Raw genomic sequence first — 56236 nt, forward strand, 5'->3', positions numbered from 1 at the left:
GCTCATCTCGATTCTTGCGCAAATTGGCTGCTTCGTTCCTGCGTCAAAGGCGACGCTTCCAATCTTCGATCAAATCTTTACACGTATTGGTGCAGCAGATGATTTGATTTCTGGTCAAAGTACTTTTATGGTAGAGATGCTCGAAGCAAAAAATGCGATGGTGCATGCTACGAAAAACAGCTTGATTTTATTTGATGAAATTGGGCGCGGGACAAGCACCTATGATGGAATGGCTCTTGCGCAGGCGATCATTGAATTTGTTCATGATCATATTGGTGCCAAAACCCTATTCTCTACACATTACCATGAGCTCACTGTTCTTGAATCTCAATTAAGCGAGCTGAAAAATGTTCATGTGCGAGCTGAAGAGCATGAAGGCACGGTCGTTTTCTTACATCAAATCAAAGAAGGTGCAGCTGATAAAAGCTATGGTATTCATGTAGCGCAGCTTGCTGAATTGCCTGATGCCATCATTAATAGAGCCCAGACTATTTTAACGGAGCTTGAGAGCGGATCACATGATGTGACTCCAACCGTATCTGCAGCTCCAAAAGCAGAAAAGACTGTAGAAAAACAGCAGCTTTCTTTCTTTGAAGTAGAAGAAAAACCGCAGCAAAAAGCTGCGCTAAAACAGAAGGATCAAGCGGTCATCGACGAATTAAAGTCATTCAATCTCATGGATATGACGCCGCTTGACGCCATGACAAAGCTGTATGAATTGCAAAAGAAATTATAATGTAAGGTGAGGTGAGCAGAAATGGCAAAGATTATTCAGTTATCCGATGACCTATCCAATAAAATTGCTGCAGGTGAAGTGGTCGAGCGTCCGGCTTCTGTTGTAAAGGAGCTTGTGGAAAATGCGATCGATGCAAAAAGTACAGTCATTGAAATCGATGTAGAAGAAGCAGGTCTTTCTTCTATCAGGATTATTGATAATGGTGTTGGAATCGATGCTGAAGATTGTAAGCTCGCCTTCCAGCGCCATGCAACGAGTAAAATCAAAGACGAAAATGATCTGTTTCGTGTTAGAACGCTCGGATTCAGAGGAGAGGCGCTGCCAAGTATTGCATCCGTCTCTCACCTAGAAATGAAAACAAGTACTGGCGAAGGAGCTGGGACACACTTAGCTTTGCAAGGCGGAAAGATTATTTCAGAGAAAAAAACCTCTGGCCGCCGCGGCACCGAGATTGTGGTCACCAATTTATTTTACAATACGCCAGCCCGCCTAAAATACATGAAAACCGTTCATACGGAACTTGGCAATATATCGGATGTTGTCAATCGAATTGCGCTAGCTCATCCCGAAGTATCGATCCGTTTGCGTCATCAGGGGAAAGTTCTGCTACAGACGAATGGAAACGGAGATGTGCGTCATGTACTTGCGGCCATTTACGGGACAGCTGTGGCTAAAAAAATGCTGCCGCTTCACGTACAATCACTTGATTTTGAAGTGAAAGGATATATTTCGTTACCTGAAGTGACAAGGGCATCACGGAATTATATGTCTTCTGTTGTAAACGGCCGATATGTCAAACATTTTCCGCTCGTGAAAGCGATCCATGAAGGGTATCACACGCTGCTTCCGATTGGCCGTCATCCAATTACATTCATTGAGATGAAGATGGATCCCATTCTAGTGGACGTGAACGTTCATCCATCGAAGCTAGAAGTGAGGCTAAGTAAAGAACAGGAACTTCATGATCTGATTAAACAAGGAATTAAGGAAGTATTTCAAAAGCAGCAGCTCATTCCAAGTGCTTCAGTACCAAAAAAAGCACCAATGCCAGCTGTGAAAAATGAGCAGCAATCCTTAACCTTTGATGCGAAACAAAGGAACGCAAGCCCAGCGGAAACACCGCTAACCTATCAGCCGGAGCCGCACGAGTCGGTCGTATACGAGACAAGTCATACCGATGCATACGGAATGCCTAAACAAGAGAAGGCAGAAGCATCATCCCCAGTATTTTATGAAGAAGCCTCATCTGAGCGTGTTCATTTAGAGGAATCCGCCGCTTCACTTGAATATGAAGAGGCGGTACTGCATGAAGATGTGACAGAAACGATTCCTGAAAACGAACGCGTCCCTGTGATGTATCCAATTGGGCAAATGCACGGCACATATATTTTTTCTCAAAATGAACGAGGGCTTTATATCATCGACCAGCATGCGGCTCAAGAGCGAATCAAGTATGAGTATTATCGTGAGAAGGTGGGAGAGATCGAACAGGAAGTGCAAGAAATGCTCGTCCCCTTAACATTTCACTACTCTAAAAACGATATGCTGATCATTGAAGAGCATAAGGATATTCTCGCGAAAGTGGGGGTCTTCTTAGAGCCCTTTGGTTCAGGTAGCTACATCGTTCGGTCGCATCCGCAGTGGTTTCCAAAAGGTGAAGAGGCTGAATTGATCGAAGAGATTATAGAGCAAGTGCTTGATGAAAAACGTGTTGATATCAAGAAACTAAGAGAAGAAGCGGCGATTATGATGAGCTGCAAAGGCTCAATCAAAGCAAATCGTCATTTGCGTCATGATGAAATCAAAGCCTTATTAGATGAACTTCGGCAAACGAAGGACCCATTCACCTGTCCGCACGGCCGGCCGATCATCATCCATCACTCGACATATGAGATGGAGAAGATGTTTAAACGGGTGATGTGATATAAAAAAAGCGCTCTAATCAGAGCGCTTTTTTATTTAGCATCCGCAAGGATCTGGCGGTGTGACCACAACTGGCCGTGTATTAATATCAATCGTATCTTCTGCATAAAATGTGGAACCGATGCTGATGGCTCGATTTTCTGCACGGAACGTGTATGTACCTGCAGCAGGGAGTACTTTATGTGAAAGCTTTAATGTATATTTGGAAATTCCAAGTAAATCCAGTCTGAGCGGAATACGAACGGTTTGTCCGTTGTTCAAAATATAGCTGTCTTTTAATGCTTTGCCGTTCATAATGTCTTTAGTTGTTGCCTGGAAACCCTTTGGCAGAGTGAACTCAACCGCACCAAGACTTAGAACAGAATTTGGGCTGTATGTCAGCTCAATGTCAGAAAAAGACCATTCCTGCTTACTTGCTCCTGTAATTTTTGCGTAAAGTGCAGCTGGTTTTGCATTGGTTGTTGCTTTGCCGGCTTCCTCAGCAGATGCAGAAAGCGGTACTGACAGCGCCATAACCAATGTGAGCATCCCCATCATAAGAATCGTCCATGTTTTTTTCATTTTTTCCTTCCCCCTTGTTGAATATAGGTAAATAATAGATGATTACACCCATTATTTACCTATAATGTTACCATATTACCATATGGTATTAAATGGGATATTATACCCTTATTTTGTCATTCTTTAGTAATAGCGGGGAAATAGCGCATTTGGTTGATTCATTCCGTAATAATGGCCTGGCATTTGCTGGTTTGTTGGCATCATCATATGCATATCTTGATAACCATATGGATGGTGTGGCATCATCCCATATCCACCATAATGGCCTAGATGATGGTGATCCTTCATTGGAACATGCTTTGAAAAGGTATCATGCTGATTTGGGAACGGTGAATAAACTGAATGATGATGTGGATGGTGCGCGTTATACATATCTTTTTTGCCGCTATGATAATGGTTTGGCATATTCATATGATCATGCATGTTTGGCGCGACCATATGCTCATGATTGGCTGTATACACATTTTCAAATGTGTGATAGGGATTTTCTTGGTGATAATGATTCATTTGGCTGTTCATATCGTTCATGTATATCTCATCCTTTATGTCAGGTTGCCATATCCTATGAGACAGATCTGCTTCATGAGCCTATCCATATGAAAGAAAAAAACCGGCTTTTCAGCCGGGAAAAGGAAAAGCAGGTAAAGCGTCAAGCGTTAAATTGTGTAGCTGTGTCTTCTTCTGCGACGCTTTTTACATCTGCTGCAGACACTTTTAGGAAAATAACAGGGATCGTAGCTTCGAGAGGTATCCCAAAAATCGCTCTCAAACCATTTATCTTTTTTATGACAAAACTTTTTTTCTTTACATGGATCCTCATGGCAATGATCGTCATGCTTTTTATGGCAGTGTGAGTGGGAATGTTTGCACTTGCATTTGCACATTGTCATCCCTCCTAAATGTGACTCAATGCTAGTATATGCAAGAAAGAGTCATGAGGACTGGATGCTCATGCTTCTTTTATAAAAAAAGGCTTTTTCTGAAAAAACTCAAATAAAAAGAATTGACTAGTGCTAAATTAACATGATAAAATATTAATTTTTATCCTCTGACGAAATGTGTTATAATGATATTGTGAATACTTTCGGAGGTGGCGGATTTGTTTCAAATAGGTGATAAAATTGTTTATCCAATGCATGGAGCCGGTGTGATTGAAGGAATGGAAGAAAAAGAGATTTTAGGTAAGACACAGGAATATTTCCTGATTCAAATGCCGAATATGCAGATGATGGTCCCAAAAGGCAGAATCAATCAACTAGGTATACGTCCGGTAGCAGATCAAGCAACGCTGAAAGTTGTGATGAACAATTTTGCAGAAGAAACAAACGACGACACGCTTACTTGGAAGCAAAGATATGATGAAAATCTGAAAAAGCTAAAAACAGGTGCGATCGAAGATGGTGCAGACGTTGTGAAAGATCTAATGAGACGAAATCAGAAGAAAGCGTTAAATTCAAGTGAAAAGAAGATGCTTGAAGATGCAAGAGGCATGTTAGTGAGTGAGATTTCACTTGCACAGGGACTGACGCAAGATGAAGTGATGACAGCTTTAGAGAATGAATTAAGAATGTAATGATGATATACAGAGACTAGCTGTAAACTGAAGGGGACTACTTCTTTTGTTTACAGCTTTTTTGTTTGAAAAAAAGAGTAATATTGCCATTTTTGTAGGTGGTTTTAACTAAAATTGAAATGAGGTCATACGATTTAGTTTTTACGTTCACAACAAAAATTTAAAGACCTCTGAAATACCTAGATCATATGAAAAACAGGTAACTTCTCCTGATTCATTCAAATGAGCCGGACAACCTTTGAATTTTCTAAGCCATTGATAGTAAAATATTGCGGTAAGATGACACCTAAGAGAAAAAAGGAGCGGTGAAATGAAAAGGCTACTAATATGTGGATTCATCTTTCTTATTCTGTGTACTCTTTTAATGGTGAAATGCAGCCATTCTGTTCAAGAAAAAAAAGAGCAAAAGCAGCAGCATCAAGAGGTAGAAAAGTATCAAAAAGAGCGAAAACAAGGCGATCAATATGAAAGTTTTAAACAGCTCATGCGATATGAAAGAGACGGTTATGAGATAGAATTTCATGAAAAGGGCGGAAGTGATTTACTTGTATTTTCTCCTCATGGAGGTGACATTGAACCAGGAACAAGTGAAATTGTAGAAGCCTTTCAAGAAAGCTACTCTACGTATTTGTTTGAAGGTACAAAGCAAGACAATAACCGGGACCTGCATATCACGAGTACCAATTTTGATGAACCCATTTTGGTTCAAATGATTAAAACGTATCCTTTTTCAATTTCCATCCACGGCTATAAAAGTGATAAAAGACACACGCTCGTTGGCGGCACAAATGAAAAAATGCAAAGAGCAGTTGTACGAGAACTAAAAGATCGGGGATTTTCCGCAGAAATGGTACAAAAAGGCGAACGGCTTTCTGGTACAGATCCCAAAAATATAAATAATCGAAATGCGAGTGGTGAAAGCGTTCAGCTCGAAATTAGTACAGCGCAAAGAGAAGCTTTTTTTGATAATTTTGAGACGAGAAAAGGAAAGAAAAAAGCATTTAGGCGCTATATTAATGCATTAAAAGAAGTACTAAGAGAATTCGATCCGTCTGCGTAAAAAAGTTTGATGGGCAAAAGTGCTCTATTTAAACTTGGTAAAAAAGATAGGAATATGCGATTTGAACATAAAATATGTAATAACTTACAATTTGCCTTGAAAACATAAATTATGTAAAATAATAGTTATCAGTTTGATATGATAGAATGGGGCTGAAGTGGATGGCACACAAAATACCATCTTCCGAAGTAGGTGTAAAGATCAATCAATGGTACACGCATATTTGCAAATTTGAAGTTGAACAGGCAAACGGCATGAAGCGCCTTGTTGAAGAAGAAATTCATGATATGGAAGAGGATCAAGATTTACTCCTATACTATTCTCTAATGGATTTTCGCCATCAAATGATGCTTCAGCACTTAGCGCCAGTCCATGCAGGGAGTGAAACGCTTCAAGCAGTGTCCTTTCCTAAAGAAATTGACGATGCAGAAGATGAAATGACAGGCTTACTCGGCTATTATTTTCATTTTTTTCATGGAATGTATGCGTTTATCCAGCGCCGGTATATCGAGGCCATTTCATATTACAAGCATGCGGAACATCAACTGATTTTAGTGACAGATGAGATCGAAAAAGCAGAATTTTACTATAAAATCGCAGAAGTATACTATCATATGAAACAAACCTATTTCTCCATGCACTACGCTAAAAAGGCAAGAGACATTTACAAGAAACATCAGCTTTATGGAAAAAGAAGCATTCAATGTGATTTTGTCATGGCAGGTAATTGGATTGATGTTAATCAGTATCAAAAAGCGCTTCCTTATTTAGAAAAAGCGTTAAAGGTCTGTGAAGCAATGGAACAAAAAGAATGCACATCTTACTTTAAAGCAATGGCTCTTAATAACTTAGGCACTTGTCATTATAGTATGGGAACGTACCATACAGCGACTGTCTTTTTTGAACAAGCCATTTCACTTTATCAGAAAGATCAAGCATCCACGATGATCAAATCGCTGTTTTCACTTGCCCTTACTTGTTTTAAACTCGGAGATATCAAGCGGGCGGGCGAGGCCATATCTACAGGAATGAAAGAGGCTTGTGTATTGGAAGATGAAATTTATCAGTTGAAATTCCAATTTTTGCAGGCGCTCTATATAGAGAAAGACGGCTGTGAGCAATTGAGGTCGGCCCTTTTTGGTCTGAGAAATAAAAAAATGTTTGCTGATTTAGAGGAATTAGCACTTGATGCGGCTAATTATTATAAGGAACGCGACATGTACAAGGAATCCTCCACTTTTTTTGAGATTGTGATCGAAGCGCGTACGCACATTCAAAAAGGAGATGAGATGTATGAGAACGAAGCATAACATGTCAGCTGCTCAAGTAGATGAAAGACTTCACACTTAAAAATGAGACAAACAACACCCTTTACGCATAAACGTAAAGGGCTTTTTTCTTTATTCTTTGATTGCTTTTTCTGCGTCAACTGCACCTGCTCCATAAATCATCGGGTCATCCCCAGACCACTTGCTTGTATTTTCTTTTAACAGGGTTTTGACTTCATCCGGTGTTAAATCTGGTGAATGCTCTAGTAGTAGAGCGCAAATACCAGCACAAATCGGTGTTGCCATCGATGTGCCAGATAACGTTGTATAATCATGATCAACTCTGCTTGATTTATCAAGTTTATCCAGAAAGGATCGTGGTGATCTGAGAGAAACGATGTTTACTCCAGGTGCGAGGATATCAGGCTTTGCCTCCCCGTAAACAGTTGGTCCTCTGCTTGAAAACGGTGCCACGATATCGTCACTTGATTCTGGGGTATTCCGGTCATCATAGGCTCCGACCGTAATGACTTTTTGACTGACAGCAGGGCTTGCAATCGTCTGGCTGTTAGGGCCAGAGTTTCCGGCAGCGACGCATACAACAATCCCTTGATCCCAAGCCGCATTGACAGCACGCACCATTGGATCGTCCTGTTCGTCATCATAACGCTGCGCAGCTCCGCCCAGCGACATACTGATAATATGAATCGGATCATCGGGGTTGTCTTCGTTGAATTGTATGCACCATTCAACACCTTCTATAATAGTAGAAAGTGATCCAGCCCCTTGTTTATTTAACACTTTCACGCCAATCAGATTTGCTTTTGGGGCAGGTCCTTTGTATAAGCCGTCTGAGGCGGCTCCATCTCCAGCGACATCTCCCGCGCAGTGAGTACCGTGGCCATTATCATCATAAGGCTTTGTTTTTTGTTTGACTAAATCCACAAAATCTCGAATTCTTCCATCTAAATCTTTATGTGGATAAATTCCCGTGTCAATGACAGCGACCGTAATGCCTTCTCCTGTTAAAGTTGTCCCGTTTCGGATGACTTCTTCAGCATGGCTTGCTTGTGTGGCTACATCCAGCAGCGCATGAACTTTCCGGTCTAAATAAATTTTACGAATATGCTCACCGTTTGCTAATAGCTCCTCTAAAGCAGCAGGCGTTAAATCAGCAGCACAGCAGTCGATATGTGAAAAATGCCGTTTTATATTTGTTTTTCTGCTTTTTTTCATGAGCTGCTTTGTGCTTTGAATCCCTGCCTCGGCTGCACCTTCCTTAAATTCAATGATCACACGAAGCTTCTTTTTCTTCTTCAGCCTGCCTTCGAAAAAACGATGAAGAAAGCATGGCGTCCATTTAAAAGGTTTATAAAGGTGAAGAACGGTCTCTCTTAAAGGCTGATCTAGTTTACTAGCATGTGTTCTGACCATCTGCACCATAGAAAATCCAAACATGTGATGCCCTCCATTCCAGCTATCCATTCTCGTACACTCTTACGTTATGAGAATGAGAACTGCTTGGTTCGGATTCTTGTCCCTCCTTTTCTTTATATTGGCGGCTTGCTTATGTCTTTCAAAAAAGAAAAGCGCTTACATTTTGTAAAATAATAGAAAAAGGTGGAATTCACGTAGAATCTGCCGATGATAGGTGGGAGAGTTCTTCTGAGAGAACCAGTGAAACAAAGGATTTTGCAGAAAAAGGAGGGCTGTGGACAGGGTCAATGCTCATATAAATGTGATGCGTGACAGATGGAAAAAATCAAATCCTTATCAAAAAAAGCCGAATTAAAGAAAACAGACTGGATAGGACTAGGTCATATTAAACATAACGTCATTTTTTTGTCATACTATTCTAACTCTGTTTTCAAAGAGGAGAGGCGTTTCTGTGTATATAAATGCAATTATCTTATTTTTGAGGAATCTCATGATCTAGAGTGTTATGATCAAACGTGAAGAGAAAATGTGGAAAAAATGATAAGAAATGATGATTCAATATAAATCATAGAAACGGCTTAGAAATCTGTTAAAGGAGAACGGGAATGAAGAAGTTTTTTGCTTTGCTTCTCCTGCTTGCGATCGGATGGGGCGTTTATTATACTATGCAAGCACAGGAACATGATAAGCCAGTGTCATCAGGTGGGGAAGACGAAAGCGGTTCAAATGATATTTATCGAAATTTTAAAGAACTTGAAGAAAACGAATCAACAAGCAGCTATAACATTACAGCCAACCCAGTGCCTGGCAGCCGCCTTCTTGTGATGTCACCTCATGGCGGGAGGATCGAAGGCGGCGTGAGCGAGATCGTCCATTTTTTTGACAACGATTTTTCGACGTATTTATTTGAAGGTCTAAGAGAGAATGCATCAGAACTTCATATTACAAGTACAAACTTTGATGAGCCAATCGGCGTCGCGCAGGCAAAAGCACATGATTACATCTTAGCAGTGCATGGATACAAAGGCGAGGAAGGAATTGACCATACTCTCGTCGGCGGAACAGATTACGATCGTGCAGAGAAAATTGTCAACTCATTAGAGCGGAACGGATTTTCTGCTGAACTAGCTGTCGCACACGCAACCCTGAGCGGGACAAGCAATCATAATATTAATAATCTTACAAAAACAGGGCAAAGTGTGCAGCTTGAGATTAGTAGAAGTCAGCGTGAAGCTTTATTTGATAGTTTCGATTTTCGGAGGCGATCAAGTACAAAAAACGAGACATTCTATCGTTATGTCAGGGCGATTCGGACAGTGCTGGATGAAGAATATACGTAAGGGCTGTGCACATGTTAAGACAAGGAGTGGAATTCTTGTTACACTATGAACAGTGATAACAAAAGGAGAGACGGATATGGCGCGTCATCATTTTCATCTTCAGGCAAGCTGGCCCGGTCTGCGTAACGATGTGGGTACAATCGCATGTGAACAATTAAAAACAAAGATTTCGATTCCAAAGGAAATGGACGGTCCAGGTATTGGAACCAATCCAGATGAGATGCTCTTAGGTGCAGCGGCTACGTGTTATATCATTACACTTGCAGCCATGATGGAGCGGAGTCAATTAGAGAAAGAGGATCTATCGATGAGCTCTGAAGCCGTCGTAGATGTGACAAATGGCGTGTTTACTTATGAGGAAATCATTCATCGGCCTGTCATCACCCTCAAAGAGTCCGCTTCCGCACATGATATTGAGCTGGCCCGAAAGCTTGCGCATAAAGCCGAAAGCTCATGTATGATTTCAAGAGCTGTTCAGGGGAATGTGAACATTTCCTTAGAAGAAACCATTCAAGTCGGCCGTTAAAACAAAAAAGTCATTTTCTCTTGAAATATGGAGAAAATGACTTTTTTTATGACGTCCATTCGGTTTGATCGAGTTGTGCTTTGGTTTCGTTCTTTTGCTTCTTGGATTGATTTAAGACAATCACGCCGCAGATGACAAGTGCAAGGCCGATGTAGCCTTTCGTGCTGATCGTTTCGTTAAACAGCACAAGTCCTACAAGAGCAGTGAGAGCTGTTCCAACGCCAGACCAGGTTGCATAGGCAGACGAGAGCTCGATGGTTTTAAGTGCCAAGCTCAGGAAAGTAAAGGCGCATCCAAATCCGATCAGTACCCCGATACTCGGCAGCAGCTGCGAAAAGCCTTGAGAAAGCTTCAGCATTGTACTGCCAAAAACCTCCGTCAAAATGGCTCCTGTTAAGTAGAGTATTCCTTTCATCATCTCCCACATCCTTTATGACATATTTAATAGTACGACCCCTGAGACAAGCATCGCCATCCCAATGACGGCTTTTTGGTTCAAGGTTTCTTTGAAAAAGAGCACGCCAAAAATAGCCGTGAGAACCGTACCAACCCCAGACCATGTTGCGTAAGACATGCTTAGCGGAATGATATTGAGCGTCAATGACAGCATATAAAAAGCAAGTGTATAGCCAGCCACAACAACCGCGCTAGGCTTCCAGCGCGTAAAACCATGAGATAATTTTAACATCGCGGCGCCAATGGCTTCTGAAAAAATGGCCACAGCCAAAAAAAGATATCCGAGGATCATGATCATCCCTCCTCTAATAGGTGTAAAATCCGATGAAGTAAAAGGTTTTTTTCCTCTCTTTTCAGCGGTTCTAGCTGAAACATTTCTGAAAACCATATCCCATCACATGCAAGGCGGATCAGCTGACTCAGTGCAGGATCGCTTATTTCCTCAGCTGCTTTTTCTTTGAACTCCGCATAAAAAGCACGCCAAGGGTGCAGCAGCGCATCATCAAATGACATGGTAGCCAGCATACTTGTACATAGCTGGGTCGTATGCTGCATATTTAGATCATGTCATGTTGCCAATAGATATGATATGCGCGTACATAAGGCGCTTTTTCGTGTTTGTATGTTTCGTAATACGTCTCGAGCTGCTGACGAAAGCAAAGAATCGCATGCTCATTCATTTGTTGGATGAGCTCTTCCTTGCTTGAAAAATGATAAAGCAGACCGGCTTTGGTCATATTTGCATGCTCTGCCACCTGCTGAAGGGTGAGCTGGCTTAACCCTTCTTTTAAAATCGTACTGGCAGCTGCATCAAAAATTTGCTCTTTTTGGTTTTAGACATAAAAAAAACACCTACTTTACTGAACAGTCGGTAAAGTAAATGTTAACTCATGAAAAAAGAGTGTGTCAATCGATTCATTTTATGAACGGATGTTTTCACTTAAACGTCATATTTAATACCAAGGGTATGGTCCATATGGCGGAAATGGCGGATAAGGATATCCAAATCCTGGAGCAAGCAAAGATCCAGCAAGCAGGCCGCCAGCAAAACCACCTAAAAATGGAGGCCCAAAGAATCCAGGTCTTCCAAATCCAAATCCTGGGCGGCCAAATCCAAAACCAGGTCTCCCAAATCCAAAACCAGGTCGGCCAAACCCAAATCCAAAAGGTCTTCTCATGTCTTCTTGAATAAACGGAGGTGCGTCAAAATAATTCATAATAAAAGGCTCCTTTCTCATAAAATCACTGTAACTGACATCAGTGTATTCCAGCAGCCTACAGATGTTTGGGTGAACGCCTAATATAAGGAGGAATGTTAGAAATGGGCCTGTATCCATCTGATTGGGCAAAGTGTCCGCCGCATGCTCATGCATATAAAGCACGTACAGATGTAACGGAGGGGCATTATCATTTAATAGAAGGTATTTCTCAGCCTGTAAATGGAAGCAGTACCGACCGGCATACTCATTTTTATCGCGGGATCACCTCCTTTGAAAGAGGGCATTTTCACAGGTACTACGGGGTCACAGGGCCGGCAATTCCAAGAGTGGATGGAACACATTATCACGAGATCGAGGAAGTCACCTATTCAGCCTATCTCGATTCTGTTCCCATTCCATATGGAGGTGTCGTCTATAGTCCAGATGAGAAGCGGCCAACACATAAGCATCGTTTAAAAGGAAAAACATATGAAGTGGTTGGAAATGAACCGCTTGGCTGGTAATGGGCAGGAGATAGGAGAGTAAGAAAAGTTATGCTATACTGTAGGCAGTTTTGTAAAAGTGAGTGATGTTATGAATAAAGCGAAGCAGCCAGTAATCGTGTTAGTAGGGCCGACGGCTGTCGGCAAAACCAAATTGAGCATTGATATAGCCAAAGCATTTAATGGAGAGATTATCAGCGGGGATTCTATGCAGATTTATAAAGGGATGGATATCGGAACAGCTAAAATCACTCCCGAAGAAATGAATGGCATCCCGCATCATTTAATTGATATTAAACAGCCGGACGAATCTTTTTCTACAGCTGAATTTCAGCAGCTGGTTCGTGCGAAAATCAAAGAGATTGCCGCTAGAGGGAAAACGCCAATGATTGTCGGTGGAACAGGCCTCTATATCCAATCTGTTTTATATGATTACACATTTACGGATGAGAAAAGTGATCCTGCTTTTAGAGAAGAAATGACGCTCTTTGAACAGCAGCACGGCGCGCTTTTGCTGCACGAAAAGCTAAAGGCAGTAGATCCTGATGCGGCAAACGCTATTCATCCAAATAACGTCCGCCGCGTGATCCGGGCGCTGGAAGTGATTCATACAACAGGTCAGAAAATGTCGGAGATGCAAAACGGGCATCAAGAAGTTCCTCTTTATGATACAGCCTTCATTGGGCTGAAAATGGATCGAGAGGTTTTGTACGAGCGCATTCATCAAAGAATTGATATGATGATAGATGAAGGCTTAATTGAAGAAGTGAGAGCACTTTATCAATCTGGTTTGAAGGATTGTCAGTCTGTTCAAGCCATTGGTTATAAAGAGCTGTATGCCTATTTTCAAGGTGACTGCTCACTTGACGAAGCCATCCAGCAATTAAAGCAAAATTCCCGTAGATATGCGAAGCGTCAGTTCACGTGGTTCCGTAATAAAATGGCGGTCACTTGGTTTGATATGACACCGCCTTGCCACTTTTCAGACAAAAAAGAGGAAATTTTCGCATATATAGCAGGAAAGCTTGGACTTAAAGCGAAACTGTAGTTATCAGAATCAAGGAGGACGAATCATGAAACCGATTAATATTCAGGAGCAGTTTTTGAATCAGATCCGCAAAGACAATACATTTGTCACAGTATTCTTGCTGAATGGCTTTCAGCTTCGCGGTCAAGTGAAAGGGTTTGACAATTTCACGGTGCTGCTTGAAACAGAAGGGAAGCAGCAGCTTATTTATAAACACGCCATTTCTACATTTGCACCTCAAAAGAATGTAAATCTAGAATTAGAATAGGATAGGTTGTATTTAAAATAGCCCCATGCCTCTGCGAATAAACCGGCCGGAACCCGCTACGTTTTTTGTCAGTGCAGAGGGGCTATTTTGCATGCAATGAAACTTTTCTGCCAAATTTCCGTATCATTCCTTATTGGATATTAGAAGGGTGAGGGGATTCATATGGAAAATGCAGAGCTTGAATTAAGAAGGATTAGAGTGATCCTCCTTTTGATTGGAATTGTTGTCTTGTTTGGATCGTGCGCTATCTCAAACATTGAAACGAGACAAGAAAGTTGGAATAACCATTCTCATGAAAATGCAGATGGAGTTTTACCATCATCTGCTGCACTAAAAAATAATCATTTTGCTGTTGTGAAAGATGATCAAGTACATGTGTACCGATTTGATGAAAAAGAAGGAGAGCTGACTCTCGTTACAACGAAATACATAGATGAATGGGACGACGAAGAATATGATGATGGCTCTGATGAAGAAGAGTAAGCACGTAAATTTACAAATGAATGTGAAGCCGCTACACTATAATCATGCATCAGACATCTAGACAGAAAAGGATGAGTTCATGACACATAAAATTAAAATTAATCATTGGGAACAAACTTGTGAAGACGATTCCTGTTTCGAATATGGAACGAGTGTTTCTGTAAATGGGAAAGAATTAGTGAGAGAAGCTTCAATCGTTTCTGCGCTTGAAGCGGTGCTAAAAGAATTAGGTGTTGAAGTGGAAATTACAGAAGTGTCAGAAGATTTACAGTGCGATGCCTACAAAAAATAAAACAAAAAGTCTAGTCTACTAAGCGATTTTTTTTCGTGTTATGATAGATTTCGGTTTCAGTTGAATAGGGAGTAGAGCAGTCTATTTTTAGATCCTGTTCTGCTCTATTTATTTGAACGTACGAGTTCGGCTATGAAGGTTCGGCCGGGTTGGTTGATTTTTTTCGTTTCGAACATCTATATGTTGTGTTTTGAAAAAACATAGTATACTATATATAGTGGATAGCGAAATGATCAACAATACTAAAAACTAGGTCGTGATGGAATTGATTCAAATCGTATTTGATTCAAAAACAGGAAATGTTCAACGCTTTTTGGACAAGACCCCTTTTACAGACAAACGAAAATTGACTGGAGAAGAGTTTTTGGATACGCCGTTTATTCTCGTCACCTTTACAACAGGATTTGGACAAGTCCCTAGTACCACTCAGTCCTTTTTAGAGAAAAATGCTCACCTTTTACTAGGTGTTGCGGTGAGTGGCAACAAAGTGTGGGGAGATAATTTTGCAAAAAGCGCCGATACGATTTCTAAACAATATCAAGTTCCTATTTTGCACACCTTTGAACTAAGCGGAACAAAAAGGGATGTTGAATTGTTTACACAGGAGGTAGAAAGAATTGTCACAAAATCAGGTTCCAAAGTGGATACAATTAAATAACGAAATTATGATTCAAAAAGAAGGAAAGTTTCAGTTCGATAAGGACAAAGAAGCTGTACATAGTTATTTCGTAGATTACATTAATCAAAACACGGTCTTTTTTCATAATCTAGAAGAGAAGATTGATTACTTAATAGAAAACGACTACTATGAGGAAGAATTTTTAAGACAATACAGCATGGCAGATATTAAAGAAGTCTTTGAAGCTGCATATGCCAAAAAATTTAGATTCCCATCATTTATGAGTGCATTTAAGTTTTACAATGACTATGCACTGAAAACAAATGATAAAAAGAAAATCCTTGAACGCTATGAAGACCGCATTTCAGTTGTAGCACTTTTCTTTGCGGGTGGGGATAAAGAAAAAGCACTTGAGTTTGTAGAACTGATGATCAATCAAGAGTACCAGCCAAGTACACCAACCTTCTTGAACGCCGGACGTAAAAGACGCGGTGAGCTTGTGAGCTGCTTCTTGCTTGAAGTAAATGACTCACTAAACGATATTTCAAGAGCGATTGATATTTCAATGCAGTTGTCAAAACTAGGTGGCGGCGTCAGTTTGAACCTGTCAAAACTTCGTGCAAAAGGCGAAGCAATCAAAGATGTCGAAAACGCGACAAAAGGTGTCGTCGGTGTGATGAAGCTTCTTGATAATGCATTCAGATATGCAGATCAAATGGGGCAAAGACAAGGATCAGGCAGTGCCTACCTGAATATTTTCCACAGAGATATCAATGATTTCTTAGATACGAAAAAAATCTCTGCCGATGAAGATGTTCGCGTGAAAACTCTGTCCATTGGAGTCGTCATCCCGGATAAATTTATCGAGCTTGCTAGAGAAGATAAAACAGCTTACACTTTCTATCCGCATACAGTCTATAAAGAATATGGACAGCATCTTGATGAGATGGACATGGAAGAAATGTATGACGAGCTTGTAGAAAACCCGAAAGTTAAAAAAGAAAAAGTCAATCCGAGAAAGCTTCTTGAAAAATTGGCTGTTCTACGCTCAGAATCAGGCTATCCATATATCATGTTCCAAGATAATGTAAACAGAGAGCATGCCTTGAACCATATTTCACGAGTGAAATTCTCAAACCTTTGCTCAGAAGTGCTTCAGGCGTCAGAGGTTTCTTCTTACACGGACTATGATCAAGAAGATGAAATCGGCCTTGATATTTCTTGTAACCTTGGTTCATTAAATATCATGAATGTCATGAAAAACAAATCGATTGAAAAAACGGTTAAGCTTGCAACAGACTCACTAACGCTTGTGTCTGAAACAACAGACATTCGCAATGCACCAGCTGTTCGAAAAGCGAACAAAGCGATGAAGTCAATCGGACTCGGCGCGATGAATCTTCACGGGTATTTAGCTCAAAACCAAATTGCCTATGAAAGTGAAGAAGCAAGAGATTTCGCAAATACGTTCTTTATGATGGTGAACTATTATTCAATTAAACGCTCAAGTGAGCTTGCGAAAGAAAAAGGAGAAACATTCCATCGTTATGAAGGCTCTGGCTATGCAACTGGTGAGTACTTCAATAAATACGTGGAAAATGATTTCACACCAAAAACAGAAAAAGCAGCAGCGCTATTTGAAGGCATGCACATTCCAACAAAAGAAGACTGGGCCGCACTCAAAGAATTTGTAGCGGAACATGGCATGTATCACAGCTATCGTTTATGTATTGCACCAACAGGTTCCATTTCTTATGTTCAATCGGCAACAGCTTCTGTGATGCCAATTATGGAACGTATCGAAGAAAGAACATACGGCAACAGCAAAACTTATTACCCAATGCCAGGTCTTTCAGCACAAAACTGGTTCTTCTATAAAGAAGCGTACGATATGGACATGTTTAAAGTGGTCGATATGATCGCAACGATTCAGCAGCACGTCGATCAAGGAATCAGCTTTACACTATTCTTAAAAGATACGATGACAACGCGTGATTTAAACCGCATCGATCTTTATGCACACCATAAAGGCATTAAGACACTTTATTATGCAAGAACGAAGGATACAGGGCAGGAAGGCTGTCTTTCTTGTGTTGTTTGATTAAAGGAGAGTTTAACGTGACAAAAATTTATGATGCAGCCAACTGGTCAAAACACGAAGACGATTTTACACAAATGTTTTACAACCAAAATGTAAAGCAGTTCTGGCTTCCAGAAGAGATTTCCTTAAACGGAGATCTCTTAACATGGAAATATTTAGGTGAAAAAGAGCGAGATACGTATATGAAGGTACTTGCTGGACTGACTTTACTTGATACAGAACAAGGAAATACAGGGATGCCGATTGTTGCTGAACATGTGGACGGCCATCAGCGTAAAGCAGTACTCAACTTTATGGCAATGATGGAAAATGCGGTGCATGCGAAATCATACTCAAATATCTTCATGACACTCGCACCAACTGAAACGATCAGTGAAGTGTTTGAATGGGTCAAGAAGAATAAATTCCTGCAAAAGAAAGCAGATATGATTGTCAGTTTATATCGTTCGATTCAAAAGGACGATCCTATTTCTCTCTTTAAAGCAATGGTTGCTTCTGTTTATTTAGAAAGCTTCCTATTTTATAGTGGTTTTTACTACCCGCTTTATTTCTATGGACAAGGAAAGCTCATGCAAAGCGGTGAAATCATCAACTTAATTTTGCGTGATGAAGCGATACATGGTGTGTACGTTGGATTATTAGCACAAGAAATTTACAACAAACAAACACCTGACGTGCAAAAAGAGCTATATGATTTCTCTATTGACCTTTTAAACGAGCTTTATGAAAATGAACTTCATTACACTGAAGATATTTATGACCAAGTCAATTTATCGCATGATGTGAAAAAGTTCATTCGTTACAATGCCAATAAAGCGTTAATGAACCTTGGATTTGCCCCTTACTTTGAAGAAGAAGAGATCAATCCTATTGTATTGAATGGACTCAATACAAAAACAAAGTCGCATGACTTCTTCTCAATGAAAGGGAACGGCTACAAAAAAGCAACAGTTGAGCCGTTAAAAGATGACGATTTCTTCTTTGGAGATGAATCATAAGGAAAGCGTAAAAGTCAAAACGCATCACTCGTTTTGGCTTTTTGCCATTTCTAACAATGTGATAGTTACATACTGGAGGTTACCGAACATGGGAAAAATGGACGAAATCATTTTAGTAGCACCACGCGCACGCGTGTTTCAAAACGAAACACTTGCGTTTAATGGTGTGAACAGTGAAGAGAAAACAATCAGCACCATTATGAAAGAAATCGAAGAGCACTTCGAGCAAATGCGAAGAGGCGATGCAGAAGAAAATCCTGACTTCAAGCAGCCGATTCCTTATGTCGTGATTAAGCGTGAGGACGAAGTGTATGTATACGAAAGACTTCAAGGCGGAGGAGAGACTCGCTTACATCATAAGTTATCTCTTGGCTTTGGGGGGCATATGAATTTCATCGAAGGAAAAAACTTTGCTGAGATTCTAAAAGAAAATACAGATCGTGAGCTGGACGAAGAACTTTCAATTCAAGAAGAAGACAAACTTGAAATGAAAACCCTTGGGTTAATCAATGACGATGACAACAGTGTCGGCCGTGTGCACATCGGACTGTTATCAGCACTTGAACTATCTCCGGGTGCTCATGTGGAAGTAAAAGAAACAGATCAAATCTCAGGAAAATGGATGAAAGCAGCCGATTTGAAAAAGCCTGAATACTTCGATCGTCTTGAAACATGGTCTCAATTTGTCGTTAACATCTTAGCGTAAATGAATACACAACAAACCGGCTCAGCAGAAGACTTGAGCCGGTTTGTTTCGTTACAATAGCTTCAGCTTATTGGAAAACGAATGCGTCGTGACCGGCCTGCTTCAATTTTGCGACGAGATCATCTGCATTTTGCTTTGTACGGAAAGCCCCGGCTTGCACTCGGAACATGCCGCCGTCTAATACAACAAACGCGTCAAAGCCTTTGGATTTAAGTGTTGCTGCTAATTCATCTGCATTGGCTTTCACTTTGAAAGCTCCTGCCTGCACTTTATAAAGATTACTTGCTTTTTTTTTCAATTGAAAGGCTTCTTCTAGACCAGTCGCATGAGCGCGAGCGATGCCTTGAAGGAAGGTTGCGTTGCGGAGCTTATTAGCATCAGCAGCCGTATCGATGAAACCATTCTCTGTTAAAATAGCGGGCATAGAAGTTTCTCGAAGAACGTGGAAGTTCGCAGTTTTCTTGCCGCGGTTCGCAAAATCAACCGAGCGGACAATTTCATCATGAAGGGCATTGCGATACGTGGTGGTCGGTGCTGAAACGCCAGGATACACATAGCTTTCAAACCCTGTGCCCCCGCCAGCATTAATATGAATAGACACGAAATAGTCTGCCCCCCAGCTGTTTGCCGCATTCGTACGCTGGGACAAAGTGACGGATTGGTCAGTTGAACGACTTAAGCGGACGGAAACCCCATCATATTCACTAATCAAAATGTCTCTCAATAAAAGCGCGATTTGAAGTGTTATATTTTTCTCCAAAAGTCCATTAGCACTAGCTCCAGAATCTGTTCCTCCGTGGCCAGGATCAATAAAAATTTTCACCATCTATTCATCACCTCGTCTTTATTTTATGAGAAAATAGAAGAATTGCCTGTACAAAATGCGGAAATCATTGAGACTCTTTTCTGCATCATTTGTGATCAAAAAGCTACATTTTTCTAAGAAAAAGCAAATTGTTGGTTTGTCCGCCCAAACGGGATGAATACAATGGAAATAGCACATCATTTCCTGGGAAACCGCAGAAATCCCTACAATATTCGGTATCTCGGGTCATTTTGACAGCAAACTTGGGCTTAAGCGGGCGATTGTCACGATTACAGCTCCACCCGAATAGAATAAAGAGAGAAGAGCGAGAGGTGAATACGTTGGAGCGAGCTGTCACATATAAAAACAACGGCCAAATCAATATTATACTTAACGGACAAAAGCAAGTATTGGTTGATGCAGACTCAGAGGCAGAATACCTAGAAGCCTTGCAGAAAAATGAGGCAAAACACAGCATCTTACGGGAAATAGAGCGTGAAATGAACAGCCTTGTCGGTATGGATGAAATGAAACGAAACATAAAAGAGATTTATGCTTGGATTTTTGTTAATCAAAAACGGCAGGAACAAGGGTTAAAGGTAGGAAAACAAGCGCTTCATATGATGTTCAAAGGAAATCCTGGCACAGGAAAAACCACAGTTGCAAGACTTGTCGGGAAGCTTTTCTTTGAAATGAATGTGCTCTCAAAGGGTCACTTAATTGAAGCAGAACGAGGTGATCTTGTTGGAGAGTACATTGGTCATACAGCGCAAAAAACAAGGGATTTAATTAAAAAATCATTAGGTGGTATTTTGTTCATTGACGAAGCCTATTCTCTTGCACGCGGAGGAGAAAAGGATTTTGGAAAAGAAGCGATTGATACCCTTGTAAAACATATGGAGGACAAACAGCACGAATTCATTCTCATTCTTGCAGGCTACTCCAAGGAAATGGATCATTTTCTTTCTTTAAACCCCGGCCTGCAATCAAGATTTCCAATCAACATCAGCTTTCCTGATTATACAGTCGATCAGCTCATGGATATTGCAAAACGAATGATGGCAGACAGAGAATATGTATTTACACAAGAAGCTGAATGGAAGCTGCGGGATTATTTAATGCACATTAAAAGTACCACAAGCCCGGCAAAATTCAGCAACGGCCGGTTTGTGCGAAACACCATTGAAAAAGCCATACGAACCCAGGCGATGAGACTGCTTCTTGTGGATCATTATGATAAAAAAGATCTGCTGACCATTAAAAGTCACGATCTTCAAATGAAAGAGGATACGCCTTCTTGAAATGGCGTATCCTTTTTTATAAAGAGTCACTAAAATAAACCATCCGAATAGTGGTATACGTGTGATGTGTTTGGTATGATGGTACTACTGAAAACTTAAGTACAGAAAGGAAACAACTAACGTTGAATGAACATGAAATGACTGAAAAAGCGATCCTTGTCGGCTGCCAATTGCCGCATGTAACGGATGAACGCTTTCAATACTCAATGGAAGAATTAGCTTCCTTAACCAAAACGGCTGGCGGTGAAGCTGTCAGCGTGATGACGCAGAAGAGAAATAGACAAGACAGTGCAACGTATATCGGGAAAGGGAAAGTAGAAGAACTTGAAGTGCTTTGCGAGGAACTCGAATGTGATGTCATTATTTTTAATGACGAGCTTTCTCCAAGCCAGCTAAAAGCTTTGGCGACTGCTTTAGATGTGAAAATTATTGATCGTACGCAATTGATTTTAGATATCTTTGCAAAAAGAGCCCGTACAAGAGAGGGGAAGCTGCAAATAGAGCTTGCCCAGCTTCAGTATGCCTTGCCGAGACTAAGTGGACAAGGGATCAGCCTTTCAAGACAAGGGGGCGGAATTGGCGCAAGAGGTCCAGGTGAAACAAAACTTGAAACAGACAGACGTCATATTCGAAACCGCATTCATGAAATTAACGGGCAGTTATCCGCAGTCAAAGAACACCGAACAAGATACCGGGAACGCCGAAAGAAAAATGGTGTGTTCCAAATTGCCATTGTCGGGTATACGAATGCCGGAAAATCAACTTTGTTTAACCAGTTAACAGAAGCGGATAGTCATGAAGAGGATTTGTTGTTTGCGACACTTGATCCAATGACACGTAAGATGACATTAGAATCTGGCTACAGTGTGCTGATTTCAGATACAGTTGGCTTTATCCAAGACCTTCCGACCACACTGATTGCCGCATTTCGTTCCACCCTTGAAGAAGTGAAGGAAGCCGATTATTTGCTTCATGTCATCGACTCTTCTAATGAGGATTATGAAGGGCACGAACGAACGGTTCATGAGCTTTTAGAAGAATTAGAAGCGGACCGTATTCCGATGCTGACTGTTTATAACAAGGAAGATCAAATTAGACCAGATTTCATCCCATCTTCAAAGCATCGCCACATCTTAATCAGTGCTAAGCGCAAGGAAGATGTAAAAAGGTTAAAAGCGGATATTATGGCTGAGCTGAAAAAAGCCTTTTTAAAGCCATATCATGTAAAGATTCCAGCGCATGAAGGCAAGCTCATCTCCGCATTAAAATCAGAAACGCTTGTGGAATCACTAGAATTTCAAAAAGAAGCAGAGATATATGACATCACTGGCTATAGTGGTGAGGATCAGACCATTTTAGGTCAAATCAAGAAGTATATGTTGGAAAGGAATTAAATCAAGATGTTTCACACATTAAAACACGGCAGTATTTTAGAAAAAGTAGCAGCAGAAACAGAACAAGAGATTTTACACGTGCATCAGCAAATTGATCAAAAGAGCGAACAAAATGAGTGGCGGGTGCTTGAAAGCTATCGAAAGCACAAAGTCAGTGACTCTCACTTTAATCCGACGACTGGATATGGCTACGATGATATGGGGAGAGACACATTAGAAAAGATTTATGCGGATGTCTTCGGCGGAGAAAGCGGGCTTGTGCGTCCGCAAATTATTTCCGGTACACACGCAATTTCCATTGCCTTATTTGGTGTGCTGAGACCTGGCGATGAATTGATCTATATGACGGGAAAACCATACGATACGCTAGAAGAAATTGTCGGGATTCGCGGGAAAGAAGGGACAGGCTCATTAAAAGACTTCCAGATTGACTACAAAGCCATTGATTTACGACAAGATGGATCCGTCGATTACGACAAAGTAAAAGAGTCGATTTCCACTAAAACAAAAGTCATCGGCATTCAGCGTTCGAAAGGCTATGCGTCAAGACCATCCTTTACTATAGAAGAAATTGAGCAAATGATTTCATTTGTGAAAGAGATTAATGAAGAAATCATTGTGTTTGTAGATAACTGTTATGGTGAATTTACTGAATTAAAAGAGCCATGTCATGTCGGAGCTGACCTCATGGCCGGTTCACTCATTAAAAACCCAGGCGGAGGCCTTGCCAAAACAGGCGGCTATATCGTTGGAAAAGAAAAATGGGTAGAAGCTTGCTCTTATCGAATGACATCTCCAGGCATCGGCAGTGAAGCGGGTGCATCGCTGTATGCGCTCCAAGAAATGTATCAAGGCTTTTTCTTGGCGCCGCATGTTGTAGCTCAAAGCTTAAAAGGCGCAGTGTTTACGGCTCGTTTTCTTGAGAAGCTCGGATTCCAAACAAACCCGGCGTGGAATGCGAAAAGAACGGATTTGATTCAATCAGTCGAATTTGGGGATCCTAAAAAAATGATTGCTTTCTGTCAGGCAATCCAGTATGCATCTCCGATTAATAGTCACGTCACACCACATGCAAGCTATATGCCAGGCTACGAAGACGATGTCATTATGGCAGCGGGCACCTTTGTACAAGGAGCCAGTATCGAATTATCAGCCGATGGTCCGATCAGACCGCCTTATACTGCCTATGTTCAAGGCGGACTCACGTATGCCCATGTGAAAAATGCGATTTGCAGTGCTGTCGATGCCTTATTGGAACAAGGTTTTATTGAAGTGCCTGCTCAATAAAAAAATCCATGTTAATATTCCTAACATCTTGTTGACACATAATATAACATGACATATAATAAATTTAAGCAAAGAGGAGGAGACAGTTGAGATGAGTGATAACATTCGCCGCTCAATGCCTTTATTCCCAATTGGGATTGTCATGCAGCTAACAGAATTATCTGCAAGACAAATTCGCTATTATGAGGAAAATGGTTTAGTATTTCCAGCAAGAAGTGATGGAAACCGCCGATTATTTTCTTTTCATGATGTTGATAAATTACTAGAAATTAAAAACCTCATCGAACAAGGTGTAAACATGGCAGGAATCAAAAAGCTTTTTGCCAAAGCTGAGGCAGAAAATCCATCGTCTGATACAAAGACGGAGGAAAAAGCTACAGCTAAGCACAACTTGACAGATGATGAACTCAGGAAGCTACTGAAGAAGGAACTCATTCAGGCTGGACGTTTCCAACAAGGAACGACCTTTAGGCAGGGGGATATGTCAAGGTTCTTCCGTTAACCAATTAGCAAAAGCATTGCTATACACATTTTACCTTTTGTAGGGGAGGAGTTTTACGAAATGGCAAAGTACACAAGAGAAGATATCGTAAAATTAGTAAATGAGGAAAACGTAAAGTACATCCGTCTGCAATTTACAGACATTCTCGGAACGATTAAAAATGTTGAGATTCCTGTGAGCCAGTTAGAAAAAGCTCTCGATAACAAATGTATGTTTGACGGTTCATCTATTGAAGGATTCGTACGTATCGAAGAATCAGATATGTATCTATACCCAGATCTAAACACATTTGTTATTTTCCCTTGGACAGCAGAAAAAGGTAAAGTTGCACGCTTTATTTGTGACATTTATAAGCCAGACGGGACACCATTTGATGGAGACCCGCGTAACAACTTAAAGCGTATCTTAAAGGAAATGGAAGAACTAGGATTTAGTGATTTCAACCTTGGACCTGAGCCAGAATTCTTCTTATTTAAATTAGATGAAAAAGGCGAACCAACGCTTGAATTAAACGATAAAGGCGGATACTTTGACCTTGCGCCAACAGATCTAGGCGAAAACTGCCGTCGTGATATCGTACTTGAGCTTGAAGAAATGGGCTTTGAAATTGAAGCATCTCACCACGAAGTAGCACCAGGGCAGCATGAAATTGACTTCAAATATGCAGGCGCAATCCGTTCTTGTGATGACATTCAAACGTTCAAACTCGTTGTCAAAACCATTGCGAGAAAGCATGGTCTTCATGCGACATTCATGCCAAAACCATTGTTCGGTGTAAACGGATCTGGTATGCACTGTAACCTATCATTATTCAAAAATGGTAAAAACGCATTCTTTGATGAAAAAGCAGATTTACAATTAAGCGAGACTGCTAGACACTTTATCGCAGGTATCGTCAAGCACGCAACAAGCTTTACAGCGGTCACAAACCCAACGGTAAACTCTTACAAGCGTCTTGTACCTGGCTATGAAGCACCTTGCTATGTGGCTTGGAGTGCACAAAACCGCAGCCCATTGATCCGTATCCCGGCATCACGCGGCATCAGCACACGCGTAGAAGTACGCAGCGTAGACCCATCTGCAAACCCATATCTTGCACTAAGCGTATTACTTGCAGCAGGTCTTGACGGAATCAAAAACAAACTAGAAGCACCAGCACCAATCGACAGAAACATCTATGTCATGGACAAAGAAGAGCGTCTTGAAAACGGCATCTCTGACCTTCCTGCAACACTTGCAGAAGCACTCGAGCTGCTAAAATCAAACGAAGTCATGATCAACGCACTAGGCGATCACCTATTCGAGCACTTCATCGAATCAAAAGAAATTGAATGGGATATGTTCAGAACTCAAGTACACCCATGGGAACGCGATCAGTATATGTCTCAGTATTAATAAAGAACCCCTGGAGCCATTGGCTTCAGGGGTTTTTATTTTTGTGGGTGTTTCTAATATTTCAAAATGAAGGAGCATCATCCACAATTCACCCACAAAAAAGGCGACTTTCAAATTTCAACGAAGGTCTCAGAAAAAGTATTCAAAACCTTGCTGAAATGATTGGTACGAAGTCCAAGTGGAGCGATATTCTCCGCTATATTTGCAAATGCAGAGCGTCTAATTATAAATTATCAGAGTAGATCACAGTGGTGTAGTTCACATTGCTGATCATGAGCCGGAACAGTTAGAGGATGAATTGAGCTTACCTGCAGAAAAAATAAGATTAAAGAAAAATTCCATAAAAATTGAACGTAAAGTGGAGGGATTGAAATCAGGATCAGATTAACGAAGGTAAACCGATGCAGACTGAAGAAACATATGATAATAATTTAGATTCCAGATTCCTCTCATAGTGTGAAAGACGATTCTGGCGGGAATGATCAAAAAGAAGAGGAAGGTTATGTACTTAAAGTATCTGAAGATGCTGATTGATCTGTCTTTAGATTTAAGGGACGAACACCTATTTAGAATGTGTATACGTGATTTGCAAAGTCTTCAAGGCAAATAAAAAAAGCGAAGACTACAGAATAACATGGGAAGCTTTGTGCACATGAATAATCCTTACAAACTTACAAATTCAACCATTTCCATTTATAACTTTATGACCAAAGGAGTAGTGAAAGCATTATTCTAGATGATCATTCCAACCAAGCGTTTTTAGCTGAAGCACCTATTTACGGGAAAACGGATATCACTACACGCGAAGGCCAGTTCACAAATTTAAATTAATCGAGTTCACACAAAATAAAATAGCAGGAGCTTCCTCCTGCAGGTAACAGTCAAAAATAAGTCATTTGCTAATGATTCTGAAATTATTAAAACAGGCATAGTGATGGCAGCTATATATTTTCAAATTAGCTAATTAAAAATGAGATAGGAGGGTCATCCTCCTATCTCTTAGATATTTTTAAAATCAACATTGATATTTGCCTGTCCGAGTACCATCACCCTTTTATGCATCTTTTAGGACCAAAGAGACCGAAACATTTGATAGGTTTTTTGTGTGTATTGGCTTTTAGATGAATAGTTTTCAACTCAGCTTGAGGAGTTATTACCTTTTGACTCATCTTGCTGTCTGCATTAGAAGGTGAAGCGAATGCAGGAGATGCAGAAACAAGTAAAGCAAAGGATAATGCGGAACAAATTAAAACTTTTTTTAATCTCATTTAAAACACTCCATAGTTTATTTTTTACATACCTAATTATCCTATATTATAAAAAATTCAAGGGTTTTTTTGTAAAAATAAGAACGGTTTTCAGATTTAGATAGATTATAAGAAAATTTCAATATGAACTTTCAAGGAGTGATAGACTGAAATCTGAACAATTGTGTTTACTACCAGGGATCGATGAGAAACAAGTCCGAAATGCTCTGATCAAGGAGCTGAAGGTTTATAGGGCCCTGAAGGTGAAGGAGGATAACAAAAAGGAACAAGAGGCAAACGGTGCTACAGGCCTGTTTCCTTCTCTTAGAAATCAGGAAGTTTTTAAATGAACTAAAGATGCGGGAAATAGAAAGAGCACTTGAAAACAGCCTAGATGAAATTGAGCAATATTATAAATAAATTGGAAAAGGAGTATCGGAATGAAGAGATTTGCTTATTCGATTTTCTTTATGGTTGTTCTGTTGACGGCATATTTGTAGGAGATGCGAAATAAATATATCAAATGGTATATTGGTAAATACACAGATCCTAAATGGGATTGGTCTGGTTTAGACATTCACCATGTTATACCTTTAGAATATGGTGGAGATAATAAAATGGGTAATTTATATGCACTCACAAGAACGCTGCATCAACAAGAGGTTTCTCCTTGGTGGAGAGGATATAGATAGAAGGTGAAAGATTGAGTAGGATCGTGCAGATATTAGAAAAGCTTGAAAATCAATTAGATGAGAAGAACATCATCAAATTCTCGGTAGACGGTGAAGTCTATGAAAAGTGCTGTACCTTCAATGCCCCAGCCGATCAAGAAAATATAAAACAATTTGAAAAGAAACATCATGCATTGCCTGACGATCTCAAAGAGTTTTTATGTCTACATAATGGCGCAAGAATATTTGAAGACATAGTTTTTGGGAACAAGGTAGGTGGAGGATTACACGTTTTCAGTTTAAAAGAAATCGAATCCGAGTTGTCTAATGATTTTTTTGATCAGGTTGATGGAACAGCTATTGCTGCTCTTTTTGAAGGGTGCTACTTGATACTAAATAAGGAAAATCCCAACCTTTATCTATTTGAAGACGGTTTAGAGTATAGGCTGCTTGACGTAGATTTTGAAACTTTCCTTCAGAAGTATATTGAATCTGAAGGCGATGCGTTTTGGGAATAATAGAACCAAAGTGTCCATGTTTATGGGCACTTTTTTTATTTGCATTGCCGAGAAAAAACCGAGAAAAAGCCGACAAAAAGGGGACCTTTTTTCCTGAGTGAATCAACGTATGATATAGACAAGCAAAACGAACGTGAATATTTTGTCCAGAAGGAAGAACCTGCGGACGCTGATCATTGAGCACTTTAAGTGCCTTGATTGGTGTTCGCTTTTTTTATTGGGAGACGCGCCTTTCCTTTATCAATGGCGTATCTGGATACGGAACAAAGGTGTTGAGGAATGTGGCCATACGAGAGGGACATTCTGAGCCTGGATAGCAGCTGGTCTGCGGCAGCCGTATCGAGGACAGTTTTTCATTTTACTTGATGAATGACTGTACTTGGCATCCTCTCGGAGTGTAGTCATCATTCAAAAATCTATTTAAGCGAATAGCGTAAGGTGGTGCTTATTCGGCAAGGAGCGAGTGAAATGAAGATCAGGGTTTCTGTTTCTAAAGAGACATTAAAGCAATTTAAAAGCATTGCTCCTGGTTCTAATAGAAAGAAGGAGAACGATGCTGATCCCATTACGAATAGGGAGTGGGAAGAAATCATGGGAACGAGACGCGAAACGTATCAACGACAAGGCGGCCGTATCCGGAGGAAACGATGATTTGATGGGAACAGTCGTCTTTTGGGTGTATGGCTGCACGTGCTTTGGTGAGGGATAGGAGCGCAAAAATATAAAAAGGGAGATGATGAGCATGGCATCAGGATTTGGAGTGTCGGCGAACCCGACAAAAGCTAATCACAAAATTGGAGAGGATAAGGTCGTACGAATTGCAGTACAAAACCACAATGACTTTAGTGCTGGTCCCAATCTTATTCCACAAAGAAAGGTTAATGGAAAGTGGGAGACAATAAAAACAAATTCCCGGAACCCCCTTAACCCAGGTGAAAAACTTTATGATCAATTTGACATCAAAGAGTCATTTTGTAACAAAAAAGGTACTTATCGCTTTAGAGTGGATGTAGAACGTTACGACAAAAAGGGCAATCATGTTGCAACTCTTGGAACATTCTACACTAGCGAATTTTACATTAAATAGAACCAATTTAGTGAACACCTGAAAATTTCCAAATCACCTCCGATATATGTTTAGGAGGTGATTTCTTATGAATGAAATTAACGAAACCAACGAATTTACATCATTTGAACAGAGTAAATACATTGAGATTTATTTGAAACAATTTGGGAAAAAGATGCATAAAGCAACTATTAATCAACAAACAGCATTTAAAGAGAAAATAAAAAAGCAGTATAATAGAAAAGAAATTCAAATGCTTTTGGGTAGGACTGAAGATATTATAGAGAATAAGAAATCTAATAAGCATTACATTGATGCAACAAATAAACCTAATAATTGACTAGACTTTGCTAGAACGATTGGTATTATTAGCTTGTCGCTCTCTTGAGGAGTGTGGATTGAAAGAAACTATATCTTTAAAGTTAAGAAGAGCCAATGATGTAGTTATCATTGGCTCTTTTCTTTTAACGGAATTTAAGTTACCTAAATAAAGGGGTGTGTTCTTTACAAGAGCACCCCTTTTTCGTATAGGCGAGGGGCTTGGCACGCCCCCAAGCTTAAACGAGAGCGCGGCAGCTTCACATTCTCCTTATACATTACTTGGTACACCGCTAATATAACAAGGCTTTAAAGTGCACCAATAAAGCGAATGAGTGTAGAATGACATAAATTCCAACCAAGAACCTTTTTTTTGTTCATTTTGATATAATAGATTCAAAACACTAGTTAAGAACTGCGCTTAATTAAAAATAGAGGAGTACTTATGAAAGAAGAAATTATAAAAGAATATTTCTTTATGTGGGTAACTAGAGATTTTACGTTTTTAGATACGTATTTTTCTGATGATATTATCTACCGCGAATGTTATGGAGCAATGTATGTGGGTATAGAGGAAGTCCATTTGTGGATCAAAAAAATGTTACTGAAGCAAGTTGTCTTAGAATGGAAGATAAAAAATATTCATCAAGTAAATGATACCTTATTTTTTGTAGAATGGTATTTTAAAGCAAAAGAAGAACAACTTTATTCATTTGATGGTATATCAAAGATTAGATTTGATGGAAATAAAATCCGATTAATAGAAGAGTATGAAGCTAAACATGAAACTTTTAGACCGTGTAAGATTGATTAAAGATGTCCAGGGACAAGAACATCAATTACATACACTTAAAACTGATACGATGTGAGGTTAAACACGGTTGAGGGATACTCCGTATGAATGGTACAGAAAATTGTCCAGGGACAAATTTGCTCCGTTTATTAAAGATTGTCGAGGGACAAGAACATGGTCCCCATTGAAGTCGCTATTTTAGCGGCTTTTTATTTTATCGGTACAAGTTCTTGTCCCGATTGCCGGAATGCGAAAAGAACATGTTACTATTGCCAATTAGTCATATGTTTGCATTTTGCGGGATACCGAAAACTTTTAAAATGAACACCTTGTCTTTACATATGTTGTAAATGTCATGTTAAAATTATACAAAGGAAATGATAGCAAGGAGGGTAATGGGATGTCGTATTTGATTTCTTCTGTAGATGTAGCAAACACGCTCAACAAATGGTATTTACATATTAAAAAGAGGGAAGTTTCACAAGCAGTAGAGCTGAGGGATGAGATTCAAGAAATGTTAGGCGAAATGGAAGAAAATCAAGATGTGTTACTCTATTTCAATATTCTTGATTACAGATTTAAGGTACTGATGGAAGATTTAGTGGGGCAACCAACAATAACAGAAAGTGAAAGAGTCAAAACAGATGACATGCTAAGGTTTTACTTTTATCTTTTCAAAGGTATGTATGAGAGTGCAAAAAATAACTATTCAGAAGCCCTAGTCCTATTCAGAGTAGCTGAGAGACAGTTGGACAAGGTACATGATGAAATTGAAAAGGCTGAGTTCCATTATAAAATTGGCACACTCTACTATTTCAATAAAGTCACGCTTCTTTCTCACCATCATCTACAAACAGCAAAGGACATCTACAAAGGTCATGAAGGTTACAGCATACAGACCATAAACTGTAATATGTTGTTGGCACTGAATTTGATTGATGACGGTAGACTAGACAAAGCTGAACGAATACTTTTGGATTGTGTAGATAGACTGATTGAAAAAAATGATAAGAGATTGTTAGCGTTGGCTTATTATGATTTGGGATTTCTCAAAATTCAGGATGACCACCATATAGAAGCAATTGAATATTTCAACAAAGCAATTTCCGCAGATGATCTAAAACAGTCAGCTCCTGTTTCATACTTACAATGTGCGTATGAATTTGCAAGATCAAGCTACAAATCAAATCAGTTGGATCAGGCAATAAGTTGGGTTGCTGAGGGGAAAAACTTTTCTAAAGAACAGCAGAACACAAACTTTATTTTGAAATTCAATATCCTTGAGAAATGTTATACAACACCACAGGAAAGTTATGAAGATATCAAGAAAGGGCTATGTCTTTTGGAAGAAAGAAAAGCATATGTTGATTTAGAGGCTTTAGCTCCTGATGTTGCCTCCATTTATAAAAAGTTAAATCTTTATGAAGAAAGTAACTACTTCTTGGAATTGGCTTTAAAATCTTGTACGCTTATAGGAAAGGAGGTCATATGATCATGAAAAAAATAATGATGATGATTACTACCGCTTTGCTATTAGGTGCAATTCTTGGAATGCCTGCTGGACAACAAACTCAGGCAGATGCTAAAAATGATGTAGTGTTGCTTTTCTCTAGAGGTGCAGGATCATAAACGGGATAAGATTTTAATCCACACTACGGAGGATAATTGGTTAAAAAACGATAAAGTGGATTAAAGTGTCAGACTCCTTATGGTATTCTAGAAAAAGAATATTCCATAAAAGGAGTCTTTTTTATATGAAAATATTAGATGCTCCATCTTTACTATCAGCTGTCGAACAAAGGTCAAAAGTCTATCAGGAGCTTCGAGACGAAATGCAGCATGTGAAAAAAGCATTAAAAAGTGTGTCGGGATTAGGTGATGAATTTACTGGAAAAGGTGCAGACAATATCAAAGCCTTTTATGAGGATCTTGCGCTTTACACAGACACTTATCTTGATTTTATTGATATGCAAAAAGCGTTTTTAGATGGGGTAAAAGGAAAGCTTGATGATGAATCGTTAGGCGGGAGTACATTTATTGATGAGCATTTCTTAGACGCTCAACTGAAACAAGGGATTCAGAATAATAAAGATATGGTCAAGGAACAAAAAGAAGCCCTATCCACTATTTTTGATGACATCAGTGATCTCATAGAACTGAATGTATTTTCAAGTAAAGAGGTCAATGAACATTTAGACGATGCGAATAAAAAAAGAAAAGAGGCAATTGATGCTGTACATAAATTAGATCATGCCCTAAAAACAGAATACGCAAAATCAGAAGCGATTAAGAAACATCTTACAACCTTTTATACAAAAATGATGGCTGCTACAGGAAAAGGGAAAAATGCGCAGCCCATGTATTACGATGCAAAAGCATTTCATGAGACAGATGTGTACAAGAATCATGATAAAATCGATGCACAGGTGAAAGCATATTTAAAGGTGAAAAAAGAAGAAAAAGAGAAACGAAGAATCAAAGAATTGAAAGAAAAACTCAACGATCCTTCGTGTATATCAGAAGCGAAATACTTTGAGATTGTAGACGAAATTGGATATGAAAATCTTTCCTACGATCAAAAAATATATTACAGCCAGCTTCTCCAGATCAAAGCGCAGGAAGAAGCATCAGAGGGGTTCGTTGATGTTGTAAAAGGTGCAGCAGTTGGGCTATATGATGTGGCCAAAGATACAGTAGTTGGCATCTATGATCTTGTGACAGATCCTGGAGGTGCCGTTGAGTCGGTCGTAACGGCTGTTTCACATCCAATTGAAACATCGAAAGCGATTGGAAAGTCGATTTCAGACTCATTCCAAAAAGAAGTCATCGATGGTGATGCATATTCTCGATCCCACTGGTTCGCCTATGCAACTGGTTCTCTAGCAGAAATCGTCTTTGGTTCTAAAGGGGCAGGTGCCATTACAAAAACGGGGACAACAGCAGCCAAAACGACGGTGAAGAAAGGCCTTGAGCAAGGAGCAAAATCATTAGACAGAGTTTCTATTCCGAATCTATTGCCATACTCACCAAAGTTTCAAATGGCTGGCGGCCCGAAGCTGCCGTATAACGTGTTTGACGGAGAAAATCTCAAAAATAAACTCCTCTCTATGGCAAAGCGTCTAGACAACAATTCAGGATACGGGATCTCTAAAACAGGCAGACGATTACCAGCACCAAAATCGCCACCAGCCGTTGTCAGTTACGGAGATCACTATGTGAGATGGAAACGTAAAAAAGTGTTAAAACCGAATGTTGTTTATTCAACAAAGCAAGGCTACACCTACACAACCGATCACTACGGACGTATTGTCAAAGTCGAAGCAAGTGATTTAAAATACGGAGAGGTTAAAAGAAACCAATATGCCCAATCCAATTCAGGAAAGCCGGATCGATTACTAGATGATGATGGAGGTCACTTGATTGCAACTATTTTTAAAGGTTCAGGGGATATTGATAATCTTGTGCCAATGAATGGAAATTTAAATAAAGGTGAATGGAAAAAGCTTGAGAATGCATGGGCTGATGCTCTTCAAAATGGTGATCAGGTTAAAGTAAAGATAACACCTAACTATAAAGCTGATTCTCTACGTCCAGAAACTTTTGATATTAAGTATAAAATTGGTGATGATGAGTGGGAAATCAGACGATTCGATAATGTGTATGGAGGGAAAAAATAATGAATGAAGAAGAACTAGAATATGTATACAAACAGATAGTTGATATTGTAGTTAAGACAATACCTGTAAATTGGATAAAGGTGTATTTATATGGTGAAGTAGTTGAAGGTTCACAGACTGCTTACTTTTATTTTTTACCTAAGGAAAATGATGATCAGCCGATCTATAGTCATGAGATCACTGAATTGTTTGAAGTGAGTGAACATGAATACAGAGAAAGATGGCATCAATTAGTTGACTGTATCCAAGAACTTAGGAGAGCGTTTGAACAAAGTGGTCAAGAGCCTTGGACAAATTTCACAATGATATTTAATGAAACGGGACATTTTAATATAGAATTTAATTATGATGATCTTTCGAATACAAACCCTCATGAAAGAAAAACCATTTGGAAATATAATCATCTAGGTATTATACCTAAAAGTAATTCTGGTAAAAAACATTTAGAAAAATATCTTTCTACATTGGAGTAACTTTTGAATTTTTTAAGATGTTATAAATTTCATTTTGATAGATTATAGAAATAAAAAATAGAGAACTAATTGAGAGCACCATTCCAAGCAGAAATGGTGCTCTTATTAAATAATAACTCCTTTTATTCAATAACAAAACAGACACATGTAATGACAAAATAAAAATATTGATTGTGATTGGAATCAATTGTTATTGATTAGCATGTCAAAGAAACCGATCAACGAAAGCAAAAAGATCGAAAAACAAATTCCTCTTCTAATTTCATTATTCATTTCCCTCTATCTAAACCGATAAACCGTCACCTCACAATCACCCAGCACCTCTTCAATCATCTCTTCCACAATCGTCCAATCGCCGCCAGCCAAGCCGCAGCCGATCCCGTATGGAATGGCGATGGACGTTTGGTTTTCCTCCTCAGGTGATTGTGTCACTGTATCCTTTAGAAGTTGAAAGCAATTGCGTAAGGCATCGTAGTCTGTTTGCTTTCTTGTTCTTCCGTATCCAGCTTGGGCAAATAAGTTGGCAATTGTTTTTCCGTCTTTTGTTGTGATGAGTTGAACGGAGCTTAGCAAGTCATCTCCTTGTTCTGTACATAACTGTTTATAATCTTTGAACACATTCGGATATTTGCTTTTGATCTGTTTTGCTAATCCAGCTCCCATGACTCCTTTACAGTTCACTTGGTGACAAATGATGTCTTCGCTTGCCTCTAATATATTGCCGTCTACCGTTTTGATCATATGATGTAACCCCTTTTTGATAAAATGCAAACTTATGTTCTATTATAACAGTTTTGTTCCTGTGATTTAATAGCCTTTGATGAGTTTTTAGTTAGTACACGATGTTCAGGTGACAGCAAAGTGACAAACATGTCATATGATTCCATGGTTTGTTCGTTCGATCGATGGAGGCAGACATCTCATTTCAATTATCCTTATCGTAAATCAAGTAAAAAGGGATGAAATGAGATGCAGGGACTTAATGAAGATTTATTTAGGTGGGTGAATGAGCTCAGTATCGATCATGGTTACTTGAATCCAATATTTATTGGACTAGCTGAATATACAGTGCTGCTGGCAGCGCTCGTGTGTCTGTTCGTATGGTTTCAAAATCGCAGCAGGTACAATAGGGCGATGGTCGTTTCTGCCGGACTGACCTTCGTACTCGCCGAGTTACTTGGGAAAATCGCTGGGGTGTTTTATTTTAATCAGCAGCCCTTTGCAGAAATGAGCCACGTCAATCTTTTGATTCAAAAGGAAGTGAATAACTCGTTTCCGAGTGATCATACCATCTTTATTTTTTCGATTTGCGTGATCTTTTGGCTGTTTCACAAACGCCATATGTATTGGCTGATCATTGCGTGTGCTGTTGGTTTTTCAAGGATTTGGGTAGGTGTTCATTATCCATTAGATGTATTAGCAGGAGCTGCTATAGCGTGTTTAACAGCCGTCGCCGTTGTATATTTGCCGATATGCCAAAAGAGCGTTGATGCCCTTTTGTCATGTTATGAATGGCTTGAACAAAAATTGGTAGGGAAGAGAACAAAATAATATTGTTGCAGCAAAATACCCCGATCTGTAAAGCTGAGATCGGGGTACTGTTTATTTTCGCCAAAACGTTGAACAATCCGCTTTGTCTTCGATATTAAATTCGATGATTTTTTTTAGGAGAGGATAATCAACTGGCAAGCTTTCTTTCATGCGAAACAGATTTTTCCCATGATCGTACCCAGCTTGTACAATGTCAGCTGAAAATTGATCAATTCCTTTTGCTTCTGGTGCGACAGAAATGTGATGTTTTGCCACGCTAAACCCAATAATAAATGTGCCGTGATCTGTGAACATGGGCTGATTCCAAGCAATTCTTGGCTCTAATTGAGGGAATGTGTCTTCTACCCATTGTAAGATGTCTTGAGTGCGCTGCTTCAGCTCCGGGTTACCGATTTTGCTGATATATTCTTCAAACACATGCATGATATTTTATCCTCCCAATCCATCTACCTCATAAGCCTCAGACGGGATTCGAACCCGCACTCCTTTCGTAAGCATAGGCTAGGGGCAACACGCTTCCCTACGGAATTTCACCGACAGGAATTTCACCTGTCTCAGCTCATGTGCTTTTCGGTGCTTCTGAAACCCTTGCCTTGCGACCCGCCAGCTACAATTTGTTTTACGGCGCTCTTCCCTTCTAGAGCTACTGAGGCGTGTAAGTGATTGATCATATTATATAAAGAAACTGGATAAATGAAAAGCTGCTATGGACCATCATCAGATTAGAAAGCCTTGACATTGGGCTTTTTTCATTTCATCTCAAGATGTTTATTTTAAAAAAAGGCGGAATTTTTTCGCAAATATCATTGAATAGGAGAAAGAAACGCACTTTCAATGGAAACGGTTATTGAAGATTCAAGTGATTCATATTAAAATGATGTCAAATGGACTAATTAGCAATTGCTAATAGAAGTTCCATATTTAGTGAAATATGTGTTGCAGCTGAAGGTGATTGGGGGTGTAGAATGAGCAAAGTTCCTGTTGCGGAATTGGCATCACTATTAAATGACTGGAACATGGAAATCAAAAAAGATCATGCAGATGAGGCAGAACGGTTATTTGCCAAAGCGAAACAAGCGGTAGAGGAAATTGACGATGCGGATATCCTCATATACTATTCTCTTCTTGAGAAGAGGCATCACATTCTTATGTACAATTTAAGAGGGCAAAAGGGCAATGTTTCAACGAAAAGCATAGAGGGTCATTATGGAAAAAAAGAAGATGACCTGTCTAATCGTCTTGCCTATTATTTTGATTTTTATGAGGGTGTGTATGAGCAGCATCAAGGTAATTATGAGGTTGCATTGCAAATGTATCAAAGTGCTGAAAAGCTCTTAGATAAAATTCCAAGTGAGATAGAACGTGCTGATTTCGATTTTAAAGTGGCATGGCTTTATTACCGGCTCAGTCATATCATGCTCTCATTAAGCTATATCCGCAGAGCGCTGCACGTCTATAAGCGGCACAAGCAGTATGAAAGAAGAACGGCCCTTTCATACTCTCTTATAGCAGCGAATCTAACGGAGATCGGCCGGTATGAAGAGGCGCTTGAGAATTATCGTCTGGCGGAAGAAGTTTTGACAAATGAGCAGGATGATTTTATGCTGGCTCAGCTTCATCATAATGTGGCCATTTTATATTCATTTTGGAATAAACCGAAGGAATCGATACGTCATCTTGAAAAAGCACTGTCCCATCAAGAGTATTATGATTCAGATTTCTTTTTCCATTCTACGTATCTGATCAGCCGGGAACTCTGTGTGATTGGTGAAAAGCAGCGTGCAAGCCAATATATAGAGGCTGCATATGCCAGAATAAAAGATGCTTCTCATGAAGTGTTTCAGCTAAAAATAGGCATCGTACATGATCTTTACTTAACGCATGCGCCACAAAGATTTCAGCAAATTGATGAGAAATTAAGAAAGTTAGAAGAGAAGAATGAATATCATGAAGTAAAAGAGCTATCACAATTTGCAGCAAAATATTGTGAAAAGCAATCACTTTATGAGCAGTCTGTTTTTTACTTGAACAAAAGTTTAGAAGCGGATTTACATATGAAAAGAATGGGGTTGATTTAAGATGAAAACAGGATTAAAAGTATTATTCGTTGTCGGTTTAGCGGTCGCTGCGACTGTTCTATCGCAAAATGTTGCGGGTTCATTCGAAGTTGCAGAAAAAATCATTGGTGGTTAATACCATTTATCTCTCGCCCTTGTTGATGATCGTCAGCAAGGGTTTTTTTTGTTTTAATAGGCTCTTCTTATTAAACGCTCCAAGAACGTTTAATAAGAAGAATTCGCAACAAAGGGGGTGTGCAAATTTATTACCTGCTCCATTATTCTAAATAAACATAGGGCAGAGCAACAAGTTAAAAAGGTCACTTTTCTTTGCTTAATTTAATTTTTTGCAGGACTTTTCATTCAAATTTTATCAAATTGGTCTAATGTACATAGAAGGAAAGAAAAAGCAGGAGCACCGCCCCATTTGTCATGCATATGATGAGATAAGGTCTGATTCGAAGGCAGGTGATTGTATGTATCCACGGGTTTATGGTGGTTTTCATGGAGGCGGTTTTAGCGGAGGCGGGGCACATATTGGGCCGGTTGGTTCCCATATCGGCTTTGGCGGGTATTATTTGAGTCCTGGTGTATTCTCTGGCTTAGGCGGTTTTCCTGGGTACGGAGGATTCGGGACATTTTCTGGATATCCATATGGTTCAACGTTCATCATGGGACGCCCTCCTGGTTTTTATGTCAGGAGTTATTAGTGTAAGATCACAATAATTGAAATAGCCGTCTAAAGAGAGGCTATTTCAATTGGTGAAAGTGCTTCAATCCAGCAGTTATCACAATGATGCCTAGAATGATGATAGGCAGCCATATGATGATAAACGGATCGTAACGATCTGTGTATGCAGCAATAGCTGCACCTAGGCAGTAGAAGACAATAGAGCCTATTCGCATCAAGCTTACAAGCTGGATAGGGGCCTTTCTTTTTTCCCGGTATGATATGCGCTTGGCTGCATCTTCAAATAGGTTAGCAAGTGTACTTGTGAGAACGGTTGTGGAAATGCCAGCAAAATTCAATTTGCGTGCGGCCGCCGTTTGCATGCCCATAGCCATACTTAAAAGAATGATCAGCATAAAGTAAGCACCTTGTGTATAAGGGAAAATGGTCATGAGAGCAAATAGAAGCAAAATCATCAATTCGATGATAAAAATGCGTGTTACGGCTTTTGGCCAAAACGTTTTCTCGTGATTTCCGCCTATCACCACTGCAAGTAAAACCCCTAAAACGAATCCACTTAGAGCAATGATGGAATGAAGGGCTGTTAGCTGCAAGGAGCTTCCTGCTGCAATGCCAAGCAGCACAATATTACCTGTCATATTGGCTGTAAACACATGCCCTAGGCTTAAATAGCCAATCACATCCACAATTCCTGCGGAAAGACATAAGAAAATCAAAGCTGTATTTCGAAATGAATGTGCGGTCAAAATAGTCATCCCTTTCTTCCTCTCTAATGAATAAGTGTAACGCTTCATGACCGCAAATGTCCATCTGATGAGATGGTCACATGTGTGCAAGCTGATGTAAGACTTGTCTAAAAGCATCATCATTCACAAGGTGCCTCATGCGGCGGAACGGATCGCCCTTTTCCTTTAAACGCTCTATAACAGCCGGCATCGTAAAAAGAGAAGGATGAAGCTCATCATGATAGAGTTCGTCCCATTCAAGCGGTGTCGCAACAAGTCCAAGCTCATTTCCTCTTGGAGAATACGGAGCGATGATTGTTTTCCCAGCATCGTGCTGAATGTAGTCTAAATACAAGCGATTGCCGCGTTTTTTCTTAAGGCGTTCCAGAGTAAAAAGATCCGGTGCTTGCTCACATAAAAATTGGCATATAAATGCGGTGAATTGTCTTGTTTCTTCGTATGTGAAGGCGTTTTTCTTTAAAGGAATATAGACTTGAAGCCCTTTACCTCCGCTTGTTTTAATAAAGGCTGTGAGAAAAAGCCCGTCTAAAAGCGCTTTGATTCGTTTAGCCGCTTCTATGGCTAGATGAAACTCATTTACAGATGGCGGGTCTAGATCAAAGACGATTTCTGTCGGCCGATCCGTATCTCTTGTCTCAAAAGGGATATGAAATTCCATCGCCAGCTGGTTGCCAAGCCAAAGAAGCGTACGAGGATCATTACAGACCGTATAAGAAATATCATCAACTTCATCTGTTAAAACAAAATCCGGCGCATAATCAGGTGTCGACTTTTGATAAAAGAATTCGTCTCCAGTGCCATGCGGATACCGAATTAAAGTAAGACGCCTTTCACGTAAAAAGGGCAAAAGGTAGGGAGCCGCTTGTCTTAAATAAAGTAAGTAATCTGCCTTGTTTAGTTGAAGAGCCGGGACAATCGGTTTTTCAGGGTGAGTGACGTCTATAGCAGCAGGGAGTGGATACAGCTGTTTGAGCATGTGCTGAAATGTACATGCTGCTGGATCAGCATCTAGTAAAAAGGAAGAAAAACGCGGCTCTCTTAACGCCGATCCATCAAAGGATATACAAGCAATGCTGGCAACGATAGAAGGAGGGATTTCGTATAAAGATCCTCCTGTTAACTGGCCTTTTGTCTGAAATAGTGTACGCAGCGTTTGTTCTTCTTCTTTAGAAAAACCATGCTTGAATTGGACAACCTCGATGAGAGCCGAATCTTGATAAATGGAACCTTGAAAATAGCCATTTTCTTTGTCAAAACGGGTGACAATGACAGAGACATACCGCCAGTTTTTCATTTTCAGCCATTCTTTTGAACGAGTATTGTCATGCCACTTACTCATCTTTTTTTTCGCTACTAGTCCTTCTGCTAAATACGTCGTCATCACGTTTTTCATGTACTCAGAGTCTGGGTCTGTATGAATGACCTGCAAAAGGGAAGGGTGCTCTAGCTGAACTGAGGAGGGGAGCTTTACTTCTTGGAATAATTGCTGCAGCTGATTTTTTCTTTCCATCAGCTGTAAATCAACGAGAGGTTTCCCTTTGCATCTTAATAGATCGAATGCAATGAAATGACACGGAAATCGTTCAGCCTGTCGTTGTATGGCTTCTTTGTTTTTCAGCCTGCCTCTTTGCTGAACCTTCGCAAACTCGCTTTGCTGTTCACTCAGTAAAAAGACCAATTCTCCGTCAAGTGTCAGCGGTAAAAAGGGAGCAAATTGGTCTCTTAATTGCTCGCACTGCTCCATCACTTCAGGAAACTGTTCATTTAGCCGTTTTCCGGTCCTGCTTTCTAAACGAATCTCGTCTTGTTCCCAGACAAGAATAGCCCGAAAGCCATCATATTTTAATTCATACACCCAGTCTGCACCGGCAGGTATATCATGTGCAGGTGTTAATCGCATAGGTTTCATTGTGCATGTCACTTCCTTATATCATGTGTTCTTAGAGTGGGATGAAATTTTCAATCACATACATAAGTCTGATGAAAACATTACATAGTAAGGAGAAAAGAACGGAGGAAGCGCGATGCATACAGTATGGAAAGGCGGCATTAGTTTCGGATTGGTCAATATTCCAGTCAAGCTGTTTACCGCTACAGAGAACAAAGACATTAAATTAAGACAGCTGCATAAAGAGTGTCACACGCCCATTAACTACAAGAAAGTATGTGCCAATTGCGGTGAAGAAGTAGCGCCAGAACAAATCGTCAAGGCGTATGAATATGCGAAAAATAAATTTATTGAATTGGACGATGAAGAGCTGGAAAAACTGCGAAAAGAAAATGAAGAAAAAGCCGTTGAAATCATTGATTTTGTGAAGATTGAGGAGATTGATCCAATCTATTACGAAAGAAGTTACTTCTTATCACCGGATACCGGCGGAGCGAAGGCTTATTCATTATTAAGAAAAGCTTTAGAGGAATCGGGGAAAATTGGTGTCGCAAAAATTATGATTCGCTCAAAGGAGCAATTAGCGATCGTTAGGTGCTATGAACATATTTTGCTGATGGAAACCATTCATTTCCCTGACGAAATTAGACAAGTATCAGATGTGCCGAATATCCCCCAAGAGGAGAACATTGTAAAGAAAGAGTTAGATACAGCGCTCCTTTTAATCGAGCAGCTGACCACAACGTTCGATCCAGCGGCATATCAAGATGAATACAGAGAACAGCTGATGAATTTAATTGGCGATAAAATATCTGGAGAACATACCGTTCAGCCAGAAACGACAGGCAAAAAAGATCCTGCAGCCAATGTGACAGATTTAATGGCCGCACTACAGGCTTCGATCGACCGATCAAAACCAGCCAAAGCGAAAAAAGCAGCGCCTAAGAAAAGAAAAACACCAGCCAAAAAAGAAAAGAATGCATAAAAAAGACCGCTGACAAGCGGTCTTAATTGTTACAAAAGGCTAAAATGATCTTTATTTTAGCCTTTTGTTTTCATTCAGCGTGATAGAAAACCTTTGCAGCCCTAGGAAGGAACGAGTACCGGAGCGGATTTAACATTCGTGAGCACCGGCACGCAGGACTGACACCGAATGCGAGGGTTTGTCCACACGCTAAGACCGCTGACGAGCGGTCTTATTGCGGCTTTAACACATCCTGAATCGTCCCATCTTTTCGGTGAATGACAACGGATGTTCCTTTATTAGCTGAAATCTCCTTTGCCCGCTTAATTGCTTCTTGTTTTGTTTCTTTGACCTCACTTGCTCGTTTCGCTTTCTCAGTTTGAACCGCCCAGCCTTCCTCGTGCTTTACTACATGCTGCGCATGATCCATGAGCTCTGGTCTTGCGGAGCTGCTGCCCTCAGAAGGTTTGACAGAACCATGAGATGAGAAATTCTCTACTTCTTTCTCCGTTGCGTTCTTTTTCCACTCTTTCGCTTGACTGATTGCAATTGGAATGGCTCTATTTTCCTCATAGCCTTCCTGAATCATCTTATTGGCAATCTCAAGCGCTTTTTTCCGAATGACGTTGTCTAATGATTTAAATGAAGCTGGATAATCGTTCATCGTCCAAGGCATATGAACTGCTCCTTTCTGTTATTTTATTTGAACACCTTCCCCCATCTGCAATAGATCAAACATACAATGTCTCTCAAACTAATGTTAGGGATAAAATACATCGTTTTGCTGAGGCAGAATATCATCAACTCCTGCAGAATAGAAGGTAGAAAAGGAGTGATTTTGAAGATGATAAAAGGACTGTATGAAGCACATTTACCTGTGAGTGACTTAAAGACATCTATTGCGTTTTATGAAAAATTGGGATTGACACTTGCTCATGAGAATGAAAGAGTAGCCTTTTTATGGATTCAGAAAGGAAAGAGCTGGCTTGGCATATGGAAGGCAGATATGTCCACTATTCCATATCACGTAGCAACTCGACATGTAGCCTTCCAAATTAAAACATCCAGTATCGAACAGATCAAGAGTTGGCTGATTGAAAGAGACATCAGCATTCACCCAATGTTTGGTTTTTCAGAAGAAAAGCAGCCTTTAGTTCTCGATAATCCGCCGCAATTTCATGCAGCGATCTATTTTCTTGACCCAGATGAGAATCTGCTTGAATGCATTGCCCCGCTTGAACTTGATACAGCAGAAAACTACGATATCATGGCATATGAAGACTGGGACCAAAAGAAAAATCCGTTTATTGATTGACAAAATCACTCATTGTAACTATATTGATTACAACGGTGGTGAAAGATTGTGAAACAAATTAGCAGCAGGTATCCGATTGCTGTTCATATTGTGTCATTTATTGCAGGTGTTCCAAAAGAGTGTACAGGTGATTTTATTGCAGAGAGCGTGAATTCAAATCCAGCCATTGTTCGAAAAATGATGGCAATGCTCAAACGGGCGGGTCTCATTGAAATTCGCCGCGGAGTAGGCGGTGCTTATTTAAAAAGACCGGCTGAAGACATCACGCTGTTAGATGTGTACCGCGCTGTGGATGTAAGCGAGGATGAAGAATTATTTAACTTTCATCAGCCCGTCATCGCATGCCCGATTGGTCAAGTGATGGATACGAGACTGCGGCATGAACTAAAAGAAGCACAAGCTGCACTTGAGAATCACCTCAAGCAAGTGACAATTCAGCAATTATTAACAGAGGCGGAATAAAAAAGCTCGTACTTTGGAGCTTTTTTTACACCTTTGTTGTAACCATTTTGATTATAACGTATGCACATCACCGTTAAACGAAAAATGAGGAGGTCAAACAAATGAAATTATTAGTAACAGGTGCAACAGGACAACTTGGATCGCTCGTCGTCAAGCATTTGCTCACAAAAGTACCGGCTGAACAAATTGCAGTCAGTGTTCGAAATCCGCAAAAAGCAGCACATTTGAAGGATGCTGGGGTGGATGTACGCCGTGGAGATTTTACTCAGCCAGATACCCTGACATCAGCATTTAAGGGCATTGATCGTCTGTTGATCATTTCAACAGCGGATGGTGACCGCGTCGAGCAGCATAAAGCAGCAATTGAAGCGGCGAAAGCAGCAAATGTGAGGTTTATTGCTTATACAAGTGTTGTCAATGCAAGAGAGAGTCAGCTTGTCCTTGCAAATGACCATGCCAAAACAGAAGAAGCCATTTTGGCCTCTGGCATTCCTCATGTATTTTTAAGAAACAACTGGTATGTTGAAAATGAAAAAGATACGATTCTGGCGTCAGTCAGCGGCGCGCCATTTTTAAGCCCTATCGGCGAAGGAAAGGTTGGCTGGGCGACAAGAAATGACTACGCAGAAGCGGCAGCAAATGCGTTAACACTTCCGGTTCTTGATCAGGAGATATATGAACTGTCAGGACCGCTTCGGACGCACACTGAACTTGCACAAATTGTTAGTAAGGTGAGCGGAAAAGAAATCAAAGTAGAAAAAATAGATGTAGACACATTTGGAGACTTTTTAGCTTCAAATGGTGTACCAAAAGAAGCAGTGCCATTTGTCAAAGCCATTCAAAGCGGCATACGCGATGGTGCTTTAGCTGTCGAAAGCCAAGATTTCGAAACATTACTAGGCCGGCCGTTAACACCTATTGAAGAGAGAATTCGTGAATTGATTTCAGAATAAACAACAATAACGCCCTATGAAAAGGGCGTTTTTTCCATCTAAAAAGCTCACGCCAGTTTTAAAAAATCATCTTGCCACTAGGTGAATGGACATAGTAAGATGACGACATACAAGATGAACTGCTCATCTACTGCTGATGTAAAGGAAGCTGCTAATGGAAATGAAGACAACTGCTCAAACGAAATCAATTGCACTGCCGCTTGTGATTTCAATTATTGCTATTTCGTTTTCTGCAATCATTGTGAAATGGTCAAATGCACCTGCTGCTATTTTAAGTATGTATCGAATGATTTTTGCGGCGGCTCTCATGCTGCCGTTTATCTTGCCAAGAAAAAAAGAATTTCTCTCGATAAAGCGCAGAGACTGGTTTTTCTTATGTACCTCAGGCTTCTTTTTAGGGCTTCACTTTGTGTTGTGGTTTGGCTCACTGAAACTGACGACAGTGGCAAGCTCTACCATTATTATCGCCCTTCAGCCGATGGTGTCCTTATTAGGCGGATTTCTCATTTACCGTGAACGAACAACAATGTCTGCAATATTAACGATGTGTGGGGCGATTGTAGGTGCCCTCATGATAGGCTGGGGAGATATTGGTCATAGCAAGGAAGCCATCTTAGGAGATATTTTATCCTTTTTGAGTGTGATCGCTGTTGTTTGTTATTTGTTAATAGGCCAACAGGCTGTAAGAAAAATATCTCATTGGATTTATAGTTTTTGTGTATTTGGCTTTGCCGGTCTTTTTTTAATTTTATTCAACTTGCTTCAGCAAACTCCTTTTACAGGCTATCCGGTTAAAGAGTGGGGAATCTTTTTATTGCTCGCTATTATTCCCACGATGTCTCATGTCATTAATAATTGGCTATTAACTTATGTTAATGCGACTACCATTTCAATGAGTATTCTAGGTGAACCTGTTGGGGCAACGATCCTTGCTGTATGGCTACTTGGAGAGAAAGTCACGCTGCTTCAAATGCTTGGCGGTCTGCTTGTTCTTTTAGGCGTCTTTTTCTTTTTGATGCAGCAGCGTCAAGGTATCGTGATGAAAACAAAAAAATCCGGTTAACTTCCGGATTTTTTACTCTTTTAAATCGTTTTTTTCAATCACTTTGTTTAATCTTGCCTCGATTTTTTTCAATTCCATTCGTTTTCTTCTGATCATGCGAAATGCGATAACAATGATTGTCACAATAAAGGCAATGAATAGAAGAGAGAACACTTGAAATAGAAGATCTCCCATGTTGAATGCCACATTCTCTCCATTAGACATACGTAAAACCTCCTTTTCTATCTATATATTACCATAATCAATAAAAGATTGAGATTTATCCATAATTTATCTATAATAGGTAAAATATCACTCATTAAAGGAGAACCAATATGAGAACTTTAGTCCTTTTACGAGGTCTCCCAGGCGTAGGTAAATCAACATGGATCAAAGAACAAGGCTTAGAGCCTTACACTTTATCAGCGGATCAAATCCGGCTGTTAACTCAGCCGCCGCAGCTATCAGTCAATGGGAAACTAGACATTTCAAGCAAGCATGACCACAAAGTTTGGTCTTTATTATTCGATCTACTCACAGCCCGTATGGAGCGCGGAGACTTTACTGTGATTGATGCGACACATATTTCAAGTAAATCGATTTCTCAATATAAGTCTTTAGCGACATCTTATCGTTACAGGGTGTATGTCGTCGATTTCACGCAGGTCCCCCTTGAAACAGCTCTTTTGCAAAATCGCTCACGTGAATCTCACAAAGTGGTGCGGGAATCTGTTTTGTATCAAATGAACGAGCGGTTAAAAACAGAAAAGGTCCCATCATGGGTGACTGTTTTGCAGCCGGAGGATTATCCGCAAGTGATGACTTATCAGCCTCGATCCTTTGATCAATATGAGGCCATTCATGTTTTCGGAGATATTCACGGTTGTTACACCGCACTTACCACCTATTTGCAAGGAGACATCAAAGAAAACGAGCTTTATATTTTTGCAGGTGACTTGCTTGATAGAGGAATAGAAAACAAAGAAGTATTAGAATGGATGCTCGCCCATAGAGAATGCCGGAATGTCATCGTCATTGAAGGCAATCATGATCAGCATTTATACCGGTTTGCACATGGTGAAAAAGTCAGAAGCAATATGTTTAATCGTCATACTGTGCCTGAAATCGAAGCAGCAAACTTTGATTTGAAGGAAGTACGAAAGTTTGTCAGAACCTTTCATCAGCTTACTTATTTTACGTACCATGATCAGACATTTCTTGTTACACATGGCGGGCTTGCTCATTTGCCAGAAGAACTTCTGCATGTCTCAACACAGCAGCTCATTCACGGCGTAGGAGAATATTCAGATGATATTGATCACTTATTTGTTCAAAATACGGCTGGGCTGGATATCATCCAAATTCACGGGCATCGCAATTTATACAGACTGCCTATTCACGCAGCGGAAAGGTCTTATAACCTAGAAGGTCAGGTTGAATTTGGGGGGCAGCTGCGGGTGTTGAAAATCACAGCTGACGGGATTGAGACTCATGAAATTGACAATCCAGTCTACAGAGCGTCTGAGAAAAAACAATCGGCTGCTGTTCAGCCAGATATTTCACTGGATGATTTTTTAGCTCATTTAGATCAGCATGAATACGTACAGGAATTAAAGCTTCCGCACCATATTTCATCTTTTAATTTTACGAAAAAGGCTTTTAGTGAACGGCAGTGGGATGATGTGAATGTAAAAGCAAGAGGTTTGTTTGTCAATATGGTTTCTAAGCAGATTGTGTCTAGAAGCTACAATAAATTTTTTAACATTGATGAGCGTCCGGAGACAAGAATGCAGCATTTAGTGAACCATCTTCAATTCCCTGTCACCGTATATGATAAAGCAAATGGATACTTAGGAACTGTTGGGTATAATGAAATGGAAGATGAATTGGTGTTTACATCCAAATCCTATACATCACATGTGAAACAAAATCAGCATGCTTCATGGGTCGAAGAGCTATTTAATAAGACCTTCAGTGACGTGCAGGCTGATTACATTAAATCATATGTCCGTGACCACCATGTATCTCTTGTGTTTGAAGTCATTTTGCCAGAAAAAGATCCGCATATTATCACATATGAACAAGATCAACTCATTTTACTTGATATTGTGAAGCGGCAGTTAAGCTATGAAAAAGCACCATTCGCTGAAGTGAAAAGATTAGGTGAACAGCTTGGAATATCCTGCAAGCAGGAAGTGGCTGTTTTCCATGATTGGACGTCTTTTTATAAATGGTATCAGGCTGTCTCTCATGATAATACAATTAAAGAAGAGGGGTATGTTATTGAGGATGATCGCGGCTTTATGACCAAACTCAAGCTCCCTTATTATCAATTCTGGAAGCAGATGCGCGGGATAAAGCAGCGCGTTGCAGAGAAGCGTTCCTCGCAAAAATATATGAATGCTTTACAGACAGCGGAGCAAGCTAGATTTTATACATGGCTTCTTGAGCAAGAAGCAGATCATGTGAGGAATAGCTCAATTATTGAACTGCGATCACAATTTGAACAAAGCGGTACTGCCCAAGTGAATAATGATGAAATAAATGCATAGTCTAACAAAGAGTCTTTTCTAAGGAAAAGGCTTTTTTTGATGCAATTGAAAGGTGGACACTTATATGCCTGAACATATTGAAGTCATTCTTCGGACGATGTTTGCTTTTGCAATTTTATTTGGAGGAGCACGTCTTTTAGGGAAACAAACCATTGCACAAATGAATATTTTTGATTTTATAGCAGCCATCAGCTTAGGTTCAATTGCAGCGAACCTGGCGTTTAATACAACGCTCCCGCTTCAGCACACAACGATTTCCTTTGTGTCACTTGTCTTGATTATTTATGTGATTTCCCTGCTTGCATTAAGAAGCCGGAAGATGAGAGGGTTCATGGCTGGTAAACCAACACTTGTCATACAAAATGGAAAAATTCTTGAAGGAAATATGAAAGGGATGAGATATACCCTTGATTATTTAAATCAGCAGCTGAGAGAAAAAGACATCTTTGATATTAGCGAAGTTGAATTTGCGATGATTGAAACAGATGGGCATATGTCAGTGAAAAAATATCCTTCGTTTGAAAATGTCACGCGGAAGGACCTTGATTTGTTCATGAATGCAGAGCGTTACATGCCGATTGAAGTCATCATGGACGGGAAACTCATCCAAAAGAACATACATGAAAATCAATTAACAGAGCAATGGATAGAAGAAGAGCTTAAAAAAAGGCAGCTTTCCTTAAAGGACATTGTTTATGCTGTTCGTTCAAGTAATGGAAACTTATATATTGATACATATGACGATCATATTCAGTCTCCAATCGATCAAGAATGAATGTATAGTGCTGATGACACCCACATGACACACATTTGCCAATCTTTATAAGTCCTTTGGATGTCATGTGACTAGGTATCATTTCTCAATTATTATTATTTTCAGAAAATGTGATGACGTAATAAAATAAGTATGTTTAAGTATAAGTAGATAAAATTAAAATATTAATATAATATACCGCAAGCGGAATGAACGTTCATTCCTATATTTTAATAAGGAGGGAATGAAATGCCAGCAGTGACTGATAAACAAGAACAGATCATGAAGGCTTCGCTGGAACTATTTATTGAACGAGGCTTTGATGGCACCACAATGCCGATGATTTCAAAAAGAGCAAACGTCGGAGCGGGCACCATTTACCGTTATTTTGACAGCAAGGAGGCGCTCGTCAATATTTTGTACCAGCGCAGCCTCTCAGCATTTATCGAAAAAATGAACACAAACAGTCCAGATCCAAAGTTAAGTATTCGGGCGTACTTTAAGCATGTATTTTATTGCTTAGTTTTATTTACAAAGGAGAATCCAAGCGGTCTGTATTTCTTAGAGATTGATAAACGGTCCCATTACTTAGACGAGACGAGCAAAGAGAAAATGCAGCATTTGTTACATGAGCTATTCCTTATCTTTGAAGAAGGGAAAAAGGATGGGATCCACCCAAACCTCTCAGGCAGAACCATTTTATCTATTGTATTTGGTGCTTTTGTGCAGCTGCATAAGCAAATTCTTGCAGAAGAAATAGAGCCAACGATTGAATTTTTGGAGGAAATTGAGCAATGTTTATGGCGTGCCATCAGCGTTGCATCTTAAAAGAAATAAAGGGAGTGGGCATATGAAGCAACAATCAATCATTCCAAAACCAAAAACATACGGACCTTTAAAAAATATTCCCCATATAAAAAAGGGAGAGCTTGCTCAAACCTTTTGGCGGCTGGCAGATGAATTAGGACCGATCTTTCAGTTTGAATTTTCAAATGCAACAAGTATTTTTGTTTCCAGCCATGAACTTGTCAAAGAAGTTTGCGACGAAAGTCGTTTTGATAAATTTATTGGAACTAGTCTGAGTAAAGTCAGAGCATTTGCAGGGGATGGGTTATTTACAAGCTGGACAGAAGAACCGAACTGGAGAAAGGCTCATCAAATTTTGATGCCTGCATTCAGCCAGCAGGCCATGAAGGGCTATCATGAGATGATGCTCGATATTGCCACACAGCTTGTTCAAAAATGGCAAAGAACAGGCCGCGATGAAGAAATTGAAGTAGCTGAGGATATGACAAAGCTGACTTTAGATACGATCGGCCTTTGCGGTTTTGATTTTCGCTTTAACAGCTTTTATAAAGAAAATCAACATCCGTTCATCGACAGCATGCTGAAAGGCTTAAATGAAGCAATGGAGCAGTCGAGTCGATTGCCAATTGCAGATAAACTCATGATCAAAAGAAGAAAAGAATTTGACCAGCATGTCGATTTTATGAAGCAATTAGTAGATGACATTATTCAGGAACGAAGAAAACAAGATAAAGCGGGCGATGATTTACTGTCTCTTATGCTGCATGCAGAGGACCCTGAAACAGGTGAACGTTTATCCGATGAAAATATCCGTTATCAAATCATCACCTTCTTAATTGCAGGCCACGAAACAACAAGCGGGCTGCTATCATTTGCGATTTATTTCTTACTGAAGAATCCAGAGAAATTAAAGAAAGCCGTTCAGGAAGCAGATGAGGTGCTGCAGGGCGGGCTTCCGGCATTTAAACAGGTGCAAAAGCTAAGCTACACTCGTATGGTGTTAAATGAAGCTCTCCGCCTCTGGCCAACTGCGCCTACGTTCTCTCTTTATGCGAAAGAGGACACAGTAATCGGGGGAAAATATCCGATTCAAAAAAATCAAAGTGTCTCTGTTCTGCTCCCTAAATTACACCGTGATCCAGCGGTATGGGGCGAGGATGCTGAAGAATTTAAACCAGAGCGGTTTACACATCCTGAGAAAATCCCGCAACATGCCTACAAGCCTTTTGGGAATGGACAGCGTGCATGTATCGGTATGCAGTTCGCCCTGCATGAAGCTACGATGGTTCTCGCGATGGTTCTGCACAATTTAGAGTTAATTGATCACACATCTTATGAGCTTGATTTAAAAGAATCTCTCACAATTAAACCTAACGATTTTAAAATCAAAGTGCGGCCAAGGAAGCAGCAATTCTTTATGGCACCGCCGAAAGAAGAATCGAAGAAAAGCACCAAATCTAGTGAGTCAAAAGTGGCGAGTCACGGTACACCGCTGCTAGTTTTATACGGATCAAATCTTGGTACGGCAAAGCAAATAGCGAACGAACTGGCTGAAGACGGGAAAGCAAAAGGATTTGATGTGACCACTGCGCCGCTTGATGACTTTACACGCCAATTGCCAGATACAGGTGCTGTCTTCATCGTGACCGCTTCATACAACGGACATCCGCCTGACAATGCGAAGCAATTTGTGGATTGGCTGGCGCAGGATGAAGAGCAGGATTTATCAAACGTGACATTTGCTGTCTTTGGATGCGGAGATCGAAATTGGGCGAGTACGTACCAGCGGATCCCCCGTCTAATTGATGAAGCTCTAGAAAGAAAAGGAGCCAAACGTGTAGCTGATTTAGGAGAAGGGGATGCAGGCGGTGATATGGATGAGGATAAAGAAATCTTCCAGAAAACAGTCTTCGAACAACTTGCAAAAGAATTTAAGCTCACCTTCCAAGAAAAGGGGAAGGAAAAACCAAACCTATCAGTTTCTTATACGAATGAGCTAGTGGAGCGTCCTGTAGCTAAAATATATGATGCCTTTTCAGCTGTTGTATTGAAAAATGAAGAATTACAATCAGAAACAAGCACGCGGCAGACAAGGCATATTGAACTGAAATTGCCTGCTGGAAAAGCATACAAAGAAGGGGATCATATCGGGATTGTGCCGAAAAATAGTGATGCACTCGTTGAGCGTGTGACCCGCCGCTTTAAACTAGATCCAGAGCAGCGCATTAAGCTTTCATCTGATAAAGAGGCAAGTCATTTACCATTAGATCAGCCGATTCCAATCAAAGAATTACTCGCCTCGCATGTTGAGCTTCAAGAACCTACGACACGTACACAGCTAAGAGAGCTTGCAGCACATACGGTATGTCCGCCTCACCGCGTGGAACTTGAACAAATGGCTGGTGAAGCATATCAAGAAGCCATCTTAAAGAAACGAGTAACCATGCTGGATTTATTAGATCAATATGAAGCATGCGAGCTGCCATTTGTACACTTTTTGGCGCTTTTACCAGCTTTGAAGCCGCGTTATTATTCGATCTCTAGCTCGCCAAAGGTAGATGAAGAAAAAGTCAGTATCACAGTGGCAGTTGTCAAAGGTAAAGCATGGAGCGGCAGCGGAGAATATGCCGGAGTCGCATCAACCTATTTATGTGGTCTGAAAGAAGGAGAAGAAGTAGCGTGCTTCCTGCATGAAGCACAAGATGGATTCCAGCTGCCCCCTTCATCAGACATACCGATGATTATGATTGGACCAGGTACAGGAATCGCTCCATTTAGAGGATTTGTTCAGGCAAGAGAAGTGTGGCAGAAAGAAGGGAAGCAGCTAGGCGAAGCCCACCTATATTTTGGCTGCCGTCACCCTCAGGAAGATGATCTGTATTTTGATGAAATGAAGCTTGCAGCGCAAAACGGCATTGTCCATATCCATCGTGCTTATTCTCGTTACGATGAGCAAAAAGTATATGTTCAGCATTTGTTGAAAGAAGACGGCGGCATGCTGATCGAATTGCTTGATCAAGGTGCTTATCTGTATGTGTGCGGAGACGGAAAAGCCATGGCCCCAGATGTAGAGGCTACACTGATCGATCTTTATCAAAACGAGAAACAATGCTCGAGAGAAACAGCTGAAAATTGGCTGACAACCCTCGCAAATGACAATAGATATGTAAAAGATGTGTGGAGCTGACAAAGAGGAAAGACCGCCTATTAGGCGGTTTTTTCTATTCTCATAGAAAGAGATCGATAGAATGAAGGTTGGGAAGATACAAAACACCTAATTTGGAAATGAAATATTTTGTAAAAAATAAGAATATTCTCTCATTTACTCCAATATGAAACAATCGTATGATTTTTGATATAGGACATAAAGGAGGAATATGATGAAAAAGGTGAAAATGTTACTCCCTTCTCTTCTCGTTTTTGGTGCTTTAAGTGTGCCTAGTTTTGCCCATGCCGCATCGGATTCAGTACTAACGTCTGATTATGACATGGTGACTTCTGATGGTAAAGTGATTTCTTCAAGTGATTTCCACAATGATACGAAAGCCCCCTCATCCTTTGACAAAGTGGATGATCTTTCTTCTACTGTTGGCGAAAAAGTAAAACCACTATCAAAATATTTAAAAGATTTTCAAATGAAAGTCGTCATTGGAGACGATGGTAGAACCAAAGTAGCAAATACAAGAGTGGCACCATACAATTCGATTGCTTATATTACATTTGGCGGCTCAAGCTGTACGGGAACACTCATTGCTCCTAACAAAATTTTGACAAACGGACACTGTGTGTACAATACGGCATCGAGAAGCTATAGTGAGAAAGGGACTGTATATCCTGGTATGAATGATAGTACTGCGGTGAACGGTTCAGCAAAAATGACTGAGTTCTATGTGCCAAGCGGGTATATTAATACTGGTGCAAGCCAATATGACTTTGCCGTGATTAAAACCGATACGAACATTGGCAATACGGTCGGCTACCGATCCATCCGCCAGGTGACAAACTTGACTGGGACAACCATTAAAATCTCAGGATATCCTGGTGATAAAATGAGATCGACTGGCAAGGTGTCACAATGGGAGATGTCGGGTCCTGTGACGAGAGAAGATACGAATCTAGCATACTATACGATTGATACATTCAGCGGAAATTCAGGTTCTGCCATGCTGGATCAGAACCAGCAAATCGTTGGAGTTCATAACGCTGGGTATTCAAACGGAACGATAAATGGCGGGCCGAAAGCGACAGCTGCCTTTGTTGAGTTTATAAACTATGCGAAAGCGCAATAAAAAATAGAGCTTGTTTCCTTCATAGGGGACAAGCTTTTTTGTATGAATCGATTTGATAGGATTCATATTTCTAACCTGAGAGATTTGAGATTGAGAGCCTCATCATTTTTTCTCATGTCATCTGCGCACCACTCATACATTAAAATGACACATTTCCTTTAAGTCAAGATGATGCTGAAGATGGATGAGGAGGTCACGCGCTTTTGAAGATGAAAAGAGGCTGGGTCGCTGCTGTCGCCTTATGTTTTGTGATATGGATGGGCACGTTGTTTGGTGGATTTGGAGAGAAGCAGGCAGCAAAAGGGGCTGATCGATATGATCATGTCGTTCAATTTCCAAAGGAAAGGTACCCTGAAACAGGCAGTCATATTCAAGAAGCCATTCGAAAAGGGCATTCAGATGTGTGTACCATTGACCGAAATGGAGCAGATGCCCGCAGGCAAGAATCATTAAAAGGAATTCCGACAAAACCGGGCTTTGACCGGGATGAATGGCCAATGGCGGTTTGTCTTGAGGGAGGAAAAGGCGCAAGCGTTCAATATGTCAGTCCATCTGATAATAGGGGAGCAGGCTCATGGGTCGGGCATCAAATCAGCGGATTTCCTGATGGGAAAAGAATATTATTCATTGTGAAATAAATCGGAAAGAGTCTCCCTTGAGTGGGGGCTCTTTTGTTTATCATCAGAGCCTATTCGAGCTAGCAGGGTCAAAAGATTCAGTGGTACAATCAATCTATAAGGTACAAAGACTGACAAGAAGAAAATGTGAAGGGACATTTGCTTATGGATAAGAACCGTGCATTATACGATTTTTTTATGCAGCATGCAGAGAAGCTGACTGAAACATGGTATGAATCAATTGAGGACGATGATCCAGAATCCATATATCGTTCAACAGATTCCAGCATCATAGCAGAGCTAAAACGGCAGAATCAAGATTATTACCAGCATTTTATACGAGCTATTATTGAAGATAAGACGTATTTACATACTGAATTTAAAAAATGGTCTGAGGATTTAGCCAGTGACCCAAAGCATTTAAATACACCATTAGATTATGTCGTGAGAGAATACATGTCCAATCAAAGAGTGGTTCTGCATTACTTAAAAGAATTTATCAAACAGCGTCAAGATGAAATTGATATTGACCGCATCTTTTATTGGTATGATTTAATTTCCGAAGCGTTTAATATTTCAATCCATGTGTTTATCCAGCAATATGTGAAAAATACAACCGAAAAACTCGTGGCTCAAAGAGATATGATTTACGAATTGAGCTCACCGGTAATTGTCTTAAAAAGCCAGATTGCGTTATTGCCTTTAGTAGGTGACATTGACACAGCGAGAGCAAAGATTATTTTAGAAAATACGCTAAATCAGTGCTCGCAAAAAGGTGTTCAGCATTTATGTATTGATCTATCGGGTGTGGTCATGATTGATACAATGGTGGCTCATCAAATCTTTGATCTTGTCACGTCACTTCGGTTAATTGGAGTAGAGACGACCATTTCAGGGATTAGACCAGAAATTGCCCAAACAGCAGTGCAGCTCGGGCTTCCTTTTAATGAATTTCGCACGGCATCATCACTTGCTCACGCGCTGGACCGAATGACTGAATTTTAAAAACCAGGCCGATGAAAGGC

Annotated in this window: 62 protein-coding genes and 1 pseudogene (1 of these 63 running past the window's edge); 46 read left to right on the forward strand and 17 right to left on the reverse strand. The window is 40.2% G+C overall.

Features of this window, described 5'->3' with window-relative positions; translation table 11 throughout:
• On the forward strand, nucleotides 1-736 hold the end of the coding sequence (mutS, locus tag NSQ76_RS08950; protein ID WP_341053394.1) for a DNA mismatch repair protein MutS. The gene continues 1841 nt to the left of window position 1, outside the view; only the last 736 of its 2577 coding nucleotides appear in the window; its start codon lies off the left edge, out of view; its stop codon occupies nucleotides 734-736.
• A 21-nt stretch (nucleotides 737-757) separates the two neighbouring features.
• Nucleotides 758-2659, forward strand: coding sequence for a DNA mismatch repair endonuclease MutL (mutL, locus tag NSQ76_RS08955; RefSeq protein ID WP_341053396.1), 1902 nt, complete (start codon nucleotides 758-760; stop codon nucleotides 2657-2659).
• A gap of 36 nt (nucleotides 2660-2695) precedes the next feature.
• Here the strand turns inward: mutL and bslA are convergent, their stop codons facing one another.
• Together bslA and NSQ76_RS08965 are read right to left on the reverse strand one after the other, a co-directional pair.
• The gene (bslA, locus tag NSQ76_RS08960; protein WP_024424102.1) at nucleotides 2696-3220 is read right to left on the reverse strand and encodes a biofilm surface layer hydrophobin BslA; all 525 of its coding nucleotides are present in this window, start codon (nucleotides 3218-3220) and stop codon (nucleotides 2696-2698) included.
• 123 nt (nucleotides 3221-3343) lie between these two features.
• On the reverse strand, nucleotides 3344-3748 hold the full coding sequence (locus NSQ76_RS08965; RefSeq protein WP_024427030.1) for a hypothetical protein: 405 nt from the start codon (nucleotides 3746-3748) through the stop codon (nucleotides 3344-3346).
• Between the two features lie 68 nt (nucleotides 3749-3816).
• Between NSQ76_RS08965 and NSQ76_RS08970 the strand changes: the two genes are divergently transcribed.
• From NSQ76_RS08970 to NSQ76_RS08985, 4 genes are all read left to right on the forward strand, one after another.
• Nucleotides 3817-4074, forward strand: a complete 258-nt coding sequence (locus tag NSQ76_RS08970; protein WP_024424100.1) for a hypothetical protein — start codon at nucleotides 3817-3819, stop codon at nucleotides 4072-4074.
• A 245-nt stretch (nucleotides 4075-4319) separates the two neighbouring features.
• Nucleotides 4320-4793 (forward strand): CarD family transcriptional regulator, encoded by a 474-nt coding sequence (locus NSQ76_RS08975; protein WP_024424099.1) that lies wholly within the window; start codon nucleotides 4320-4322, stop codon nucleotides 4791-4793.
• A gap of 310 nt (nucleotides 4794-5103) precedes the next feature.
• A complete protein-coding gene (locus NSQ76_RS08980) occupies nucleotides 5104-5853 on the forward strand; it encodes a poly-gamma-glutamate hydrolase family protein (protein WP_285708386.1) in 750 nt (249 codons plus the stop codon).
• Nucleotides 5854-6014: 161 nt separating this feature from the next.
• The gene (locus tag NSQ76_RS08985) at nucleotides 6015-7163 is read left to right on the forward strand and encodes a Rap family tetratricopeptide repeat protein (protein WP_024427032.1); all 1149 of its coding nucleotides are present in this window, start codon (nucleotides 6015-6017) and stop codon (nucleotides 7161-7163) included.
• A gap of 90 nt (nucleotides 7164-7253) precedes the next feature.
• On the opposite strand, the gene NSQ76_RS08990 is transcribed toward NSQ76_RS08985, so the two are convergent.
• Nucleotides 7254-8579, reverse strand: a complete 1326-nt coding sequence (locus NSQ76_RS08990) for a S8 family peptidase (RefSeq protein ID WP_341053400.1) — start codon at nucleotides 8577-8579, stop codon at nucleotides 7254-7256.
• Nucleotides 8580-9163: 584 nt separating this feature from the next.
• On the opposite strand from NSQ76_RS08990, the gene NSQ76_RS08995 reads away from it, so the two are divergent.
• Together NSQ76_RS08995 and NSQ76_RS09000 are read left to right on the forward strand one after the other, a co-directional pair.
• A complete protein-coding gene (locus NSQ76_RS08995) occupies nucleotides 9164-9898 on the forward strand; it encodes a poly-gamma-glutamate hydrolase family protein (protein WP_341053402.1) in 735 nt (244 codons plus the stop codon).
• 76 nt (nucleotides 9899-9974) lie between these two features.
• Entirely contained in the window at nucleotides 9975-10424 is a 450-nt protein-coding gene (locus NSQ76_RS09000; protein WP_024427036.1) for an OsmC family protein, read from the forward strand.
• 46 nt (nucleotides 10425-10470) lie between these two features.
• On the opposite strand, the gene erbB is transcribed toward NSQ76_RS09000, so the two are convergent.
• The 6 genes and pseudogenes from erbB to NSQ76_RS09030 all read right to left on the reverse strand — a co-directional run bounded on the left by erbB (nucleotide 10471) and on the right by NSQ76_RS09030 (nucleotide 12097).
• Nucleotides 10471-10839, reverse strand: a complete 369-nt coding sequence (erbB, locus tag NSQ76_RS09005) for an SMR family multidrug efflux transporter EbrB (RefSeq protein WP_024424093.1) — start codon at nucleotides 10837-10839, stop codon at nucleotides 10471-10473.
• Nucleotides 10840-10854: 15 nt separating this feature from the next.
• The gene (erbA, locus tag NSQ76_RS09010) at nucleotides 10855-11172 is read right to left on the reverse strand and encodes an SMR family multidrug efflux transporter EbrA (RefSeq protein WP_024424092.1); all 318 of its coding nucleotides are present in this window, start codon (nucleotides 11170-11172) and stop codon (nucleotides 10855-10857) included.
• A 2-nt stretch (nucleotides 11173-11174) separates the two neighbouring features.
• Nucleotides 11175-11435 (reverse strand): hypothetical protein, encoded by a 261-nt coding sequence (locus NSQ76_RS09015; protein WP_341053404.1) that lies wholly within the window; start codon nucleotides 11433-11435, stop codon nucleotides 11175-11177.
• Between the two features lie 2 nt (nucleotides 11436-11437).
• On the reverse strand, nucleotides 11438-11617 hold the full coding sequence (locus tag NSQ76_RS09020) for a hypothetical protein (protein ID WP_241743564.1): 180 nt from the start codon (nucleotides 11615-11617) through the stop codon (nucleotides 11438-11440).
• Nucleotides 11618-11620: 3 nt separating this feature from the next.
• Nucleotides 11621-11698: pseudogene (locus tag NSQ76_RS09025) on the reverse strand (TetR/AcrR family transcriptional regulator); the annotation flags it as partial.
• Nucleotides 11699-11833: 135 nt separating this feature from the next.
• On the reverse strand, nucleotides 11834-12097 hold the full coding sequence (locus NSQ76_RS09030) for a hypothetical protein (RefSeq protein WP_025093279.1): 264 nt from the start codon (nucleotides 12095-12097) through the stop codon (nucleotides 11834-11836).
• 104 nt (nucleotides 12098-12201) lie between these two features.
• Between NSQ76_RS09030 and NSQ76_RS09035 the strand changes: the two genes are divergently transcribed.
• The 9 genes from NSQ76_RS09035 to NSQ76_RS09075 all read left to right on the forward strand — a co-directional run bounded on the left by NSQ76_RS09035 (nucleotide 12202) and on the right by NSQ76_RS09075 (nucleotide 19076).
• On the forward strand, nucleotides 12202-12603 hold the full coding sequence (locus NSQ76_RS09035) for a YmaF family protein (protein ID WP_025093278.1): 402 nt from the start codon (nucleotides 12202-12204) through the stop codon (nucleotides 12601-12603).
• Nucleotides 12604-12673: 70 nt separating this feature from the next.
• Nucleotides 12674-13630: a tRNA (adenosine(37)-N6)-dimethylallyltransferase MiaA gene (gene miaA, locus NSQ76_RS09040; RefSeq protein ID WP_025093277.1), complete on the forward strand. Its 957-nt coding sequence runs from the start codon at nucleotides 12674-12676 to the stop codon at nucleotides 13628-13630.
• A gap of 25 nt (nucleotides 13631-13655) precedes the next feature.
• Nucleotides 13656-13877, forward strand: a complete 222-nt coding sequence (hfq, locus tag NSQ76_RS09045) for an RNA chaperone Hfq (protein WP_024424088.1) — start codon at nucleotides 13656-13658, stop codon at nucleotides 13875-13877.
• 162 nt (nucleotides 13878-14039) lie between these two features.
• On the forward strand, nucleotides 14040-14360 hold the full coding sequence (locus NSQ76_RS09050) for a YmzC family protein (protein WP_024427040.1): 321 nt from the start codon (nucleotides 14040-14042) through the stop codon (nucleotides 14358-14360).
• Nucleotides 14361-14439: 79 nt separating this feature from the next.
• Nucleotides 14440-14652 carry a hypothetical protein gene (locus NSQ76_RS09055; protein WP_003212415.1) on the forward strand — a complete coding sequence of 71 codons (213 nt, stop codon included), beginning with the start codon at nucleotides 14440-14442 and terminating at the stop codon, nucleotides 14650-14652.
• 265 nt (nucleotides 14653-14917) lie between these two features.
• Nucleotides 14918-15310 carry a class Ib ribonucleoside-diphosphate reductase assembly flavoprotein NrdI gene (gene nrdI, locus NSQ76_RS09060; RefSeq protein ID WP_008360380.1) on the forward strand — a complete coding sequence of 131 codons (393 nt, stop codon included), beginning with the start codon at nucleotides 14918-14920 and terminating at the stop codon, nucleotides 15308-15310.
• Entirely contained in the window at nucleotides 15270-17372 is a 2103-nt protein-coding gene (gene nrdE / locus NSQ76_RS09065) for a class 1b ribonucleoside-diphosphate reductase subunit alpha (protein ID WP_024424086.1), read from the forward strand. Before nrdI ends, nrdE begins: the two co-directional genes overlap by 41 nt.
• 17 nt (nucleotides 17373-17389) lie before the next feature.
• A complete protein-coding gene (gene nrdF / locus NSQ76_RS09070; protein ID WP_024424085.1) occupies nucleotides 17390-18370 on the forward strand; it encodes a class 1b ribonucleoside-diphosphate reductase subunit beta in 981 nt (326 codons plus the stop codon).
• Nucleotides 18371-18458: 88 nt separating this feature from the next.
• A complete protein-coding gene (locus NSQ76_RS09075) occupies nucleotides 18459-19076 on the forward strand; it encodes a hypothetical protein (RefSeq protein WP_024424084.1) in 618 nt (205 codons plus the stop codon).
• A 67-nt stretch (nucleotides 19077-19143) separates the two neighbouring features.
• Here NSQ76_RS09075 and NSQ76_RS09080 read toward each other — a convergent pair whose 3' ends face one another.
• A complete protein-coding gene (locus NSQ76_RS09080; RefSeq protein WP_025093276.1) occupies nucleotides 19144-19902 on the reverse strand; it encodes an N-acetylmuramoyl-L-alanine amidase in 759 nt (252 codons plus the stop codon).
• A 320-nt stretch (nucleotides 19903-20222) separates the two neighbouring features.
• On the opposite strand from NSQ76_RS09080, the gene spoVK reads away from it, so the two are divergent.
• The 5 genes from spoVK to glnA all read left to right on the forward strand — a co-directional run bounded on the left by spoVK (nucleotide 20223) and on the right by glnA (nucleotide 25760).
• A complete protein-coding gene (gene spoVK, locus NSQ76_RS09085; protein WP_024424083.1) occupies nucleotides 20223-21182 on the forward strand; it encodes a stage V sporulation protein K in 960 nt (319 codons plus the stop codon).
• A 122-nt stretch (nucleotides 21183-21304) separates the two neighbouring features.
• Complete coding sequence (gene hflX / locus NSQ76_RS09090; protein WP_024427043.1) at nucleotides 21305-22576, forward strand: GTPase HflX; 1272 nt, start codon at nucleotides 21305-21307, stop codon at nucleotides 22574-22576.
• A 6-nt stretch (nucleotides 22577-22582) separates the two neighbouring features.
• Nucleotides 22583-23863, forward strand: coding sequence for a methionine gamma-lyase family protein (locus NSQ76_RS09095; RefSeq protein WP_268478087.1), 1281 nt, complete (start codon nucleotides 22583-22585; stop codon nucleotides 23861-23863).
• A 91-nt stretch (nucleotides 23864-23954) separates the two neighbouring features.
• Nucleotides 23955-24365: a MerR family transcriptional regulator gene (locus NSQ76_RS09100; RefSeq protein ID WP_025093274.1), complete on the forward strand. Its 411-nt coding sequence runs from the start codon at nucleotides 23955-23957 to the stop codon at nucleotides 24363-24365.
• A gap of 60 nt (nucleotides 24366-24425) precedes the next feature.
• A complete protein-coding gene (gene glnA, locus NSQ76_RS09105; protein ID WP_024427046.1) occupies nucleotides 24426-25760 on the forward strand; it encodes a type I glutamate--ammonia ligase in 1335 nt (444 codons plus the stop codon).
• Nucleotides 25761-26806: 1046 nt separating this feature from the next.
• Here the strand turns inward: glnA and NSQ76_RS09110 are convergent.
• Complete coding sequence (locus NSQ76_RS09110; RefSeq protein ID WP_247721857.1) at nucleotides 26807-27028, reverse strand: hypothetical protein; 222 nt, start codon at nucleotides 27026-27028, stop codon at nucleotides 26807-26809.
• Nucleotides 27029-27710: 682 nt separating this feature from the next.
• On the opposite strand from NSQ76_RS09110, the gene NSQ76_RS09115 reads away from it, so the two are divergent.
• The 9 genes from NSQ76_RS09115 (at nucleotide 27711) to NSQ76_RS09155 (ending at nucleotide 34523) form a co-directional block, all read left to right on the forward strand.
• Nucleotides 27711-28196, forward strand: a complete 486-nt coding sequence (locus NSQ76_RS09115) for an SMI1/KNR4 family protein (protein WP_332284356.1) — start codon at nucleotides 27711-27713, stop codon at nucleotides 28194-28196.
• A gap of 468 nt (nucleotides 28197-28664) precedes the next feature.
• Nucleotides 28665-28847 (forward strand): hypothetical protein, encoded by a 183-nt coding sequence (locus tag NSQ76_RS09120; RefSeq protein WP_041084758.1) that lies wholly within the window; start codon nucleotides 28665-28667, stop codon nucleotides 28845-28847.
• 91 nt (nucleotides 28848-28938) lie between these two features.
• Complete coding sequence (locus NSQ76_RS09125) at nucleotides 28939-29283, forward strand: structural protein (protein WP_185854420.1); 345 nt, start codon at nucleotides 28939-28941, stop codon at nucleotides 29281-29283.
• Nucleotides 29284-29350: 67 nt separating this feature from the next.
• Entirely contained in the window at nucleotides 29351-29602 is a 252-nt protein-coding gene (locus NSQ76_RS09130) for a hypothetical protein (RefSeq protein WP_332284354.1), read from the forward strand.
• A gap of 423 nt (nucleotides 29603-30025) precedes the next feature.
• The gene (locus tag NSQ76_RS09135; RefSeq protein WP_024425099.1) at nucleotides 30026-30394 is read left to right on the forward strand and encodes a nuclear transport factor 2 family protein; all 369 of its coding nucleotides are present in this window, start codon (nucleotides 30026-30028) and stop codon (nucleotides 30392-30394) included.
• A gap of 379 nt (nucleotides 30395-30773) precedes the next feature.
• On the forward strand, nucleotides 30774-31865 hold the full coding sequence (locus NSQ76_RS09140) for a Rap family tetratricopeptide repeat protein (protein WP_341053427.1): 1092 nt from the start codon (nucleotides 30774-30776) through the stop codon (nucleotides 31863-31865).
• A gap of 2 nt (nucleotides 31866-31867) precedes the next feature.
• The gene (locus NSQ76_RS09145) at nucleotides 31868-32002 is read left to right on the forward strand and encodes a hypothetical protein (protein WP_283860093.1); all 135 of its coding nucleotides are present in this window, start codon (nucleotides 31868-31870) and stop codon (nucleotides 32000-32002) included.
• Nucleotides 32003-32127: 125 nt separating this feature from the next.
• The gene (locus NSQ76_RS09150; protein WP_327823349.1) at nucleotides 32128-34050 is read left to right on the forward strand and encodes a T7SS effector LXG polymorphic toxin; all 1923 of its coding nucleotides are present in this window, start codon (nucleotides 32128-32130) and stop codon (nucleotides 34048-34050) included.
• The gene (locus NSQ76_RS09155) at nucleotides 34050-34523 is read left to right on the forward strand and encodes an antitoxin YezG family protein (protein ID WP_185854424.1); all 474 of its coding nucleotides are present in this window, start codon (nucleotides 34050-34052) and stop codon (nucleotides 34521-34523) included. Before NSQ76_RS09150 ends, NSQ76_RS09155 begins: the two co-directional genes overlap by 1 nt.
• Nucleotides 34524-34802: 279 nt before the next feature.
• Here the strand turns inward: NSQ76_RS09155 and NSQ76_RS09160 are convergent, their stop codons facing one another.
• Nucleotides 34803-35264, reverse strand: coding sequence for a macro domain-containing protein (locus tag NSQ76_RS09160; RefSeq protein WP_341053433.1), 462 nt, complete (start codon nucleotides 35262-35264; stop codon nucleotides 34803-34805).
• Nucleotides 35265-35492: 228 nt separating this feature from the next.
• Between NSQ76_RS09160 and NSQ76_RS09165 the strand changes: the two genes are divergently transcribed.
• The gene (locus NSQ76_RS09165; RefSeq protein ID WP_034621968.1) at nucleotides 35493-36074 is read left to right on the forward strand and encodes an undecaprenyl-diphosphatase; all 582 of its coding nucleotides are present in this window, start codon (nucleotides 35493-35495) and stop codon (nucleotides 36072-36074) included.
• A 51-nt stretch (nucleotides 36075-36125) separates the two neighbouring features.
• On the opposite strand, the gene NSQ76_RS09170 is transcribed toward NSQ76_RS09165, so the two are convergent.
• Entirely contained in the window at nucleotides 36126-36497 is a 372-nt protein-coding gene (locus tag NSQ76_RS09170; RefSeq protein WP_034621969.1) for an iron chaperone, read from the reverse strand.
• A 542-nt stretch (nucleotides 36498-37039) separates the two neighbouring features.
• Here NSQ76_RS09170 and NSQ76_RS09175 point away from each other — a divergent pair.
• Nucleotides 37040-38152, forward strand: coding sequence for a response regulator aspartate phosphatase (locus NSQ76_RS09175; RefSeq protein WP_341053437.1), 1113 nt, complete (start codon nucleotides 37040-37042; stop codon nucleotides 38150-38152).
• A gap of 455 nt (nucleotides 38153-38607) precedes the next feature.
• Nucleotides 38608-38841: a hypothetical protein gene (locus tag NSQ76_RS09180; protein ID WP_024425111.1), complete on the forward strand. Its 234-nt coding sequence runs from the start codon at nucleotides 38608-38610 to the stop codon at nucleotides 38839-38841.
• Between the two features lie 40 nt (nucleotides 38842-38881).
• Here the strand turns inward: NSQ76_RS09180 and NSQ76_RS09185 are convergent, their stop codons facing one another.
• Together NSQ76_RS09185 and NSQ76_RS09190 are read right to left on the reverse strand one after the other, a co-directional pair.
• Complete coding sequence (locus NSQ76_RS09185; RefSeq protein WP_025093261.1) at nucleotides 38882-39577, reverse strand: YoaK family protein; 696 nt, start codon at nucleotides 39575-39577, stop codon at nucleotides 38882-38884.
• 67 nt (nucleotides 39578-39644) lie between these two features.
• On the reverse strand, nucleotides 39645-41477 hold the full coding sequence (locus NSQ76_RS09190) for a DNA ligase D (protein ID WP_268479487.1): 1833 nt from the start codon (nucleotides 41475-41477) through the stop codon (nucleotides 39645-39647).
• 115 nt (nucleotides 41478-41592) lie between these two features.
• Here NSQ76_RS09190 and ku point away from each other — a divergent pair, with 115 nt between their 5' ends.
• Nucleotides 41593-42441 (forward strand): non-homologous end joining protein Ku, encoded by an 849-nt coding sequence (ku, locus tag NSQ76_RS09195; protein WP_024425113.1) that lies wholly within the window; start codon nucleotides 41593-41595, stop codon nucleotides 42439-42441.
• Between the two features lie 211 nt (nucleotides 42442-42652).
• Here the strand turns inward: ku and NSQ76_RS09200 are convergent, their stop codons facing one another.
• Nucleotides 42653-43096, reverse strand: coding sequence for a DUF2188 domain-containing protein (locus NSQ76_RS09200; protein WP_205184795.1), 444 nt, complete (start codon nucleotides 43094-43096; stop codon nucleotides 42653-42655).
• Between the two features lie 168 nt (nucleotides 43097-43264).
• Here NSQ76_RS09200 and NSQ76_RS09205 point away from each other — a divergent pair, with 168 nt between their 5' ends.
• From NSQ76_RS09205 to NSQ76_RS09220, 4 genes are all read left to right on the forward strand, one after another.
• Nucleotides 43265-43735, forward strand: a complete 471-nt coding sequence (locus NSQ76_RS09205; RefSeq protein ID WP_268479488.1) for a VOC family protein — start codon at nucleotides 43265-43267, stop codon at nucleotides 43733-43735.
• Nucleotides 43736-43783: 48 nt separating this feature from the next.
• The gene (locus NSQ76_RS09210) at nucleotides 43784-44197 is read left to right on the forward strand and encodes an Rrf2 family transcriptional regulator (protein WP_144470614.1); all 414 of its coding nucleotides are present in this window, start codon (nucleotides 43784-43786) and stop codon (nucleotides 44195-44197) included.
• Nucleotides 44198-44298: 101 nt separating this feature from the next.
• Nucleotides 44299-45150: an SDR family oxidoreductase gene (locus tag NSQ76_RS09215; protein WP_268479489.1), complete on the forward strand. Its 852-nt coding sequence runs from the start codon at nucleotides 44299-44301 to the stop codon at nucleotides 45148-45150.
• A gap of 154 nt (nucleotides 45151-45304) precedes the next feature.
• Nucleotides 45305-46213: a DMT family transporter gene (locus tag NSQ76_RS09220; RefSeq protein WP_268479490.1), complete on the forward strand. Its 909-nt coding sequence runs from the start codon at nucleotides 45305-45307 to the stop codon at nucleotides 46211-46213.
• 12 nt (nucleotides 46214-46225) lie between these two features.
• On the opposite strand, the gene NSQ76_RS09225 is transcribed toward NSQ76_RS09220, so the two are convergent.
• The gene (locus NSQ76_RS09225; protein WP_025093255.1) at nucleotides 46226-46417 is read right to left on the reverse strand and encodes a hypothetical protein; all 192 of its coding nucleotides are present in this window, start codon (nucleotides 46415-46417) and stop codon (nucleotides 46226-46228) included.
• A gap of 110 nt (nucleotides 46418-46527) precedes the next feature.
• Here NSQ76_RS09225 and NSQ76_RS09230 point away from each other — a divergent pair, with 110 nt between their 5' ends.
• The 7 genes from NSQ76_RS09230 (at nucleotide 46528) to NSQ76_RS09260 (ending at nucleotide 56216) form a co-directional block, all read left to right on the forward strand.
• The gene (locus NSQ76_RS09230) at nucleotides 46528-48744 is read left to right on the forward strand and encodes an RNA ligase (protein WP_341053448.1); all 2217 of its coding nucleotides are present in this window, start codon (nucleotides 46528-46530) and stop codon (nucleotides 48742-48744) included.
• 64 nt (nucleotides 48745-48808) lie between these two features.
• On the forward strand, nucleotides 48809-49519 hold the full coding sequence (locus NSQ76_RS09235) for a DUF421 domain-containing protein (protein WP_268479492.1): 711 nt from the start codon (nucleotides 48809-48811) through the stop codon (nucleotides 49517-49519).
• A gap of 228 nt (nucleotides 49520-49747) precedes the next feature.
• Nucleotides 49748-50326 (forward strand): TetR/AcrR family transcriptional regulator, encoded by a 579-nt coding sequence (locus NSQ76_RS09240; protein WP_041109214.1) that lies wholly within the window; start codon nucleotides 49748-49750, stop codon nucleotides 50324-50326.
• A gap of 22 nt (nucleotides 50327-50348) precedes the next feature.
• A complete protein-coding gene (locus tag NSQ76_RS09245) occupies nucleotides 50349-53492 on the forward strand; it encodes a bifunctional cytochrome P450/NADPH--P450 reductase (protein WP_341053454.1) in 3144 nt (1047 codons plus the stop codon).
• 193 nt (nucleotides 53493-53685) lie between these two features.
• Nucleotides 53686-54594, forward strand: coding sequence for a trypsin-like serine peptidase (locus NSQ76_RS09250; RefSeq protein WP_341053455.1), 909 nt, complete (start codon nucleotides 53686-53688; stop codon nucleotides 54592-54594).
• Between the two features lie 257 nt (nucleotides 54595-54851).
• On the forward strand, nucleotides 54852-55232 hold the full coding sequence (locus tag NSQ76_RS09255; protein ID WP_051149980.1) for a NucA/NucB deoxyribonuclease domain-containing protein: 381 nt from the start codon (nucleotides 54852-54854) through the stop codon (nucleotides 55230-55232).
• A 144-nt stretch (nucleotides 55233-55376) separates the two neighbouring features.
• Nucleotides 55377-56216, forward strand: a complete 840-nt coding sequence (locus NSQ76_RS09260) for an STAS domain-containing protein (RefSeq protein WP_341053457.1) — start codon at nucleotides 55377-55379, stop codon at nucleotides 56214-56216.
• The last annotated feature ends 20 nt before the right edge of the window (nucleotides 56217-56236 follow it).

This window comes from Bacillus sp. FSL M8-0256, assembly GCF_038005765.1.
Taxonomy (GTDB): Bacteria; Bacillota; Bacilli; order Bacillales; family Bacillaceae; genus Bacillus; species Bacillus safensis.

Excerpts from the sequence above, each read along its gene's own strand:
- mutL (WP_341053396.1), top strand. The coding sequence starts at position 758 with ATGGCAAAGATTATTCAGTTATCCGATGACCTATCCAATAAAATTGCT.
- bslA (WP_024424102.1), bottom strand. The coding sequence starts at position 3,220 with ATGAAAAAAACATGGACGATTCTTATGATGGGGATGCTCACATTGGTT.
- NSQ76_RS08965 (WP_024427030.1), bottom strand. The coding sequence starts at position 3,748 with ATGAACGATATGAACAGCCAAATGAATCATTATCACCAAGAAAATCCC.
- NSQ76_RS08970 (WP_024424100.1), top strand. The coding sequence starts at position 3,817 with ATGAAAGAAAAAAACCGGCTTTTCAGCCGGGAAAAGGAAAAGCAGGTA.
- NSQ76_RS08980 (WP_285708386.1), top strand. The coding sequence starts at position 5,104 with ATGAAAAGGCTACTAATATGTGGATTCATCTTTCTTATTCTGTGTACT.
- NSQ76_RS08985 (WP_024427032.1), top strand. The coding sequence starts at position 6,015 with ATGGCACACAAAATACCATCTTCCGAAGTAGGTGTAAAGATCAATCAA.
- NSQ76_RS08990 (WP_341053400.1), bottom strand. The coding sequence starts at position 8,579 with ATGTTTGGATTTTCTATGGTGCAGATGGTCAGAACACATGCTAGTAAA.
- NSQ76_RS08995 (WP_341053402.1), top strand. The coding sequence starts at position 9,164 with ATGAAGAAGTTTTTTGCTTTGCTTCTCCTGCTTGCGATCGGATGGGGC.
- NSQ76_RS09000 (WP_024427036.1), top strand. The coding sequence starts at position 9,975 with ATGGCGCGTCATCATTTTCATCTTCAGGCAAGCTGGCCCGGTCTGCGT.
- erbB (WP_024424093.1), bottom strand. The coding sequence starts at position 10,839 with ATGAAAGGAATACTCTACTTAACAGGAGCCATTTTGACGGAGGTTTTT.
- erbA (WP_024424092.1), bottom strand. The coding sequence starts at position 11,172 with ATGATCCTCGGATATCTTTTTTTGGCTGTGGCCATTTTTTCAGAAGCC.
- NSQ76_RS09015 (WP_341053404.1), bottom strand. The coding sequence starts at position 11,435 with ATGCAGCATACGACCCAGCTATGTACAAGTATGCTGGCTACCATGTCA.
- NSQ76_RS09020 (WP_241743564.1), bottom strand. The coding sequence starts at position 11,617 with ATGACCAAAGCCGGTCTGCTTTATCATTTTTCAAGCAAGGAAGAGCTC.
- NSQ76_RS09030 (WP_025093279.1), bottom strand. The coding sequence starts at position 12,097 with ATGAATTATTTTGACGCACCTCCGTTTATTCAAGAAGACATGAGAAGA.
- NSQ76_RS09035 (WP_025093278.1), top strand. The coding sequence starts at position 12,202 with ATGGGCCTGTATCCATCTGATTGGGCAAAGTGTCCGCCGCATGCTCAT.
- miaA (WP_025093277.1), top strand. The coding sequence starts at position 12,674 with ATGAATAAAGCGAAGCAGCCAGTAATCGTGTTAGTAGGGCCGACGGCT.
- hfq (WP_024424088.1), top strand. The coding sequence starts at position 13,656 with ATGAAACCGATTAATATTCAGGAGCAGTTTTTGAATCAGATCCGCAAA.
- NSQ76_RS09050 (WP_024427040.1), top strand. The coding sequence starts at position 14,040 with ATGGAAAATGCAGAGCTTGAATTAAGAAGGATTAGAGTGATCCTCCTT.
- NSQ76_RS09055 (WP_003212415.1), top strand. The coding sequence starts at position 14,440 with ATGACACATAAAATTAAAATTAATCATTGGGAACAAACTTGTGAAGAC.
- NSQ76_RS09075 (WP_024424084.1), top strand. The coding sequence starts at position 18,459 with ATGGGAAAAATGGACGAAATCATTTTAGTAGCACCACGCGCACGCGTG.
- NSQ76_RS09080 (WP_025093276.1), bottom strand. The coding sequence starts at position 19,902 with ATGGTGAAAATTTTTATTGATCCTGGCCACGGAGGAACAGATTCTGGA.
- NSQ76_RS09095 (WP_268478087.1), top strand. The coding sequence starts at position 22,583 with ATGTTTCACACATTAAAACACGGCAGTATTTTAGAAAAAGTAGCAGCA.
- NSQ76_RS09100 (WP_025093274.1), top strand. The coding sequence starts at position 23,955 with ATGAGTGATAACATTCGCCGCTCAATGCCTTTATTCCCAATTGGGATT.
- glnA (WP_024427046.1), top strand. The coding sequence starts at position 24,426 with ATGGCAAAGTACACAAGAGAAGATATCGTAAAATTAGTAAATGAGGAA.
- NSQ76_RS09110 (WP_247721857.1), bottom strand. The coding sequence starts at position 27,028 with ATGAGATTAAAAAAAGTTTTAATTTGTTCCGCATTATCCTTTGCTTTA.
- NSQ76_RS09120 (WP_041084758.1), top strand. The coding sequence starts at position 28,665 with ATGAAGATCAGGGTTTCTGTTTCTAAAGAGACATTAAAGCAATTTAAA.
- NSQ76_RS09125 (WP_185854420.1), top strand. The coding sequence starts at position 28,939 with ATGGCATCAGGATTTGGAGTGTCGGCGAACCCGACAAAAGCTAATCAC.
- NSQ76_RS09130 (WP_332284354.1), top strand. The coding sequence starts at position 29,351 with ATGAATGAAATTAACGAAACCAACGAATTTACATCATTTGAACAGAGT.
- NSQ76_RS09135 (WP_024425099.1), top strand. The coding sequence starts at position 30,026 with ATGAAAGAAGAAATTATAAAAGAATATTTCTTTATGTGGGTAACTAGA.
- NSQ76_RS09140 (WP_341053427.1), top strand. The coding sequence starts at position 30,774 with ATGTCGTATTTGATTTCTTCTGTAGATGTAGCAAACACGCTCAACAAA.
- NSQ76_RS09145 (WP_283860093.1), top strand. The coding sequence starts at position 31,868 with ATGAAAAAAATAATGATGATGATTACTACCGCTTTGCTATTAGGTGCA.
- NSQ76_RS09150 (WP_327823349.1), top strand. The coding sequence starts at position 32,128 with ATGAAAATATTAGATGCTCCATCTTTACTATCAGCTGTCGAACAAAGG.
- NSQ76_RS09155 (WP_185854424.1), top strand. The coding sequence starts at position 34,050 with ATGAATGAAGAAGAACTAGAATATGTATACAAACAGATAGTTGATATT.
- NSQ76_RS09160 (WP_341053433.1), bottom strand. The coding sequence starts at position 35,264 with ATGATCAAAACGGTAGACGGCAATATATTAGAGGCAAGCGAAGACATC.
- NSQ76_RS09165 (WP_034621968.1), top strand. The coding sequence starts at position 35,493 with ATGCAGGGACTTAATGAAGATTTATTTAGGTGGGTGAATGAGCTCAGT.
- NSQ76_RS09170 (WP_034621969.1), bottom strand. The coding sequence starts at position 36,497 with ATGCATGTGTTTGAAGAATATATCAGCAAAATCGGTAACCCGGAGCTG.
- NSQ76_RS09175 (WP_341053437.1), top strand. The coding sequence starts at position 37,040 with ATGAGCAAAGTTCCTGTTGCGGAATTGGCATCACTATTAAATGACTGG.
- NSQ76_RS09180 (WP_024425111.1), top strand. The coding sequence starts at position 38,608 with ATGTATCCACGGGTTTATGGTGGTTTTCATGGAGGCGGTTTTAGCGGA.
- NSQ76_RS09185 (WP_025093261.1), bottom strand. The coding sequence starts at position 39,577 with ATGACTATTTTGACCGCACATTCATTTCGAAATACAGCTTTGATTTTC.
- NSQ76_RS09190 (WP_268479487.1), bottom strand. The coding sequence starts at position 41,477 with ATGAAACCTATGCGATTAACACCTGCACATGATATACCTGCCGGTGCA.
- ku (WP_024425113.1), top strand. The coding sequence starts at position 41,593 with ATGCATACAGTATGGAAAGGCGGCATTAGTTTCGGATTGGTCAATATT.
- NSQ76_RS09200 (WP_205184795.1), bottom strand. The coding sequence starts at position 43,096 with ATGCCTTGGACGATGAACGATTATCCAGCTTCATTTAAATCATTAGAC.
- NSQ76_RS09205 (WP_268479488.1), top strand. The coding sequence starts at position 43,265 with ATGATAAAAGGACTGTATGAAGCACATTTACCTGTGAGTGACTTAAAG.
- NSQ76_RS09215 (WP_268479489.1), top strand. The coding sequence starts at position 44,299 with ATGAAATTATTAGTAACAGGTGCAACAGGACAACTTGGATCGCTCGTC.
- NSQ76_RS09220 (WP_268479490.1), top strand. The coding sequence starts at position 45,305 with ATGGAAATGAAGACAACTGCTCAAACGAAATCAATTGCACTGCCGCTT.
- NSQ76_RS09225 (WP_025093255.1), bottom strand. The coding sequence starts at position 46,417 with ATGTCTAATGGAGAGAATGTGGCATTCAACATGGGAGATCTTCTATTT.
- NSQ76_RS09230 (WP_341053448.1), top strand. The coding sequence starts at position 46,528 with ATGAGAACTTTAGTCCTTTTACGAGGTCTCCCAGGCGTAGGTAAATCA.
- NSQ76_RS09235 (WP_268479492.1), top strand. The coding sequence starts at position 48,809 with ATGCCTGAACATATTGAAGTCATTCTTCGGACGATGTTTGCTTTTGCA.
- NSQ76_RS09240 (WP_041109214.1), top strand. The coding sequence starts at position 49,748 with ATGCCAGCAGTGACTGATAAACAAGAACAGATCATGAAGGCTTCGCTG.
- NSQ76_RS09245 (WP_341053454.1), top strand. The coding sequence starts at position 50,349 with ATGAAGCAACAATCAATCATTCCAAAACCAAAAACATACGGACCTTTA.
- NSQ76_RS09250 (WP_341053455.1), top strand. The coding sequence starts at position 53,686 with ATGAAAAAGGTGAAAATGTTACTCCCTTCTCTTCTCGTTTTTGGTGCT.
- NSQ76_RS09255 (WP_051149980.1), top strand. The coding sequence starts at position 54,852 with ATGGGCACGTTGTTTGGTGGATTTGGAGAGAAGCAGGCAGCAAAAGGG.
- NSQ76_RS09260 (WP_341053457.1), top strand. The coding sequence starts at position 55,377 with ATGGATAAGAACCGTGCATTATACGATTTTTTTATGCAGCATGCAGAG.